We start from the raw sequence: 55,764 nt of genomic DNA, 5'->3' as shown, positions 1-55,764 counted from the left end.
CGCGCCTGGCGCCCGGCCCACGGTGAACTCGCCGACACCGGCTGGAGCGCCCCGCACGTCGAGGTGACGGTCGGGCACGGTGTGGCGGCGGGAGAGGAAATCCTGCGGCACTTCCTGCGGGCTTCGGGCCAGGGACAGGTGTTCTGACACCTCCCACGGACGCGCGCCCGATCCGTGGCTGCTCCGGATCCGACGCGCGCCCGATCCGCGCCCGATCCCGCGTACCGGTGGTGACCAGCGACTACAGTCACCGCGTTCTCGCCCACTTCCCGCAGCCTGTGGGGACGGGGCAGCGCGGGCCCGGCAGGACCGATGAGGAGCATGTGATGACCAAGGGCAACGAAACCAAGATCACGGACGAGCTGTACGCGTACATGCTGGCGCACAATCCACCGCTCGACGCGGTGCAGCGCGAGCTCGTCGAGACCACGTACGCCCGCCTGCCGGAGCACGCGGGCATGCAGTCGGCCGAGGAACAGGGACCGCTGCTCGCCTTTCTCGTCCGGCTGACCGGGGCCCGGCACATCGTGGAGGTCGGGACGTTCACCGGCTTCTCCGCCCTGTCGATGGCCCAGGCGCTGCCCGCCGACGGGCGGCTGATCGCCTGCGACATCTCGGAGGAGTGGACCGCCTACGGTCGGCAGGCATGGGAGAAGGCGGGCGTCGCCGACCGGATCGAGCTGCGCATCGCCCCCGCGCTCGACACCCTGCGGGCGATGCCGGCCGAGCCGCACATCGATCTCGCCTATCTCGACGCGGACAAGGGCAACTACATCCCGTACTGGGAGGAGCTGGTGCCCCGCATGCGGCAGGGCGGTCTCGTCGTCACGGACAACGTGCTCTTCCACGGTGGGGTGACCGACCCCCGGGCGACCGGCGGAGCGGCGGCGATCAAGGAGTTCAACGACCACGTGGCCGCCGATCAGCGGATGGACAGCGTGCTGCTCACCGTGTCGGACGGGCTGACGCTGTCCCGTAGGCGCTGAGGCGTGTCCGCGCCGGGGCGACGGCGCCGTGGCGACCTGGTACGACAGGAGAGCGTACGTCTGCCACGGCGCGGTCGCCCTTGCCGAGATGCGGCTTTGGCTCCGTCAAGAGCCCGCCGGACGGTCCTCGGACGCCGGCCGGGCGGCGGGGTTCGCGCCGCATGGCCCACAGCACCGGACCGCCTCCCGGCAGTCGCGCCTCCTCGCGCACGGTGAAGCCGAAGTGCTCGTAAACGGGGAGATTGGACGGTTTGGCGGCCTCCGGACAGACGGACAGACCCGCCGCGTCTCCGATCACGATCGGAGACGGATGGATGACTGCGGCAGCGGTGACGGTGCCCAGGCAGACGTATCCGCGCTTGCCGTACCGGGTGGCGACGGCCCGGAACTGTTGTAGCTTGTCGACCGCCCGCTCGACGGTGTTGCGCTTCTTGTACCGCACGGGGTCGAAGCCCGGTGGCCGGCCGCTCTGCGTGTTCCGGCGCTACCGTCCGGCCTGCTGATCCGACTCCCGTGGCCCGCCCCGGCTGTCAGCCGCAGCAACCCCCGCCGCAGCAGCCGCCGCCACCGCCCCCTCCGCCACCGGCCGACGGGGCGGCGGGCGCGGACTTGGCCGACGAACCACCCACGGCCACGGTGGACAGCAGTTTCACGGTGTCGGCGTGCCCTGCGGGACAGGAGGCCGGATCCGAGGACTGGGCCATCGGGCGGCTGAGTTCGAACGTGTCTCCGCAGGAGCGGCAGCGGTACTCGTAACGAGGCATGTGCCCAGGCTATCCGGCACCGGCCCAGGTGGGCAGGGAGCAGGGCTGCGCGGCGAGCGGGTCGGGCGGGCGGGCCGGGCGGGCGGCTCAGCGACGGCGAACGACCGGCATCGACGCGTTCGTCGCCTTCCGGTCCATCCGCAGTTCCCGTTCGACCTCGTCGGGGTGGCGGGCCCGCCAGTACGGGTTGTCGTGGGGCAGGCCGCCGCTGACCCGCCCGTACATCCCGAAGACCATCAGCATCAGGCCGACCACGAAGCTGAAGAGCACGTTCTGAAGGTGGAAGGCGAGGAAGTTGTAGGCGGTGTCGAGCAGCGCGAGGTTGACGAAGCCGCTGAGGATGAAGGCGATGCCCAGAACCATGTTGAGCGTCGAGGCGAAGTTGCCGCCGATCACCATCCCGATGAACAGCAGCAGGCCGACGCAGATGGACAGGACGCTGAGGGCGCCATTGGTGTTGAGGCCCGCGACGGTGGCCCCGCCGGTGCTGAAGAAACCGATCTCGTCGATCAGTCCCAGGATCCCGAAGGCCAGCAGCACCAGCCCCATCAGCCCCGCCCCGACCCGGTAGACGCTGCTGAGCCGGTGATCGATCGGCAGGTGCTTGTCGAGCTGGGTGACCCTACGAGGGTGTCGGGGAGTGTGTCGTCCGGTGGCGTGCAGTACATGGCTGGCCATGTCGGTCTCCGGTCTCCTTCGGGCGTATTACCAGGATCCGCCCACGACCTTGCCCCCGCACATCAGCAGGGCCGCGCGGACCGGCCCGGCGCATCGGGGACGCCCCTGGCCGTCCCGCCCGCACATCAGCTGCCCGCCCCGCGCTCCTCACGGATCTCGGAGACCACCCGCGCAGCCGTCCGACGCACGGCTTCAGTCTCGGTCAGAAAGTGCCAGTAGTCCGGGTGGCGCCCCTCCAGCCCGGCGATGGCGCGCTCCAGCCGGGCCACACCGTCGTCCAGCGGACGGGCATGGCGCGGATCGGGCGTGCTGCGCCCCGCCATGGCCAGGCGCTGGGCGTCCCGGATCGTGAAGCGGGTTCGCTGGATCTCCTGCTGCGGGTCCTTGGCCACGTCGTTGAGCCGGTGCAGCCGGTCACCGGCCGCGGACACCGCCTCGTCCGTGGCGTTCAGCAGGGCGCGGACCGTGCTCAGCCGGGACGTCGCGTCGGCCCACCGCTGCTCGTCCCGCGCCCTGGCCGCTTCCTTCAGCTTCTCCTCGGCCTGCCGCACATTGGTCGCCGCCTGCTCCGGCACCGGCTGCAGGTCCTGCCAGCACGCCGCCGAGAAGCGCCGCCGCAGCTCGCTCAGCACCGGCTCCACCGAGCCGGTCCGGGTCGTCAACGCCTGGGCGCGGGTCCGCAACGACACCAACCGGTGATCGATCTCGGCGGCCCGCTCGGGCAGCTGGGCGGCCTCCGCACGTACCGCCTCGGCATCGCGCAGCACTCGGTCGGCGCGCTGCAAGGTCTCCGGAACACCGTGCCGGCCGGCGCCCTGGTTGAGCTTGGTCAGTTCAGGAGCGAGGGCGGCCAGCCGCGCGGCGAGATCGTCCGCTCGCAGTCCGGACGCCCGCACCGCGTCGAGAGCGTTGCTCGCACCGAGGAGCGCCTGCCGGGCTCGTTCCACGGCGGGCGCGAGCCGGGCGAGCTGCGTCTCCGCGTTGCCCAGCAGCGGCCCGAGGCCCTGCGCGAACCGGTCGAGCTCGCCCTTGACCCGTACCAGCTCGTCCTTGGACCTGGTCAGCTCGGTCCTGGCCTGAGCCGCGACCGCCGGTTCCAGATCGTCCCGGTCCAGGTCGTGCGCATCGACCGCGGTGATGTACGTATGACTGGCCTCGTCGATCCGCCGTCCGAGAGCGGCGAAGTCGTCCACGGCCTTGCGCGCACCGGGCGAACTGTCCACCGCGGTGATCGTCTCGATCGAGATCCGCAGATCGCGCTGAGCCGTGTCCAGCTCGTAGAAAGCGGCGGCGGCGGCGTCCTTCGCGGCCTGTGCCTCGGCGCGCTGACTCTCCCCGCGCCCGCCGAACCAGCGCCGCGTACCGCCCCCGGCGAACGAGGCGGGCAACGTGGCGGCGAGCAGCGGCACGGGCAGCAACATCAGCAGGAGGACATCCCCGACCCCCCTGGCACCTCTGGAGCCTTTGACACCTCTGGAGCCTTTGACACCTCTGACGTTCCTGACGGTCCTGGCAACGACGTCCCTGACAGCGACATCCCTGGCAGGGGTATTCCCGACGGCGGAACTCCCACCCGCTCTCGCCCGCGGCCGCGCGTGTGTCGCCGTCACATCCCTCTCCCGTGCCGATTCGCCCTGCCCGGATCATTCTCCCACCAGGTAAGGACGAACACACGGGCCGGTTAGTTCACGCTTCGCACCGTGACTCGGCCGTTGCCGCTGTGGGCCTTCACCACATGAGGGCTGTCATCGCTGCGTGGCGCGTCCACCGAGATGCTTCCGTTGCGGGCGGTGGCGCTCACCGCGTACCTCACGGATCCGCCAGGCAGATCGACGGCGACCTCTCCGTTGTCGCTGTCGGCCTCCACGAGATCAGGCACGGAGGTGAACCCCAGCCGTACCATGCCGTTGTCGGACCGCGCCGACACGGACGTGGCCGAGATCCCTTCGGCGACGACGGCGCCGTTGTCGCTCTCCAGCTTGAGCGGCCCGCTGGAATCCCGGACGGTCACCTTCCCGTTGCCGGAGTGGAGGGTGAGGGGCGTGTCGAAGCCGGACGCGACGACCTTCCCGTTGTCGCCCTTGACGATCACAGTCACCCCGCGCGGCACCTTCACCTGGTGCTGCGAGGCACAGTCGCTGATGATCGCCTTGCACTTCACCCGCAGCGTGAGCGTGTCGTCCTGCATCGTCCACTTGGGATCGGGCCCGTTCCCGAGGACCACCCAGCCGTCGACCCGACGTGTCACCTCGACCTTGTGAACATCGGCGGGCACGAGCTCCAGGGACGTGCTCCCGGAGCGGATGGTCAGCGTCTTCCCGCTGAGCGCGAACGACTTGTGCTCGGCGGGCGCGTCGGCGGAGTCCGTACTGCCGCAGCCGGTGAGGACGAGCCCGAGAAGCGCGGCCCCACTGGACACGATGAGAGTGCGGGTACGGAGTGCCACGATGATCTTTCCCCCAGGTCGTACGACGGGTGGTCCCCGACGGTGTGGGCTTCACCCTACGGAGACCGGCCCACCCGCCAGAATCCGGACGGCTACCGTAAAAGGGGTGGGGATATCCCCCCGGAATCCCACCCGGCCCGCCCGCGCCGCCGCCGGGCCCCTGCCTCCCCGCCCGCTACCACCCCGGAACCGTTTGTGCCCGTGGGCCGTGAGCCATGTACGCTGTTGCCTCATCCACGGGTGCGTAGCTCAGGGGTAGAGCGCTGCTCTTACAAAGCAGATGTCGGCGGTTCGAAACCGTCCGCGCCCACAGTAGGAAACCGCAGGTGAAAGCCTGCTTAGGCCCCCCGGTCACGGTCGACCGGGGGGCCGTTTCCATGATCGATGCCACATGGATGCCACATCCCCACAGAGGTGACCAAGACCATGCGCACGGGTAACCCTCGTACGTACGGTCGATAGAACCGTGTACCGCTCGCCGACCTCGTACGGGAGTAGCCCAGGCCAGTCGACGGCCGGGGCCAGCTTGGGAGGCGCTACGTTCCGGGCTGCACCGTTGGCGCTCGCACCGCATACAGGCGGGCCAGCCGTGCGGCTTCGTCGTCGCGGAAGGCTGCAACCTCCCGGCACCGCTGGCTCATGACGAACTCGCCGAGCGTGAGGCACAGGTCCATACGTTGGATGCACACGCCGACCATGAACGGCCCGTCGGTGGCGCGGTACATGCGGACCCCGTAGTACCCCTCTTGGCAGTCGTTGGGGTTGTTGAACCGGCAGTCGGCGCACGTCTCCGGCAGGCGCACGGGGCGGATGCTCTTTGCGTACAGCGTCCGCCCGTCCGGCAGGCGGTAGCGCACCCGCTGATCCGACGCTCCGGCCGTGACGATGCGCCGGACCGGCGTTGCGCCAAGGTGATCGACGACGGCCTGCACGGCGTCGAGCGAGGCACCGCCGTCCTCCAGAGACACGAGCATCCGCACCACGACGGAGCGGCCATGCCGCTCGATGATTCGCAGCACGCGTTCAACGTGGTCATGCGAGGGGATCACGATGTTCGCGGACACCTTGACCCCATGGGCGGTCGCGGCCTCGATTGTGGCATCGAGGGCGGCGAGCTTGCGCTCGGCGAGCTTCGGAGAGGCGAGGCGCGGGGCCTGCACTGAGGCCAGTTCGCCGGGCGTGGTGCCGAACACGGACAGGTTGATGCGGTCGAGGCCAGCCTCGGCGGCGGCGGGCAGGACCGCGGCGCCGTTCTCCCCATTCGAGGTGAGTCCAACCGTGAGCCCCAGACGCCGGGCAATCCTGATCAGGCCAGGCAAGTCCGGGTGAAGCGTCGGTTCCCCACCGGTGAAGTGCACTTCGCTCGTCGGTAGGCTGCCGCGCATCGCGGCGAGGGCGAGGGCGAAATCGGCGTCGGCGGGGATGCGGGCCGGCAGGAAGTTGGCGCCGTTGGTGTGGAGGTAGATGGAGACGCGACCGGAACGGCCCGGGGTGCCGCTGAACCGGTCGGCGGACCGGTCGGTGTTGTCAGATGTGACGGGCGTTCCCTCGTTGTGGCAGAACGAGCAGGCGAGGCCGCACGCGTCGATGATCTTCACGCGCAAAGTGCGGTCCGGTCTGACCTCGACCGGGACGTCTTTCGGATCGTGCATGATGCCCCCTCTCCGTGCCGGCCGGGGCCGTGTGCCCCGGCCGGGAGTAACGGGTGTCGACCTACTCGAAACGCAGGTCGACGATGGAGTCCAGATCGATGCCGTACAGCCCGTAGACCTTCGTGGTGTTGATGGACGTCAGACACTCGCGGTCGATCCCGAGCGCGGCGGCCGTGTCCCAGACCTGTGCCTCGCTGTCCGCTTCGATCTCCAGATACGGCGGGATACGGGGCCACTCGTCGAGTTCCAGACGGACGTTGCCGAGCGTGTAGGAGGTGCGTCGATTCTCCTGGTAGCTGCGCGGCGTCAGGCCGATCAGACCGAGGAGCGCGTTTGCCTCCTCGAAGGAGTCGACTGCGACCTCGGTCTCGTGGGTTCCGTCGACCGCGTCCGTCGAGATCTGCTTGACGCACAGAGTGATACCGGCGCCGGTGTCGCGCAGCCGGACCCACCGCCCGGGGACAGCCGGGACGGTGTCGTACACGTATCGGCGCATGCGCCGGGGCTCGCCCTGCTGGGCGCCACCGGCGTCGATGATGAGTCGGGAAGTCTTCGCGGGGTCGATGTCCAGGACCTTCGCCTCATACTCAATGCCTGCCATGAGTCTCCGTTCGGTGAGTGCCAATGCGGTATGAACGACCGTCCGGCGCGCGGGGCGACGCACGGCTCAGCTCGGAACGTGCCACCCTCATCGTTTCGCGTGATGGTGACTCGCCCCGCCAGGGCACCGGCCAGTCGCGCACCTCATGCCGTCTCGTGCGCAGCTGGGGTCATGACTGGTGCGGCACGGACTCAGCGGGCCACGAGACACATGGGCGGTCCCGCGACGGACGGGTAAACCGGTCGTAGTGGCCGGGCTCCAGGGTGCAGCGCGCGCTGGTTTCGAGGTCCATGTCCCAGCAGTAGCAGGGGATGATGCCCGTCGATTCGGTTCTCACCGGCGGGCCTCCCGCCAGGCGCGGCCGAGCCGTACAGCCGTCAGGCACGAGGCGCCGGCGCGGCAGGTGGCGCAGGTGGTGGTGTGGCCGAGTCAGGTGCGGTACGCGGCGTCCGGCGCGGGTGGTCTCTTTGTCTGGGCGGTCATGCGCGGTCCTTCTTGCACTGGTCGCACTCGCAGATCGGGTACGCGGACGACTGGTCCACGGTCTTGAGCGGTGTGACCTCGGCTTCCGGGCGGATGACGCGTGTCCTACCGTACCGGTCGACCTCGTACACCTTGATCGTCATCGCCATATCGGCCCCTGGCCTACGTCGATTGAGGGGCATCCAGCCGGATCGCTGTACCGCCCTGCCCTTACACCCTGATGATGTGCGTGCACGGTGAGCAGCGAATAGGCCGTCGCATGGCCGCGCATGGCCACGTAGCGGCCATGGCCGGGAGCGCGGACTATGACACCCCAGACTGAACCCATGAGTCGCAACGATGCGCTACGAGCCGCGCGGCTCCGCGCTGGGTGGCGGACGATCGAGGCCGCCGCGACAGCCATCACCGAGCACGGGCAAGCTCTCCTCGACGACAGACAGTTCACGGTATCTGCGAGGACGTGGCGGCGGTGGGAGGGCGAGCGGCCCGGCTGGCCGGCCGAGGAGACCGCGATCGTCATTCACGATGCACTCGGCCGGTGGCCTGAAGACCTCGGATTCACTACCCCGCCGGGCTGGATCCGGCCCGAGCACCACGAAGAGGCAGAAGTGAAGCGCAGCGCGTTCGTCTCCGTCACCGCGGCCGCGCTTGTTGCCGGGCCCGTGGCGCCGCAGCACGTCGACCCCGCGCTGATCGACTACTTCCAGCAGCAGTTGGAAGGGCACTACCGGGCAGACATGTTCCTCGGCCCCCACGACCTGATCGGTACGGTGTCGGCGCAGTATCAGCTGATCGATAAGCTCGTGCGGTCCGCGAAAGGAGAGACCCGCCGCGGCCTTCTACGGGTCGGCGCGGCCTACGCGGCGCTCGTCGGCTGGCTGTATCAGGACGCTGGCGACATGGACGGCGCAGCCTTCTGGCGCGGCATCACCCAGGAGATTGCGACGCGGTCCCGCGACCCACACCTCATCGGATACTCGCTCGTCAACCAGGCCCAGGTTCGCACCGATCTGGGCGACGGACATGCAGTCGTCGACCTCTGCGAAGCCGCACTCGACGACGCCGACCAGCTCGTCCCGAAGGTGCGAATCATGGCCATGCAGCAGCAGGCCCATGGCGCCAGCCTCACCGGTGACCGCGGCCTGGTCGACCAACTCATCGACCAGGCCGACCGACTGCTGCCGCGGGTCGACGACGATCTGCCCTGGGGCAATGCCTGTCGCCGGACACCCGGATACCTCGAAGTGCAGCGGGCCACCTGCTACGGACGACTCGGTCTCGGGGAGGAGGCAGGCGCTCTGTGGTCGCAGGTGCTCGCGATCGTTCCGGAGACTGCCCGCCGCGATCGCGGGGTGTACATGGCACGGCAGGCGACAGCCGCCGCAGCCGCACGCGAGCCGGACCAGGCCGTGGAGATTGCCCGCACAGTTGCGACGATCGCCGTCGAGACGCGGTCCGCACGCATGGCTCGTGAACTGGTCACTCTGGAGCGGGTGATGCGCCCGTGGCAGGATGCCCCGATTGGCCGGGACCTTGCGGAGGTGCTGGCCCCGGTGACTGAGAGGGGATGACGTGGCAGGCGTACCGAAGCCGTTGACGGACGAGGAGATCACGAAGCGGCTGGCTGAACTGCCGGAGTGGACACGGGACGGGGACGAGATCCACCGCAGGGTCGACATTCGGTATCACGCGGGTGTCGCGATGATCGTTCACATCGCCGACCGTGAACGGCGCATTGGCCATCACGCGGACATTGATCTACGGATCGACCACCTGAACATCGCAGTCACCACCCATGACGCTGACTACAAGTTGACCGAGGCAGACTTTGACCTTGCGGCTCGGATTGACGCCATCGCGGCGGCACACCAGTCCACGCCACTCGACTGACCTCGGATGCACGAAACCGCCCCCGCTCCGGCCGTAGCCGGAACAGGGGGCGTGGTTCATGAGCGGCGGCGATCCGGCGGGAGACCGGCCACAGCAGGGCTCGACGATGGGGCAGGGTCCGGGCTGGACGGTGTGGTCCGGCGGCACACCAGCGCATCCGGATCGGATGGTAGCGGCTGGAGGCTGTACCCGGCCGGGCACGTCTGGCCGTCGCGACCGCGACGGTCCGGGCAGCGGACGCCGAGTCGGATCGGCGTCCGAGATGGGCGGTGCACCGGGTACCCGCAGGGCACGGACACCTGGAGGGCGCCGATATGCCCGCAGGACGTGGACACTTGGAGGGCGTGGACACTTGCCAGGGTCTGGACACCTGCAGGGCGCGGAGGCCGCGCCCTTTCGGCTGCTTGCTTGCTCGCTCGGTCGCTCGCTTGCTCGCTCGGCTCAGGCGTTGGGGCGCTTGCCGTGGTTGGCGTTCTTCTTCTTGCGGGCGCGGCGCTTGTTTCCTCGTTTGGCCATGTTGCATATCTCCCTCATTCAGGACATTTCGAGCATTCGTCAGTCTAGGTTCGGCCTGGTGCGACCGCATCAGAGGTGTGGCGTGCGTGGCGCGCCTACGCCGGCAACCGAGCGCGCAACGCCTCGGTGAACCAGGTGAGGGCCGGTGTCGGGTCGTCCGGGGGAGGCCAGGCGTTGATCACCGCGAGCAGTTGTGCGTACCGCAGGCGACGAGGGTCGTTCGCGGTCTCCAGCAGGGTCAGCAGCCGATGGCGGAGGTCGGTGTCGTCGGGGTGCCCGACATCGTGCGCGTACCGGGTCATGACCGTCTCGACGACCGGGTCCGCCCGGAGCGAGGCCGGGGCGATGCCGGCTGCCAGAGCCGGGGCGACGTGGTCACGGACCGTCGCCGCCGGGTCGCGGCGCGGGCCGGTCGGATCGCCTTGGGCATACATGGCCGCGTGGTGCCCGGCCAGACGGCGTACGACGGCGCGAAAATCGGAGTCCTGGGACAGTTCGGCCAACTCGATCCAGGACTCGACCTGTTCGGTGTCGGCGTTGTCGGGCAGCTCCGGGGTCATTGAGCGCATGATTCCGGTGAACTCGGCGGCGGTGTCCAGGCCGCCGAACGCGGCGTCGAGGAACTCGCCCACCAGGTTTCGGCGTTGGTCCTCGGAGAGCTGGGCCAGTCTGTGCATGAGATCCATTTCCTCGGGCGTGGACCCGCGCCTGGCCACCGCGGCGAGCACCGCGCGCCGCGTGCGCAGCGTGCGGATCTGCGCCGTCAGCGCATCGGCGTGAGCAGCAGCCACCTCGGGGATCGAGAGCTCCCGGTCCACGACCTTGCGGATCGTGGGGAGGTCCAGTCCCAGTTCGCGCAGCGTCCGCACCAGTTCCAGGCGTGCGACGGCCTCGATGTCGTAGCGGCGGTAGCCGGCCGGGCTGCGGTCGGTCGGCGGCACGATCCCGCGGTCGGCGTAGAACCGGATGGTCTTGACCGTCAGCCCGGTCCGCCGGGCCAGATCGCCGATCGAGTGGAGCGCGTCGCCGTCCATGTCCCCCACTCTCACGTCTCCCCCCACGGGAGACTCAAGTCCGGTACGTCGTCACGTGTCCGCCTCACCTTCGCACCGCCCCCTGAGGGAGCCATGTCGTACGGCTGCCCGCCGCCCCAGGCCGGTCAGCAGCCTCTCGTCGAACGAGTCGGTGCCGCCGTCGGCCGGGGTCCGGAGGGCGGTGCGCCCGCGAACGGCGCGTTCCCGGGCAAGCCCACCTGCCGGGTGGCGAAGGTGCTGCGGCTCCCGGCCTCGTAGTCCCGGCCGTTTCGGGTACCGGGGTCCTGCGGGACCGGGTTCCCGCGCGACGTGTGGCTGCCGCACCGTACCGTCGCGCGTCCGGGGACGTCACCCGTACGGGTGCGTCCGGGTGGTCGTGCCGCGAAGTGCCACGCAGGGTCGGTTCTGTTCCGGCAGTCCCGCTTCGGCCAAGGAGTCCCCATGGCACACTCAGCGTCCACGCCCGGCCCGACCCGTTCCGCGGACCAGGGGGACATCAACCCTTGGGCGGCCGGCGGGATCATGTTCGCCGGCGTGCTGCTGCTCGTCGACGGCGTCTTCGGAGTGATCAAGGGCATCAGCGGGATCGCGTCCGATGAGGTCTACGCGCGCATAAGCAACTACACGTTCAGATTCGACGTGACCGCGTGGGGATGGATCCATCTCATTCTCGGCATCGTGCTCGGAATCGTCGGGTGGGGCATCCTCAAGGGCGCCACCTGGGCCCGAGGCACGGGTGTGGTGATCGCCGCCATCAGCCTGGTCATCAACTTCATGTGGCTGCCGTACCAGCCGATCTGGGCGATCATCTCCATCGCCATCGACACATTCGTGATCTGGGCCCTGTGCACGGAGGACGCGAAGGCGGTCATCTGAGTGGGTGTCGATCGCGGTACCACCGGGTGCCGACTGTCCCTGCCCGGACGGCCCTTCATCGCCGCCGTCCGGGGTTACGGGCCCGACTTGGCCCTCGCACACGGCAGTCGGCCCATGGCGGCCCGCGGTTCCAGGACTTGTTCCAGGACGCCCCGCGACGCCCAGCTGCTCTGTTGCGATGTGCGCCCTGAGTGAGTGACGAGGAGGACCGCAGTGCCGGAGGAGAGCACGGAAGAACTCGTCGCCCTTGCCACCGAGGCGTACGTCTACGGCTGTCCGCTGGTCCATGACCTGTCGACGGTAGAAGACTTCATGCACACGGGCATCGGGCCGCTGCCGCCCACCCCCTTCAACCACTTCGCCCACTCCGGGCAACAGGCGTCCCCCGGAACAGCGTGCGTGACCGTCGACCACGACACGGTCCACTCCGTCGCCCATCTCGACCTCTCCGGCGGGCCGGTGCTGCTGCATGTCCCGGACACGGACGGCGCGTACTACGTGTTGCAGTTCGTGGACGCCTGGACCAACAACTTCGCGTACGTCGGCCACCGTGCCACCGGCACGGAGGCCGGGGACTGGCTCGTCGTGCCGCCCGGCTGGTCGGGCAGCGTGCCCGGCTCGGTGCGCGGCGTGATCGACGCTCCGACCTCTGTCGTCTCCGTCATCGGCCGCTACGTCTGCCACGGCCCGGACGACATGGGCCGGGTTCGCGCGCTCCAGGCACGGCTCACCCTCACCCATGTCGAACCGGGCACCCACCGCACGGGTCTGCCGGCAGCCGACCCCGACGTACCGGAGCCGCTGCGGTTCTTCGAACAGCTCAGGGTCTGGATGGCCGACTTTCCGCCGTCCGCGGCCGACCGCGCGTACCAGGACCGGTTCCAGCCGCTGGGGCTGCTGGAGGAGGGGCCGTCGCCGTACGTGTCCGCCGATCCCGTCCTCGTGCGCGTACTGACCGAGGGCCTGGCCCGGGGCAGGGCGTGGGTGGAGGAGGCGGGCCGGTCCTCGGCGGAGGGCGGGGGCTGGGAGATGGATCCGCACCTCTTCGACTACAACCTCGACCAATACGGTGTCGGGGCCCTCGGCTCACCGGAGTGGCGGATCGAGGACCGGGAGAGCTCCTACCGGACCAGGGCGGTGGCGGCACGGACCTGGCTGTGGGGTGTCCATGGCTACGAGGCGGTGTACGCCCACACCCTGCGCGACGCCGACGGCGAGCGGCTGAACGGGGCCCACTCCTATGTACTGCGTGTCGACCGGCAGCCTCCGGTCGGGGCGTTCTGGTCCCTGACGATGTATGACGTGCCGCACCACCGCCTGGTCGGGAATCCGCTCGGGAGGTACTCGATCGGTGACCGCACCCCGGGTCTCGTGCACGGCGAGGACGGTTCGCTGACGATCCACATCCAGCGGGAGCGGCCGGCGGACCGGGCCGCGGCGGCCAACTGGCTGCCCGCGCCCGGCGGGGACTTCCGGCCGGTGCTCGCGCTCTACGAGCCGGGGCCGGAGATCCTCGACGGTACGTACGAGATCCCCGCCCTCGAACGGACCGGGGGAGGGGACGGCTCACGGCGAACGGAGCGATGAGACGGGGCGGCGGAGCGGCGGGGTGGCGAAGGCGTCGGGCTGATGCCTGTCCCAGCTGTCGGGCGGAGGCGCGTCGTGGCTGTCGGGCCCATGTTCGTCGGCTGTCGGGCGGAGGCGCGTCGTGGCTGTCGGGCCCATGTTCGTTCCGGCCGTCCGGCCGAGGCCCGCCCTGGCCGTCGAATCCATGCCGTCCCGGCTGTCGGGCCGACGCGTGTCCCGGCCGTTGTCAGTGGCCCGGTCCACACTGGAGGCATGTGCCGCAGCATCAAGACCCTTCGCCCGCCCGTCCTGCCCGAAGAGGCCACCGACGAGGAGATCCGGGCCGCCGCCCTGCAGTTCGTACGCAAGGTGTCCGGCTTCCGCGCGCCGGCCGCGCACAATCAGGAGGTGTTCGACCGGGCGGTCGACGAGATCGCCGAGGCGACCGCCAGGCTGCTGGACGGTCTGGAGATACGGGGTGCGGTCAGGACACCGACACCGTAGCGGTCAGGACGCCGACACCGTAGTGGCCGTCGCGGTCGCCGACGCCTGGGCGGCCGCCGCCGCTGCCGGGCGGCGCATGACGTACGCGGCCAGGGCTCCCGCCACGAACAGGGCAAGGACCGAGACGGCCGTGCCCACCCAGGTCGCGCCGAGCCACTGGCCGCCGAAGTAGCCGAGGCCCACGCTGTATCCGGCCCAGGCCACGCCCGCCAGGGCCGACCAAGGCAGGAATTCCTTCGCCGTGCGATGCGCGGCGCCCGCGCCCAGGGAGACGACCGAACGCCCTGCCGGGGCGAAGCGGGCGATGACGACGAGGATGCCGCCGCCCCGGGCGAGGGCGGCGCCGAGGCGTTCCTGCGCGGAGGTGAGGCGGCGGGAGCGGGCTATGGCCCGGTCCAGACGCTCGCCGCCGCGCCAGGCCAGCCGGTATGCGACGAGGTCGCCGAGGACCGAGGCTGAGGCCGCGCACAGGATCAGCGCGAGAAGGGAGGGGACCTGGGGCACCTGCTCGGCGGCGCGTGACGCGGAGGCCGCCCCGGCGACGGTCGTCGAACCGGCGGCGGCGGCCGTGGCAGCGGTGATCACCAGCACCCCGCTGGGCAGCAGGGGCAGAAAGACGTCCAGGAGCACCGAGAGGGCGACCACGGCGTAGATCCATGGGCTGCCGGTCAGCGCACCCACACTCTCAAGCACCTACTACTCCCCGATCCGGAACAACGCCGCGACGTCGCAGGGGAGCGGCAGGAGCGGCAGGGCCAGCTGTACAGCGTACGCCTGACGCTCATCCGGTGATCTATAAATACGCGCGATGTTGGGAAGGTCACGTACGCCCGGAAATGGGAAGCTCGTGTTCCGGGCGTACGTGCGCTGCGGCCCACCGGCTGGGGATGCGCCGTTCATGAGCGGCCTGCGGGCGGGGTTCGTCCTGTGCGGAGCGGCTCGCGAGCGCAAGGGGTGACCGTGCGCGGATGGGGCCAGGGGCGGAAGGGTCGGGGCCTGCGCGGATCAGTCCGTCGCCGCTGCGGTGGCCGCAGCGGCGGCCCGCCGGCTGTCGCGGGCTTCCCGGGCTTCCCGGGTGTCAGACGGTTACGGCTGGTGCCTGCTCATGCGCGCGGTCCTCGCCGCTTTCCTCGCCGCGCTCCGCGCCGCCCCGGCCGAACAGCCGGTCGAGGGCCAGCGCGCCGGGGCCGGTGAAGACCAGCAGGAGGAACGCCCAGCAGTAGACGGCCGAGGGCTCGCCGCCGTTCTGCAGCGGGAAGAGTGCCTCGGGCTGGTGGACCTGGAAGTACGCGTACGCCATGGAGCCGGACGAGATCAGCGCGGCGATACGGGTGCCCAGGCCGAGCACCACCAGGCCGCCGCCGACGAGCTGGATGACTGCCGCGTACCAGCCGGGCCAGGCTCCGGTGGGTATGGAGCCGCCGCCCATCGCGCCGCCGAGGACGCCGAAGAGCGAGGCGGCGCCATGGCAGGCGAAGAGCAGGCCTACGACGATCCGGAACAGGCCGAGGGCATAGGGCTGAGCCTGATTCAAACGTGCGTGCATGGGGGGAGGGCTCCTTCGGTCTGGTGGGGACGTGAACCGATTGAGTGCCACAGATTAGGGAAACCTCACCAATGCTTGCAAGTTCAACATTCTGTCGACTGGCTGAAAGTTGCCCTGTGGTTGTCGGCCGGTGCCCGCGTCGACACCGTCTCCAACTGCGCACCTTCCTTCGTTGCCATGGCCTGAACCAATGGCGGCGCAACTTTCCGGCCACGCGAGGCGGGCGGCGTGAGGAGATCGCCGAACCGGGGTGCGCCGCCCTGCGGAGGCCTGCCGCAGTTATGCCTGCTCGCCCGTGCCGTGCTGCGGGCCGGCCGAGGTGCCGCCCGGCCGACTGTCGGCCGGGGCGGAAGGCGGTTCTGGGCGGCCCGGGGGTCGAGTTGTGTGCGAGGGGGCAGGTCAACCGATGGGCGCGCGCTTCGGGGGCGCCCATCGGTTGCCCCGGGGACCACGGGGGCTCCATGGCGTATGCATGGTGCACATCGCCCGACAGTGCGCAAACCGCCGCAGGGCGGGCCGGCCTCCCGGTCCTGTCGCCGGACCGGATCCGTCGGTTCCTGGAGGGAGCCGGGGAAGAGCGTCCGATGTTCCAGGTGGGAGCGTTGGCGCGGCTTCTCGCCGGAGCCGGTCCGCCATCCCTCGGGCCCGTCGTGCTCGCCCCGGCGCCGTGCGGCGTTCCGCTGTGCCGTGCCATGGGCGGGCGGCGGCAGGGGGCGCGGTGCGAGGTGTCGATCAGGGGATGGCGGTACGAACCGGGGCCGGCGAAGGCCTGCTCGCGCGCCCGGTGGGCCTCATCGGCGTCGAGCGCCGCTCGCCGCCGCTCGCCGCCGCTCGTCGAGAGCGCGGGCCGCGAGAGGGGCCCTTCGCCGGCAGCCGTACTCGGCCGAAAAGGCTCCGGTGGCTCCAGCGCGTACGCTCCGCCGCGCGTCCGGCTCGGCGGCGACGCGGCGCGGCGTTCCGGTGGGACCGGCGCGCTTCCCGGTCGCAGGTACGGCGTTCGGGTGCGGCCGGTGCGCCTCCCTCTCGACGCGCCTCCCGGCCGGCGCGCCCAGCGGGTGAGTACCCGAGGTGGTGGACCCGGCCGGTCCCGGTCGCTGCGTGCCATCGCGTCGTTCCCGCGTACGGGCAGGGAGCCGCGCGGTGTGCACGGCCCCCTGCCCGTCCAGGAACGGCGGGGAGGGGCGGGCTGTTCGGCTTCGCGCCCCCTCGCCGAGCCAGTCGTCGACCTCGCCGACCTGCTCGCCGACCTCGCCGACCTGCTCGGTTCGGCGTTCGGCGTGGTGTGCGGTGCGGCGCCCGTCGAGGTGTTCAGCGGTTGTTCAAGGCCGCCGTGTTCAGCAGTTGTTCAGGACCGACTGCAGGGCGCTCTTCTCGGCCGAGTCGACGCTCAGGTTGTAGTAGTGCTTCACATGCACCCAGGCGCGCACGTAGGTGCAGCGGTACGTGGCGAGCGGGGGCAGCCACTTGGCCGGGTCCTTGTCGCCCTTGGACTGGTTGACGTTGTCCGTGACGGCGATGAGCTGCGGACGCGTCAAGTCGTTGGCGTACGCCTGTCGTTGGGCAGTGGTCCAGCTGCTCGCACCCGATCGCCAGGCCTCGGCGAGCGGCACCATGTGGTCGATGTCCAGATCGGAGGCGGCGGTCCAGGTGGCGCCGTCGTACTCCGAGTACCAACTGCCGCTGACGGCCGCGCAACTGGCGTCCTGCGTCACGTTCGTGCCGTCCCGCTTGAGGACGACCTCACGCGTGTTGCAGGTGCCCGACTGGGTGATCCAGTGCGGGAACTTGTCGCGGCTGTAGCCGGTCGACGAGCCCTCGGGAGAGACGGTCAACTGGCTCAGATAGGTGCGGGCGGTCGACGCCGCGACCGGGGTGGGCATGGCCGCCTGGGCGCTGGGGGCGGTGAGCAGGCCGGTCGTTGCGGCGAGGGCGGCGGATGCGGCGAGGACGGTGATGCGACGCGCGTAGACACCTGACATGCGAACTCCTTGTATGTGGGGGGACCTTGGACGGGTGACCTGTGGAGCCCGGCCATCGTGGCGGCGCCGGGTTTCCGTGGGGTGGGCGCCAGGTAACAGAGTGGCGACATGGGCACGTCACATCAAGAGTTCTGACGAACGGGGCTGGAGCATGGGGGCGTACGTCCGCATCTGCGCGGGCGTATGTGCTGAGGCGTCGGCAACCGGCCGGTGGCGCGGATCGGTTGGCGCGTTGTCCGCGCGCACCCTGGCCGCGGTTCCGGCCGAGCCGGGGCCGGTCATAGGGTTACGTCGTGCTGCTACCCGTCAACATCACGCTCGGGGTCGTCCTCGCACTGTTGCTCGCGGCGGCGGCCGGTGTCGCCGCACTGGGCTCGCTCGGCCGGTCGCGGGAGATCCTGCTGGCCGGACTGCGGGCCGCGGCCCAACTCGCCGCGGTTTCCCTGCTCATCGGCTGGGTGGTCCGGTCGCTGCCGCCGCTGCTCGCGTTCGTGGCACTGATGTACGCCGTGGCGACGGTGACCGCGGGTCGCCGGGTCACCCGCAATCGGACCTGGTGGTGGGCGGCCCTGTCGATCGGGGCGGGGGTCGCGCCGGTGATCGCCCTGTTGCTCCTCACCGGGCTCGTCCCGGTCCGGGGCATCGCGCTGATCCCGGTGACCGGCATCCTCATCGGGGGTGCGCTGACCGCGACCGTGCTCAGCGGGCGGCGGGCGCTGGACGAGCTGACGACCCGGCGCGGGGAGGTGGAGGCCGGAATGGCCCTCGGGCTGCTCGACCGTGACGCGAGACTGGAGATCGCCCGGCCCGCGGCGTCGGACCCGCTGCTGCCGGGGCTCGATCAGACGCGGACGGTCGGGCTCGTCACCTTGCCGGGCGCCTTCGTGGGCATGCTGCTGGGTGGCGCCTCACCGGTCCAGGCGGGAGCCGTGCAGCTGTTCGTGCTGGTCGCGCTGATGGCCGTGCAGGCGGTGGCCGTCACGGTCGTGCTCGAACTGGTGGCGCGGGGGCGGCTGCACCGGGACTGACGGCCGCCGGGCAGGGGTTATCGCGCGCCGATGTGCAGCCGGATCGAACCGTCGGCCGCCGCCTCCACCCGGAGCTGTGTCAGGTCATCGACGTGCGCGTCGGGTGAGAGCGCCGCGGCCCGCGGGCCGACGCCCACCACGCGCATGCCCGCCGCCCGGCCGGCCGAGATGCCCGCCTCCGAGTCCTCGAAGACGACGCAGTCCGCCGGGGCGAAGCCCAGCTCGGCCGCTCCCTTCAGGAAGCCCTCGGGGTCCGGCTTGCTGGCGCCGACGCACTCCGCGGTGACGCGGGTGGCCGGCATCCGCAGGCCGGACGCGGTCATCCGGGTCCGGGCCAGCGCCTCGTCGGCCGAGGTGACCAGGGCGTGCGGAAGCGCGGCGATCGCGTCCATGAAGGCGGGCGCGCCGGCGACCGGGACGACACCGTCGGTGTCGGCGGTCTCCTCGGCGAGCATCACCCGGTTGTCCGCGTAGTTCTGCTCCATCGGACGGTCCGGGAGGAGTGCCGCCATGGTGGCGTACCCCTGCCGCCCGTGAACCACCTTGAGCGCGGCCTCCGGGTCGAGCCCCTCCCGCAGCGCCCAGCGCCGCCAGCAACGCTCCACGACAGCGTCGGAGTTCACGAGGGTGCCGTCCATGTCCAGAAGGAGGGCGCGGGCTGTGAGGACGGTGGCCGGCATGGGCGGGCTCCAGGGCGCGGGGGAGACGAAAGCGTGGGAAAGAGAACAAGCAGCCTCGCCCGCCGGTCAGGGGGTGGCGGGCGGAGGCTACTTTGTTCCATCACGATACAAAGACCTGACCCGGAAAGCCAAATCCGTGCCGGGTGGGGCCTTCCGGCGCGGTGCTCAGGAGCGTCCCCGTCCCGTCGTCTCGGCCTCCAGGGCGCGGCGCGTGCGCGGTCCGTACACCCCCGGCGGATCACCCTCGATCGCCTTGTACGACTGATAGACGCTCACGGCGTGCTCGACCTGCCCCGTGTAGTCGCCGTCGTCCCGCCCGTGGAACAGCCAGATCTCCTCCAGCCGGCGTTGCAGCTCGGCCACCTCGGGCCCCTGGTCGCCGGGGCGCAGCGTGGGGCCTGCGGGTGGTGAGGGAGGTGCGACCGACGCCGGACGGCTCGCGTGCGGCGTGGACGCCGGGGTCGGGGCCGTGGCGGACGGCGACATGGCAGATGCGGAGGGCGACGGTGAGGCGCTCGCCGAGGGGGATGCGGAGGCCGGTGCGGACGGTGACGCGGACGGTGACGCGGACGCCGGTCCGGAGGGCGGGGGTGACGCGGACGCCGGGGCCGACTCCGCTGCCGGGTCGCTCGCCTCGGGGCTGCTGGCCACCGTGGTCGGCAGGGCCTGCTCCCGGTCGGCGTCCCCGTTGCCGCTTCCGTCGAACAGGCCCCCTGCGAATGCCGCCGTGCCCACCACCGCGATCACGGCCGTACCCACGGCGAGTGCGGCGAAGGGACGCCGTCGGCGCGGCTGAACGGGATCGGCGTCGGGCCCGAAGGGTGCGGCTGAGGCCGGTGCCGAGGCCGGTGCGAACGCCGCGGCGGAGGCCGGGATGAAGGCCGGTGCGGGGGATTTGGCGGTGCCCGGCACGAGGGGCGGCGGGGCGGTCGTCGTGCCGCCCGCTTCCGCCGGTTCGACGGCGTCCGGCAGCGGACCCGCCGTCTCCCGGCCGAGGAAGAGCGGCATCGTCGTGGCCGCGTCTTGCGCCGGGCGGCGGTGCGACTCCCGCCGCTGCGGCTCGTCGGTGGCCGGAGTCTCGTCGACCCCCAGTGTCACGTACGGCCGGATTCGTAGCGGATCGAAGTCCTCCGCCGCCGCGATCTCCGCCCTGTCGGCCGCCGACCGCTCGGCCCGTTGCCGCTCGGCGGCTCTCCGCTGCTCGTCGCTCTGCCGCGTCCCCCGCTCCCCGCACGTGCAGCCGTGTCCGGACCCGGGTCTCCCGCTCGGTTCCCCGCCGGCTCTCTTTCTCTCGCCCGGCGGTCTTGTGTCCATACCGCACTCCGGGCACATATGTCCGGTCATTGTGGGCCCCTCCCCTTGAACTGCCTGCGATTATGCAGCCCACCGCCGAGATGCCCAATGCCGTACCGAAATGCGGTATCCGGTCCGCGCCGCACCGTGAGGCCCGCACCCGGCCTATCCCGCCGTTCCTTCCGGGTTCATCCCGACCGGTCCAGGTTCGTCTCCTGACCGTCCCACTCGATCGGTCCCGGCCGTTCCTCTCGGGTTCTGCTCGGCAGGCCATAACCGTGTGGAACGGCCAGGATGGGGATGTAGTGGACCCGAGGAGATGTTCTATGGCCCAGCACCTGAGCCCCCCGGCCGCGGCCCCGGCCCCCGGTGAAGGCCGTTCCACGCGGTCGGTCATGGTGGCCATAGGTGCGTTGCTCCTCGGAATGCTCCTGGCCGCACTCGACCAGACCATCGTCTCCACCGCGCTGCCGACCATCGTGAGCGACCTCGGCGGTCTGGAACATCTCTCCTGGGTGGTCACGGCCTATCTGCTGGCGTCGACCGCCGCGACCCCGCTCTGGGGCAAGCTCGGCGACCAGTACGGGCGCAAGAAGCTCTTCCAGACCGCGATCGTCATCTTCCTCATCGGCTCGGCGCTTTGCGGCATCGCCCAGAACATGCCGCAGCTCATCGGCTTCCGGGCCCTTCAGGGCCTCGGCGGCGGCGGGCTCATCGTGCTCTCGATGGCGATCGTCGGCGATATCGTCGCGCCGCGCGAACGAGGCAAGTACCAGGGTCTCTTCGGTGCGGTGTTCGGTACGACGAGCGTCCTCGGGCCGCTTCTCGGCGGGTTCTTCACCGAGCACCTCAGCTGGCGCTGGGTCTTCTACATCAACCTGCCGATCGGCGTCGTCGCGCTCCTCGTGATCGCCGCCGTGCTGCACATTCCGGTCCACCGCACGCAGCACGCCATCGACTACCTCGGCACCTTCCTCATCGCCTCCGTCGCCACCTGCCTGGTCCTCGTCGCCTCGCTCGGCGGCACCACCTGGGCCTGGGGCTCGCCGCAGATCGTCGCGCTCTCCGTGCTGAGCGTGCTGCTGCTGATCGCCTTCGTGTACGTGGAACGCCGCGCCGCGGAGCCCGTCATCCCGCTGCGGCTGTTCCGGATCAGGACCTTCAGCCTCGTCGCCGTCATCAGCTTCGTCGTCGGCTTCGCGATGTTCGGCGCGATGACCTATCTGCCGACGTTCCTGCAGGTGGTGCACAACATCACACCGACGATGTCCGGTGTGCACATGCTCCCGATGGTGATCGGTCTGCTTCTCACCTCGACCGTGTCCGGGCAGATCGTCAGCCGCACGGGCCGCTGGAAGGTCTTCCCGATCGCGGGCACCGGCATCACCGCGATCGGCCTGCAGCTCCTGCACCGGCTCACCGAGACCAGCAGCACCTTGGAGATGAGCGTCTACTTCTTCGTCTTCGGAGCCGGCCTCGGCCTGGTGATGCAGGTTCTGGTCCTGGTCGCGCAGAACGCCGTCACGTACGAGGACCTCGGTGTCGCCACGTCCGGTGCCACCTTCTTCCGCTCCATCGGCGCCTCGTTCGGTGTCGCCGTCTTCGGCACGATCTTCACCAACCGGCTCACCGGCAAACTGACCGCGGCGCTGGCCGGCCGCACCCTGCCCACCGGGGCCAGTGCCGAGGGGCTGGCCGCCGACCCGCGCGCCATCGGCCGGCTGCCGCCCGCGCTGCGGCCCGCGATCCTGCACGCGTACTCGACCTCGATCACCGACGTGTTCTTGTACGCGGCACCCGTTGTCCTGGTCGCCTTCGTCTTCGCCTGGTTCCTCAAGGAGGACAAGCTGCGCGGTTCGGTGACCGCCCCGGAGCCCAGCGAGACCCTGGCGTCGAACCCGGTCGAGCGGTCCTCGTACGACGAATGCGCCCGAGCCCTCTCGGTGCTCGCCACCCGCGAGGGACGTCGCGAGGTGTACGAGAAGATCACTGCGAGGGCGGGGTACGACCTGCTGCCCGCGGCGAGCTGGATGCTGCTGCGCATAAAGCGCCACGGTACGGTCGAGCCGGCCGCGCTGGCCGAGGCCGCCCCGGTGCCGCTGCGGGTGATCAACGAGGCGGCACGGCAACTGGAGGAGCGCGGACTGGTCCGCCGTGAAGGCGTGCAACTGGTGCTCAGCGAGACCGGCGCGGAAGCGGTGGTGAAGCTCGCGGAGGCCCGTGAGGAGTCGATGGCCGAGCTGCTGGGCGACTGGTGGGGGCCGGATCGGCCGACCGATCTGGTCAGACTCGTGGCGGAGCTGACCGCGGAGACGAACGGGTCGAGCAGGGAACGGCCCCACAGCCCCGAGCCGAGGCGGGACCACGCGGCCGGACCCGCGTGGCCGGCTTGAGAGGCTTCTCCGGGTCCGCGTGGCCGGCTGGGCTTGAGCGGCTTCCTCTCGCCCCGCGTGGCCGGCTGGGCTTGAGCGGCTACGGCCTGCTCCGGAGGTCCTTGGCGAACCAGTGCTCCGCGTACTGGCGCCGGTGGAACGCCGGGACCTCCCGATAGCCGTGCTTGGCGTAGAGCCCCCGTGCCTCGACGAGGTCGTTGCGGGTGTCCAGCCTTACCGTGCGTACGCCGAAGCCGCGCGCCGCGCTCTCGACGGCCGCCAGGAGCAGTCCGCCACCGCCCGTGCCGCGGAACTCCGGGCGTACGAACACCCGGGTCAGCTCCGCGATGTCCGCGTCCACCACCAGCAGACCGGCGCAGGCCGCGGGCTTCCCGCCGAACCGGCCGACGACGAACTGTCCGGTGGGCGGGACGAGCCGGTCGGCGCCGTCGTCGGTGAGCCCCTCGTCGATCTCCTCGGTGGTGGCGGGCCGCCCCCAGTAGCGGCCGGCGACCTCGTCGTAATAGTCACGACGCAGCAGCGCGGCGTCGGGGGAGTCGAAAGGTTCGGGGGCCGTGGTCCAGGTCATGGCGGTCATTGTGACGCGGGCGGGAACACGGGATCGAATGGATAAGTGGGACGGGGCGGGGCTACGGGGTGACAGCGGCATACGGACCGGAGACGACCGGATCGACGGCGGGGCGGATCGACGGAGGCGGCGCTTCACTCCACACGCAAGCGTTCGGATTGCGGGCGGGCACTCACGCCGGCGGCGGCGGAACCACGACCGGCGGCGGGGGCATCACCGGCGGCGGAGGCATCACCGGCCGCCGTCGCCTCCGGACCCGCAGCACCAGCAGCGCCGCCCCGGCCGCCACCAGTCCGGCCCCGAGCAGCGACAGCACCCAGACGGGGACGCCGCCCACGGTCAGCAGCCTGTCCGTGTACACCATGGTCCGGTACGGGGTGTCGGCCCCCATCGCGCGCAGTTCGTGGTCGCCGTCGATCCGCTCCGGGTGCGGGAACGACTGCTCGATCGCGGTGAGGAACACCGGTTCGCCGCCCGTCACCGCCTTCAGCGCCCTGCTGTCGTCCCCTGCCGACCGGGGGTCGAGCCTGCCCGCGTACGTCACCTGCGGCGCATCGCCGCCGATCGCGCCGCGCGGCTCCATCCGGTGCGTGGCCAGGATGTACAGGCCCAGTCGCTGCGGCGTCGAGGCGAGCTTCGAGAGCCGCATCGGGTACACCGGCCGGTCGCTGGCGAAACGCAGCCGCAGCGGATCGAGGTCGCCACCGAGCGGGCTGTTCCCGTCGCGGGGAGCGAGGCGGATCGCGACGTACTCCCACTTCTGGTCGACATACGGCTTGAGCGCCGTCGCCAGCCGGTCGGGCAGCTCGAAGCCGTTGTCCTTCAGCCATTTCTGCAGCGCCTCGGGGTCGGTCGCGGCCAGCCGCGCCACATCGAAGGGGCCGAGCCGTTCCCGGCCGACCACCTGGACCGGCGGGGCGCCCGCCGAAGGTCCGCCGGCCCGGTCCGCGCTGTCCCCCGCACCGGCGAACGGCCAGTCGCCGGAGCGCGGCCAGAAGTAGTGCCTGGTCGCCCGCACCGGCGCGGTCACGGTGGCGAGCTCGGAGAAGAGCGACGGATCACCGAGCTCCACGCTCGCCCGGTGCGGCACCGGCATGATCCAGGCCGCCTGGGGGGCGTTCCCGCGGACCGTGAGCCGCATGACGATCTGCTCGGTACGGCCGTCCCAGTCCACCACCGATGTCTCCCGGTCGACCGAGACCTGAGTCGTCCTGCTCGGGACCATCGCTCCGCAGCCGCAGGCGTACGCCGGGCTGATCAGCGATCCCAGCTGGAGCGACACCAGCATCAACACCAGCGACAGCGCACGCACCGCCCATGAGCGCCCTTTGCCCCGAGCGCTCCGCTTCGCCCCTGCGCACCGCATGTCCCGTCTTCCTCCCCCGCGACCGACGAACAGGGGGGAGGACGTGGGAACCACCGGTCCGGTTCCGGCGCGGTCGCCCGACCGGAGCGCCCTTCCGGACATTCTTTCGGAAAACCTTCCGGACGTTCTTTCGGAAAAAAGGAGGGTGACGGTCAGGCGAAGAGGGGGTGGATTGGGTCTATCTCATAGCGGAATGCGAAGGTTTCACAGCACGCCCAGGTCGAGCGACGGGCACGGAAACGGCGGGAGGGCCGGCGCAGCGTGGCGAATGCGGAGCACAGTGTGCGCGGAGACGCGGCGACGGAGGCGAGGATCAGGGCTGCTCGGGCTCTGCTCTGGATTGTTGTGGCCGTACTGGCCGTACGTCAGGTGGCGGTGGTGCTGCGGCAGCCGCCGGGGGAGCGGCTCACCGATCTGGAGACGTGGATCGGTGAGAACGGTGTTCTGCATGTGACGGGCTCGCTGTACGACAGCGACCGGTTCACCGGCACGCCGTTCGCCGGGTTGGCGCTGAAGCCACTGACCAGGATGGCGGAACAGAGCCTGGGCGTCGTCTGGACCTTCGGTTCGCTGCTGCTCGTCGCCGCCCTGGGCATCATCGCGGCCCGCGCGCTGCCGGGTCCGGTCACCCGCCGCACCCCTCTGCCGGCCGCCCCTGTCGCGATCAGCCTGCTGATGCTCTCCCTGCCGGTCCGTAGCGCGTTCCACCTGGGGCAGACCAGCATCCTGCCGGTCCTGCTGGTGCTGCTGGCCTGTTTCACGGTGCGCGGAGAACGCGTCTCGGGTCTGTTGATCGGCCTCGCGGCCGCGCTCCAGCCGACCGTGCTGCTCTTCGCGGTCCTGTTCTGGCTCACCGGCCGCAGACGGGCGGCCGTGACCGGCGGCGCCGCGTTCGCCGCCTGCACCGCGCTGGCCTGGGCCGCGATGCCACGCGACTCGTGGACCTACTGGGTGCACCATGTCGCGGGCACCGGGCTCGGCGACAACCCGGACAGCCTCGCCAACCAGTCCCTGCACGGCGCGTTGCTCCGCTTCGGACTGGCGGGCCCGTTCGAGATCGTGCTGTTCGGGTTGCTCGCCGCCGCCGTCTGCTACGTCGGACTGCGCCGCGCCGTACGGTACGCGCGCGACGGGCAGCTGCTCCTCGCCGTCGCGGTGACCGGCTGCGTCGCCGTCGCCGTCTCCCCGACCGCCTGGCAGCACCAGCTGCTGTGGCTGCTGCTCGCCGTGGTCGGCCGGGTCGGCAAGCGGGCCTCCGACCGGCTGCTGTGGCCGGCGGTCGTGGTGCTCGTGATCACGCTGCCCGCGAAGATGCTGCTGCCGGACATGGCGGTGCTTTTCCCCGTACGCGGCAACGTTCTGCTGCTCGCGGCGCTCGGTGCGGCCTGTGCCGCACCGTTCCTGCCGCGCACCTCGCCGTACTGGCAGCGGCCGATCCCCACGGACCATGCCACGCCGGCCCCGGCCCGCTGGAGCCGTGTCCCCCTGCTGCCGTTCTGGCGGCGGGTGCTCAGCCGGCCCAACCTGCTGCTGGAACTGCTGCTGATCCGGGTCGTGTACTCCGCGTACGCACAGGTCAGGCTAGCGGCGACGGCCGGCCGGGCCACCGCCGAACACCATGGCCGCCAGATCCACTCCCTGGAGCAGTGGCTCCACATCGACATCGAGCACTGGGCCAACCACGCGGTCGTCAAGGTCGTCCGGCTGAGGGACTTCTTCGACTTCTACTACTCGACGTTCCACTTCATCGTGCCGCTGACGATCCTCGGTGTGCTGTACGTGCGACGTCCCGCGGACTACCGCTGGGTCCGCAGCTCCATCGGCTTCGCCACCGTCCTCGCGCTGGTCGGCTTCTGGCTCTACCCGCTGGCCCCTCCGCGGCTGATGCCGGGGCTCGGCTTCATCGACACGGTCCATGGCGTCCAGGACTTCGCGAAGCCGGACTACGGAACGCTGACCTCGATGACCAATCAGTACGCGGCGATGCCCTCGCTGCACTTCGGCTGGTCGCTCTGGTGCGGAGTGGTCGTCGTCATGCTGGCCCCGAAGGCGTGGATGAAGGCGCTGGGGCTGCTGCACCCGTTGTTCACGGTCTCCGCGATCGTCGCCACGGCCAATCACTGGGTGCTGGACGCGGTGGGCGGCGCGGCCGTCGTCGCGCTCGGCTTCGGACTGACCTACCTGCTGTCGGGGCCCCGGAAGCTGCAGTCGCCGACCGTGCCGGCGGCGGCGAAACCGCTGGAAGACCTGGCGCTCCCGGTTCCGGCCGCGAGACCGGCCGGTGATGCTCCGGCCGCCAGACCGACCGGCGACGCGGTGGGCAGCAAGCGGCGCTGATCACCACGTCCGGGAGGAGTGCCGTCCGGGAGACGGAGCCCTGAGGGGCCGAAGGGGTGCGGGGACGAACCCGTCGTCCCCGCACCCCTTCGGCATGGATCGCCGCTCGACCAGCATCCGTCCATCGGCTCCGGGCCGCCACTCGAACGGCTCAGGGGGCCGACCCCAGGGCCCAGGTGGCGAGGGACAGCGTGGCCATGGACACCACGGTCGAGGCCACCACCGAGTTGCGGGCCAGGCGGGTGTCCAGGCCGTACTGCTGGGCGTAGATGAAGGCGTTCTGAGCAGTCGGCAGCGCCGAGCAGAGCACGACGGCCAGCAGCTGATGGTCCGGCAGGCGCAGCAGCGGGCCGCCGACGACGAAGGCGGTCAGGGGCTGGAGCACCGTCTTGAGGGCGACCGCGACCACGACCTCCGCACGCCGCGTTCGTTGTGCGTGTCCCGCGCGTCCCGTAATCCCCGCACGGCTCCTGCGGCCCGAGCGTCCCGCAAGCCCTGGACGGCTGACGCGTCCCGTGATCCCCGCACCACCCGTACACCCCACACGCCCCGCCGGCTCTTCGCGCTCACCGCTCTTCGCGTGTTCCGTCGCCGGACCGTCGGTCCCCGGGCGGCCGTTCAGGGAGAGGCCCAGCGTGATCAGGGCCGTCGGCACCGCGGCGGCGCCGAGCAGGTCGCAGGAGTGGGCGAGGGCGTGCGGCAGCCGGAGTCCGAGCGCGGAGACGACGACACCCAGCAGCGACGCCATGATGATGGGGTTACGGACCGGCATGGTCAGCATCCGCCGGAACACGACGCCCTTTCGGGAACCCGTCCCCGTCCCCGTACCCGGCCCCTGCCCCGTGCCCGTGTCCAGCAGTGTCAGGATCACGGGAGAGACCAACAGCACCTGGAACAGGATGATCTGGGCGACGAACGACGCGTCACCGAGCACCTGGACCGCCACCGGGATGCCGAGATTGGCGGAATTGACGTAGCCGGCCGTCATGCTGCCGATCGCCCGGTCGGCCGTGCCCCGGCCGAAGAACCGGCCGGCCGCCACGAAGCCGAGACCGCAGACCAGCGTCGTACCCGCCGCGAAGGCCACCAATGAGGAGTTGGCGAAGTCGGCCGGCCGCGCCCCGGAGACCATGCCGAACAGGGCCGCGGGCATGGCCACATGGAAGACGAACCGGCCGAGCACCGCTTCCGCCTGTCCGCCGAGAAGCCCGACGCGGCCGGCCGCGCAGCCGATGGCGGTGAGGATCCAGATGGGGGCGAAGGCGGAGAGCAGGGCGTGCATTCCCGCCATGATCCTCGCGCCGATGTGCGTATTCCGCGCGGGGGTTCGGGCGGGGCGGGGCTGCCGGTACGGACGGCGGGGGCCGGGCGTGAGGGAGGTGGCCTCCGCCGTCCGAAGCCGGCGGAGGCCGTCAGCCCCCGGCGGTGCGGACGCCCGCACCGCGCGCGGCGGTGCTGACCTGGAGCTGCTTGATCCCGTTGAGCCAGGCCGAGCGCAGCCGCCGCGGGTCGCCGACCAGCCGCAGGTCCGGCAGTACGTCAGCGATCGCGTTGAAGATCAGGTTGATCTCCATCACCGCGAGGGACTTGCCGAGACAGAAGTGCGGACCGCCGCCGCCGAAGCCGAGGTGGGGGTTGGGATCGCGGGAGATGTCGAAGGCCTCCGGGGTCTCGAAGACCTCGGGGTCGTTGTTGGCCGAGGAGTAGAACAGCCCGACCCTGTCGCCCTTCTTGATCTGCTGCCCGCCCAGTTCGAGGTCCTGGGTGGCGGTCCGCTGGAAGGAGACCACGGGAGTGGCCCAGCGGACGATCTCCTCGGCGGTGGTCTCCGGCCGCTCGCGCTTGTACAGCTCCCACTGATCGGGGTGGGTGAGGAAGGCGTGCATGCCGTGGCTGATGGCGTTACGGGTGGTCTCGTTCCCGGCGACGGCGAGCAGGATGACGAAGAAGCCGAACTCGTCGGAGGAGAGATTCCCCTGTCCCTCCGCGGCGACCAGCTGGGAGACGATGTCCTTGGCCGGGCATTCCTTGCGGGAGGCCGCCAGGTTCATCGAGTACGAGACGATCTCCATGGCCGCCTCGGTGCCGACCTCCTCGGTGATCGCGTACTCGGGATCGTCGTACGCGGCCATCTTGTTGGACCAGTCGAAGATCTTGGACCGGTCCTCCTGTGGTACGCCGATGAGCTCGGCGATGGCCTGGAGCGGCAGTTCGACGGCGATGTTGGTGACGAAGTCGAACGAACCGTCCTCGTCGGCGGAGGCCAGTGCCGTCTCGACGATCGATCGGGCGCGGCTGCGGAGGGCCTGTTCCAGGGAGCGGATCGCCCGGGGTGTGAAGCCCCGCTGGACGATCTGGCGGACCCGGGTGTGCTCGGGCGGGTCCATGTTCAGCATGATCAGCTTCTGGACGTCGATCTGGTCGCGGCTGATCGACTCGTTGAAGCGGATGACCGCCGTGTTGGTGTGCGAGGAGAACAGTTCGGGGTGGGTGGAGACGTACTTGACGTCCGCGTGCCGGGTGACGACCCAGTAGCCCTCGTCGTCGAAACCGGAGATACCGGCCGGCTGGGTGCACCACCAGACCGGTGCGGTCTGCCGCATCTGTGCGAACTCCGGGTGCGGAATGCGGGCTTGGAGCAGGTCGGGGTCGGTGAAGTCGAACCCTTCGGGCAGATGGGGGCAGGGCATCGGCAACTCCAGGTCGGTCCGAGAGCCGTCCGAAAGATGTCTGACGACCCATCAGAAGTTGCCCGAAACGTAGTAACGAGTTCTACAACTGGCAAGAGGGATGGCCCGATCTGTTGCGCGAAGGGTAGGTGAGGCGGGCATGAAGCGGGCGCAAGGTGCGTGCAAGACCCTTGCGTACCCGGGGTAAGGCTCATAAGACTGCTCGAAGAACTAGAACGCGTACTAGTTCCCTCCGCGGGCGCCGGGACGCCCCTGCGGAAGGGCGAGGAGAGGACGAGCTCATGGCCGCGGAACCCGTCATCGTCGAAGCCGTACGCACCCCCATCGGCAAGCGCGGAGGCGCGCTCGCCAATCTGCATCCCGCCTATCTGCTGGGCGAGACCTACCGGGAACTCCTCGGTCGCACCGGCATCCACGCCGACTGCGTCGAACAGATCGTCGGCGGTACGGTCACCCACGCCGGCGAACAGTCCATGAACCCGGCCCGCAACGCCTGGCTCACCGTGGGCCTTCCGTACGAGACCGCCGCCACCACCGTGGACTGCCAGTGCGGCTCCTCGCAGCAGGCCTCGCACATGGTCGCCAACATGGTCGCGGCCGGAGTGATCGACATCGGCATCAGCTGTGGTGTCGAGGCCATGTCGCGCGTGCCGCTGGGCAGCGGCTCCAAGCACGGACCGGGAAAGCCCTGGCCCGATGAGTGGAACGTCGACCTGCCCAATCAGTTCGAGGCCGCCGAGCGCATCGCCCGCAACCGTGGTCTGACCCGGGAGAACGTCGACTCGCTCGGGCTGATCTCGCAGGAGCGCGCGGCCGCCGCCTGGGCCGAGGAGCGGTTCAAACGGGAGACGTACGCGGTCCAGGTGCCGACCACCGAGGAGGAGCAGGCGGCGGGAGAGGGCATGTGGCGTCTGGTCGACCGGGACGAGGGGCTGCGGGACACCACGATGGAGGGCCTCGCCCGGCTCAAGCCGGTCATGCCCACCGCGATCCACACCGCGGGCAACTCCTCCCAGATATCCGACGGCGCCTGCGCCATCATGTGGGCGTCCAAGCGGATGGCGCGCGCGCTCAAGCTCAGGCCGCGCGCCCGGATCGTCGCCCAGGCGCTCGTCGGCTCCGACCCGCGCTTCCACCTCGACGGACCGATCGACGCGACCCGCGCGGTGCTCGGCAAGGCCGGGATGTCGCTCAAGGACATCGACATCGTCGAGATCAACGAGGCTTTCTCCTCGGTGGTGTTGAGCTGGGCCCAGGTCTTCGAGCAGGACCTCGAAAAGGTCAATGTCAACGGCGGGGCCATCGCGCTCGGCCACCCGGTGGGCGCCACCGGCGCCCGGCTGATCACCACGGCGCTGCACGAACTGGAGCGCAGGGACAAGGAGTTCGCGCTGATCACGATGTGCGCGGGCGGTGCGCTGGCGACGGGCACCATCATCCAGCGGCTCTGACGCCGAGCCGACGGGCAGGTCTCGGCGGCTGTGATGCCGGACCGGCACGAAGCGTTCAGCCGCTCCGATGTCGAGCCGATGGGCAGGATTCGGCGGCTGTGATGCCGGACCCGCGCGAAGCGCTCAGCCGCTCCGATGCCGAGCCGATGGGCAGGATTCGGCGGCTTTGACACCGCACCGATGGGGAAGACCCCTGGCCGGGGTGTCGTCAGGTGTACCTCCGGTCGGGGGCCCAGGCCGATACCCGTGCCGCGCGCGGCTGCATAGCGTCATGGGCATGGAGAACAACAGCACCACGAACCAGCCGACTTGGAACAAGCGCCGCCGCACCGCCCGCCGTGGACTGGCCGCCGCCACCGTGGTGGTCCTGGCCGCACTCGGTACCGCACCCGCCGTCGCCCAGCAGCCCGTCGGCGCAGCCGAGTCCTCCCACACGGTCACGGCGCGCGACAGGGGGGACCTCCTGTCCCTCACCCCCGTGGCCGACCTCGGCCGCGCCGACGTCGCCCGTTTCCTCGCCTCCGGGGGGATGGCGACCGACACCGTCCGTCACGGCCTGCGGGCCTACCGCCTCACCTACCGAACCGTCACCCCGCAGGGCACCCCCACCACCGCCACCGGTCTCTTCGTCCTCCCCAAGGGCGGCCCGCACCGACTGGACCTGGTCTCCGACACCCACGGCACGATGGCTCACCGCGACTACGCGCCCTCCGTCAGCGAGGACTTCGGCCGCTTCGCCCCTTATCTCCACGCCTCGGCGGGCCGAGCCGTCGCCGCCCCCGACTACCTCGGCCTCGGCAAGGGGCCGGGCCGCCACCCGTACATGGACACCAAGTCCGCCGTCACCGCCTCCGTCGACATGCTGCGGGCCTCCCGCACCGCCGCACAGCGGCTGAACCGCCCGCTCACCGGCGATGTGTACGCGAGCGGCTTCTCCCAGGGAGGCCAGGTCGCGATGGCCCTGGGCAGAGCCCTCGACAACGGAGCCGACCGGCACTTCAGGCTCCGCGCCCTCGCCCCCGTCTCGGGGCCGTACGACATCGAGCACGCCGAGATGCCGGCCCTGTTCGACGGCCGGGTCAACGACATCAGCGGCATCTTCTACATGACGTACTTCCTCACCGCGCAGAACAGGCTCCACCCGCTCTACAAGGACCCGTCCGAAGCGTTCCGGGAACCGTACGCGGGAATCGTCGACGACCTGTTCGACACCAACCACGTCGAGGAGCAGATCATCCCGGCGCTGCCCGGCACTCTGAAGGAGCTGCTCACCGACGACTACTACCAGCAGGTCCAGCACCCCACCGGTGCCCTGCTGGCCGCGGTGCGCGCCCAGGACGGCAACTGCGCCTGGAAGCCGGACGTGCCCGTGCGCCTGTACTCCTCGTCGGGCGACACCGATGTGCCGATCGCCAACGCCCGCAACTGCGCGGCCGACCTGGCGGAGCGCGGTGTGAAGGCCCGGGTGGTCGACCAGGGGACGACCGACCACAACACCACGTACATGAAGTCGGGGCCCCAGATCGTGCGCTGGTTCGACACGGTCGCCGCGCGGCACTGAAGCCGGTACCGGTGGGGTGGGCGGAGCCGGCCGGGGTCCCGGCCGGCTCCACGCCGTGGGGGTGACGGGGGGACGCGCCCGCTCAGTACGGCACGTGGGTGGGGAAGGTGGCCGTGGGGCTGAACAGAGCGGCGTACGCCTCTTCGTGGTGGCGGCGGTGCCGCCCGGACCGGCTCACCTCGGCGACCGGGGTCGCGAGCGTGATCAGCCCGTCGTTGGCGAGCTCCTGTACACGCATCAGCAGCGCCCTTACCTCCAGGCCGAGTTCGGCGGCGACCGTCTGCAGGTCGAGGCCGGACTCCCAGCTCCACAGCAGCACGGAGTCCATGCTGGGCGACCAGAACACCGTGTTCTCCACCTCGACGGGCGCTGCCGTGGCAGGGACGGGGGCGGGCGGTGCCATGTCCGGCGGTGGGACGACCATCTCCTCACGCGGGTGCGGCAACGGGATCTCGGGCACGGCGGGGGGATCGTCCACCGGCTCCGGCGCCGCCTGCGGGGGCCGCCTCAGGAGTTCCTCGGCGAGGGAGCGCGCGTCGGTGCGGCCTACCGTGCGACGTGCTAATCGCACCTCGCGTTCGTTGAGGCCCATCAAGTCCGCGATCGAGCCGTCGTCGCCGACCGTGACGGCGAATGCCGCGAGTGTCCTGCTGCGCGCGGCCTGCGCCTCGTCCAGCAACGCCTGTGCCTGACGCATGCGTTCGTCGCTGGCACAGAAAGCTTCCGCCAGGACGGTGTTCCGATCCCAGAATTCACGAGGTTCCACGTAGGTGACAACGCTCCGGCGGCCATCGGGAACGGACGGCCGAGCAAAATGCGCCTAGATGGACCAACGAGTAATTAAGCTCGCCAAGTTATATGAACTTGAACATTTGTCAAGTCTCGAAGAGTTTTGCGGCGTGGCGAAGGCCCCGACCGGTGGTCGGGGCCTTCGGACGGGCTCAGGAGGTGCCGGCTCAGTACCAGTGGTTGGCCTGCCAGAACGACCAGGCGGCGCACGGGCTGCCGTAACGGGACTTCATGTAGTCCATGCCCCACTTGATCTGGGTCGTGGGGTTGGTCCTCCAGTCGGCGCCCGCGGAGGCCATCTTCGAACCGGGCAGGGCCTGCACGAGGCCGTACGCGCCGGACGAGGCGTTGGTCGCGCTCGGGTTCCAGCCGCTCTCGCGCTGGACGATGTTGCTGAAGCACTGGAACTGCGCGGCGTCGCCGATCATCGACTTGGCCGAGTCCCGCGCGCCTGCCGCGAGGGCCGTCGGCGCGGTGGCCGGCGCGGCCATGGCCGGGGTGACGCCGAGGACCAGACCGGTGGCGCCGAGGAGTACGGCGGTGCCGGCGACGGCGGACTTGCGGCGGGCGGTGCGGGGCAGGGCGAGGATGGCACGGGTGAACGACACAGGAGTCCTGACGTCGGGTACGGGGGGAGTCGCGGACCGGTCCGGATCGTGCGGCCGTGCGGTGGACCGGTCTTCGTCGACCGCGGTCCGTTCGGGAGGGACCAAGCGGTGCTCGGCGACGTGATCCAGTGTTAGCGGCGGCTTTCGGCCGTGGCAACGACCTCTGATACGAACCCGTCTCGCACCCGGAGTCGAACGGCCCGCACCATCCGGACCACCCCGAAGGGCCCCGGGGCAGGTCGGAGAGGATGCGGGGTGGTGTCCACCGCGGCGGCGCGGCTACTACCCGGCATCGTGGAGGACCAACGCCCTGTGGGAGTCCTCACTCACCGGAGGCGTCGAATGTGACCCGGGCCTCGAAGGCGGCCCGGCGGGTGGCCCGGCGCAACGCCTTCAGCAGCGTCGCGCCGACGGTGAGGGTCAGTACCGCGGTGAGTACGGCCCGGCCCAGGTCCCAGCCGAGCGAAGTGGCCGCGCAGTACGCGAGGAAGCGGACCAGGTTGTCCGTCGGCGGATCACCCGCGTGGAACGAGATCCCGGAACCGAGACCGGGCACGATCGTCCAGCCGTACAGGTTCATCACCGTGCCGTAGGCGAACGCCGCCACGAACCCGTAGGCCGCGAGCATCAGGAGTTCCGCCCGCCCGCGCAGGCGGTCCGGGCCCGGCAGCAGGCCCGCGCCCATCGTGAACCAGCTCATCGACAGCATCTGGAACGGCATCCACGGACCCACTCCACCGGTGAGCAGCGCGGACGCGAACATCGTCACCGAGCCGAGCACGAAGCCGAAGCCGGGCCCGAGCACCCGGCCGCTCAGCACCATCAGGAAGAACATGGGTTCCAGACCCGCCGTGCCCGCGCCCAGTGGACGCAGCGCGGCGCCGACCGCCGCCAGCACCCCCAGCATCGCCACCGCCTTCGCGTCGAGACCGGAGTCCGCGATCATCGCGACGACCACGCCGACCAGCAGCGGAAGCAGCGCGGCGAACAGCCACGGCGCGTCCTGGGAGTGCGCCGGACCGGAGTCCGCGCCGGCCAGCAGCGGCCAGCCGAACGCGACCACGCCGATCGCGCTGATGAGAACGAGCGCGGCGATCGCGCGCGGCCCGAGAGGCACCGGCCGTGCCCCGCGCCTGTTCCGGGTTCCTCCGTTCATGACGTGGCTCCCAGCGCTCCGCGCACCTGGGCCACGGTCAGCCATCCCTGCGGCGCGAGGATCTTCGCGGTCTGCGGGGCGAACGCCGGGGAGGAGACCACCACCTGCCGGGTCTCCCCGTCCGCGACGATCTCCCCGTCGGCGAGTATCACCACCCGGTGCGCGAGCTCGGCGGCGAGCTCCACATCGTGCGTGGCCAGGACGATCGCGTGGCCCTCGGCCGCGAGAGCGCGCAGAACCGCGACCAACCGGGCCTTCGCCGCGTAGTCCAGGCCACGGGTCGGCTCGTCCAGCAGCAGCAACGGGGGCCTCGCGGTGAGCACGACGGCCAGGGCGAGCGCGAGCCGCTGGCCCTCGGAGAGATCACGGGGGTGGGTGCCGTCCGGCACACCGGGCAGCAGCTCGGAGACCAGGGCCCGGCAGCTGCCCGCCGCGGCGCCCGCGTCGGCATCGGCCGCGGCGCACTCGGCGGCGACCGTGTCCGCGTACAGCAGATCGCGCGGCTCCTGCGGTACGAGCCCGACCCGGCGCACCATCTCGCGCGGCTGCGTGCGGTGCGGGGTCCGGCCGCCGACGAGGACGGTGCCCGTGGTGGGCTCGACCATGCCGACGAGCGTGGCCAGCAGGGTGGATTTGCCCGCACCGTTGCGGCCCATCAGGGCGACCGTCTCGCCGGGGGCGACGGCGAGTGTCACCCCGCGCAGCGCCTCGACGCGCCCGCGCCGTACGCCGAGCCGTTCGATCCGGGCCGGGGCGTCGCCCACGGGACCGGGAGCGGTGGCGGTGGTCCGGGCGCCGCGGCCCAGCAGCCGGGCGAGGGCGCCGCGTCGCGCGGGTGCGGGAAGAGCGGGCAGCGGGGCCACCGCGGCCCCGGCCGATCCGGACGGTGCGGCGGGCGGTCGTGCCGACGCCAGCCGCTCACGCAGACCGGCCGCGCGGCGCCGGGCATCACGGACCGAGAGCGGCAGCGGCTCCCACCCCGCCAGCCGGCCCAGCGCGACGACCGGCGGGTGGACGGGGGAGACGGCCATGATGTCCGCGGGCGCGCCCATGACCGGCGCCGCGCCCGGTGACGGCAGCAGGACGACCTGGTCCGCGTACTGCACCACCCGCTCCAGCCGGTGCTCCGCCATCAGGACCGTCGTACCGAGGTCGTGCACCAGCCGCTGGAGCACGGCGAGGACCTCCTCGGCCGCCGCCGGGTCCAGGGCGGACGTCGGCTCGTCGAGGACCAGGACCTTCGGGTGCGGGGTGAGCACCGAGCCGATCGCGACCCGCTGCTGCTGGCCGCCGGAGAGCGTGGCGATCGGCCGGTCGCGCAGCCCGGCCAGCCCCAGCAGGTCGAGGGTCTCCTCGACGCGCCGCCGCATCACGTCGGGGGCCAGGCCCAGCGACTCCATCCCGTACGCCAGCTCGTCCTCGACCGTGTCGGTGACGAAGTGGGAGAGCGGGTCCTGGCCCACCGTGCCGACCAGATCGGCGAGTTCGCGCGGTTTGTGGGTACGGGTGTCGCGCCCGTCGACCGTGACCCGGCCGCTCAGCGTGCCGCCGGTGAAGTGCGGCACCAGACCGGACACGGCGCCCAGCAGCGTCGACTTGCCGACCCCGGACGGGCCGACGAGCAGCACCAACTCGCCCTCCGGGACGGTCAGATCGACCCCGGACAGGGTGGGGCGCTCCGTCCCCTCGTACTGCACCGAGACATGCTCGAACCGGATCACTGGCTCTCCTTGGAATGCGGGGCACCCATCGGGGGCGGCACGGGCGCCACCACCGCGGGCAGCAGCCCGATCAGCACCGCCGCCGCGGGCCACAGCGGAAGCACCGGCGCGGCCAGCGGTACGACGCCCGGCCGCAGCGCCGCCGCGTCGACGCCGCCCGCCCAGATCATCGCCACGGCCACGGCGACCCCCGAACCCGCCACCAGCCAGGCCCGCCCGCCCCACCGGTCGGGCCGGTACCGGGTACGGACCGAGCGGGCCCCGCCGAGCCGCAGCCCGGCCATCGCGGCGACCAGCCCGGCGATCAGCAGCGGCAGTCCGTACACCGCGCCCTGCGCTGCCAGCAGCCCGTACGTGCCCGCGCACACCCCGAGCAGCCCGCCGAGCGTGAGGACGTTCGTGGTGTGCCGGACGGCGGGCGGGACCTGGGCCGTGCGCCCGTATCCGCGCGCGTCCATCGAGGCCGCCACCGCGACCGACCGCTCCAACGCGCCCTCCAGGACCGGCAGTCCGATCTGGAGCACCGCCTTGATACCGCCGGTCGGACGGCCCCGCAGCCGCCGCGCGGTGCGCAGCCGCACCACATCGGCGACCATGTTCGGCGCGAACGTCATCGCGACGACGACGGCGACCCCCGCCTCGTACAGCGCACCCGGCAGCGACTTCAGCAGCCGGGTCGGGTTGGCGAGCGAGTTCGCGGCGCCGACGCAGATCAGCAGGGTGGCCAGCTTCGCCCCGTCGTACAGCGCGAAGACCAGCTGCTCGGCGGTGACCCGGCCACCGATCCTGACGCCCTTCGCCCAGTCGGGCAGCGGCACCTCGGGGAGCGTGAACAGCGGATGCGTCCCGGGGATCGGCGAACCGAGAAAGACGGAGAAGACCAGCCGCACACCGACGACGAACAGCCCGATCTTGATGAACGCCCCGTACGAACGGGCCCACGGCGCGTCCGTGCGGCGGGCCGCGACCACATAGCCCGCGACCCCCACCAGCAGCCCGAGCAGCAGCGGATTGGTGGTCCGGGACGCGGCGGTGGCGAGACCGAGCGCCCACAGCCACCAGGCCCCGGCGGGCAGGGCGTTGCTCCGGGTCGTCCCGGGGGCGCGCAGCGGCCGGCGCGGCCGGACGGTGCCGGTGGCGCCGGTCACCCGGCCGCTGGTCGGGGCGGTCATCCGCGGCGGCGGCGGGCCTGCACGACTGCGGCGATGCCGAGGACGAGAACGGCGCCGACGCCGACGAGCACCCCGGCGGACGGCCCGCCACCGGAGCCGCCCGAACCGGCGGAGGCGGCAGCGGGGGCGGAGGCGCCCGGGGACGCCGCAGCGGAGGGCTTCGCGTGCCCGTCGCCCGCGACCTGTTCCCCACAGCCCGAGCCCGGATAGCCGGAGATGGCACAGAGCAACGCGTCGCTGCTGTACCGCAGCGGTTTGGCCACCGAGGCGAGTGCCTCGGCGGTGCTCGCGTCCGGGGCGACCCGCGCGCACGCGGTGCGCGGCGCGGGCGGCGTCTCGCCGGCCGGGGCGTCCGCCGCCGTGCCCGGGTCGATGACCAGCGCGATCCGCTTGGTGCCGGCCTCGGCCGGGGTGTCCGCGCAGATCTTCGCGAAGTCGGGGGAGCGGCGCGGCTTCGCCGAGTCCTGGGAGTCCTCGCTCACCGAGAACCGGAAGCCCTGCACCGTGCCGTCGTCGGGCCGGACCAGGGACGGGCCCTGGGTGGCGTACGTCCAGCCGGTGCCGGAGCCCTCCCAGAACGACCAGTACCGGTACCCGGCCGCCTGGGCCGTCCCCGCGCCGAGCACGGCCAGGACGGCGCCCAGGGCCACCAGCAGCGCGGTGGCCCTTCCCGCGCGCCTCACAGCTGCCGGTTCTTGCGCCGGCCGCTGATCAGGAAGGCCGCGGCCGCGGCGACGACGAGGCCGATGCCGATGAACCACCACACGCCACCGATCACGTCGTCGCCGCTGTGCACCTGGTCCTTCTCCGTGGCCTCGTACCCGGTGTCGGCCGACGGGTCGGGCGTCGTGACGGCCGCGGGCGCGGGACCGGTCGCGTTCAGCCGGTCGACCAGGTCGACGCCGTTGAAGTCGCGGGCGTCGGCGCCGGTCGCGTGCGCGGCCAGGACCAGCTGCGCGTAGGCGGCGGGGCCGTTCTGCTCGGCCCAGGGGCCGGAGTTCTTCTTCAGCCAGGCCATGGCTTTGGCGGCCTTGTCCTGGTGGCCCGCGGCGGACAGGGCGACGACCGCGTCCGCGGTGTTGCCGAAGTCGGGCTGCGGGGTGGTGTCGGTGGCGCCGGGCATCGGGGCCAGGTCGAGGTGGCCGCTCGTGGCGAGGGTGTTCGCGAGGTAGTGGGCGCCGTTCTGGGCGGCCTGCTCGGGCGTGAGACCGGACCCCGGGTGGCAGCTGGTCCCCTTGACCGCGGCGTTGTTCCCGACGGCCAGGGCCTTGCCCATCGCGCCGAGCACGGCGGCGGCGGTGGCGTCCGCGTTGGCGGCGAGCTTGCCGGCCTTGTCGGGCTGGTAGGCGAAGGCGCCGCCGTCCTTGCCGCCGCACGGGATCGCGAGCGCGAGCAGCGGGGAGTAGGGGGTCTTGCCGCCCGGGGTGGTGATGTCCGCGAGCCGCTGGCCCTGCCGGGCGAGGGCGCCGATCACCAGCGAGGTGGAGTTGGCGTCGCTGGGCGCGCCGGCGGTGTAGCCCCAGCCGCCGTCCTCGTTCTGTACGGACTTCAGCCAGCGGACCGAGTTGTTCACGGTGTCGCGGTGCCCGCCCACCTCGACGAACGCCTGGACGGCGGCCGCGGTGGCGTTGGTGTCCAGCACGGTCTTCTCGGTGCAGGGCTGGGAGACGTCGGGCCGGTACGCGGCGTAGGCGCCGTTGCCGCACTGCTGGGCGATCAGCCAGTCCACGGACTTCGTGGCGGGCGTGACGCCCTCCAGACGCTGGGCGAGAAAGGCCAGCGACTGCCGCCAGACACCGTCGTACGTCGGGTCCTTCGTGCCGTACAGCCCGGACGGCAGGGCGAGGGACGGCGAGGGGGAGGGGGACGGCGCCGCCACCGCGACCGGGGCAGCGGCCGCACAGAGCACGGCGGCGGTGGCGGCGAGCGTTGCCGCGCTGCGGCGTACGGTCATGGTGGGCGGTGCCTCTCCTGTGGGGAACCGGGCACAGGCACGCTCAGGCACCAGGCTCCGGCTCCGTATACCTCGACGGTGCCGACCACCGGGGTTCCGGTGGTCGTGAGCCGGTCACGACCGCGGACAGGGCATTCCGGCTCACCGTCTGCGACGACGGTTCACGGTTGCGTGGTCAGCGCCGGATTCGCACCGGCTTCCCCCTGAACGGGCATGATGACGACCCGCACACTCTACCGGGCGGGGCCGGACGGGTTCCGGGGCCGTCCCTGGGGCTCGTTCCGGACGGGACGGGCGCGTCGGCTCGTCGCGGCCCCGAGGGTCCCGGCGGGCGACGGCTTCACCGCGTTCGCCGGAAGCCGGGCCCGTATGCGAACCGGGCCCGTGCGGGAGCCGGGGTGCCGGGGAGAGGGCGAACGAGCCCCCTGCCCGGCGGCCCGCTGCCCGGCGGCCTGCCGCGCCCTTCGCACCGCGACGGCCGCGCCCTTCACACCGCGATGTACGTCACCGGCTTGCTCCCCGCCACCGCCTCCGCGCGCCCCAGCCTGACCAGGCGCCGCAGATGCGCCTCGGCCTCCGAGACGGCGATGTTCCGCGAACCGTGCGCGATCTGCTCCCACGGCCGGTTCCACTCCATCCGCTCGGCCAGCTCCCACGGCGTGAGCGGCGTGGCCAGCAGCTTGAGCAGTCCGGTGAGGCGTTCCTCGTGATGGTCCAGGAGCTCCCGTACCCGCCCCGCGGCGTCCGTGAACGCGTACTGATGGGCGGGCAGCACCTCCGCCACGCCGAGCCGGCCGATGTGCTCCAGCGAGCCGAGGTAGTCACCGATGGGGTCTCCCCCGGCGGAAGGGGCGGTGCCCGGCGCGGCGTCCGGGTCCTCGTACAGCCCGATGTGCGGGCTGATCCCCGGCAGCAGATGATCTCCCGAGAACAGCCGTCCCCGGCCCGGCAGATTCCCCGGATGCTCCTCCTCCAGATGCAGACAGACATGACCGGGCGTGTGTCCCGGAGTCCAGATCGCCCGCAGTTCGCGGCCCGCCAGGCCGAGGAGCTCGCCCGGAACGATCTCCCGGTCCGGGAGCGCGGACCGCAGCCCCGGCAGGGTGCGCATCCGGCCGTCCTCGACCGCGGCCCGCAGCGGTGCGAGATGCTCCTGGGGCGCACCGACGGCGGTGAGCTTCGTCAGGAGGTACGACAGCCAGGTGCCGGGCCGGGCCTCACGGGTGCGGCGCACGATCGCGGCGTCCGCCGCGTGCATGGCGATCCAGGCCCCGGACGCCTCGCGCACCTGACCGGAGAGGCCGTGGTGGTCGGGGTGGTGGTGGGTGATGACCACCCCGTGGATGTCGCCGATGCCCGTACCGATCGCGTCGAGCCCGGCGGTGAGGGTGTCCCACGCCTCCGGATCGTCCCAGCCCGTGTCGATCAGGACCGGCCCGCGATCGGTGTCGAGGACATGGACGAGGGTGTGGCCGAGCGGATTGTCCGGGATGGGGACCTTGATGCTGTGCACGCCCCCGCCATGGTCGGTCACCTGCGTCATGGGCTCCCCATCTCTCGTCGAGGCCTGGTCGGCGCACCGGACGTACGGCCGTGCGGCGCACCGCGCCCACTGTAACGAGAACTTGTTTCAGTAGTAGCCCTGGTCGACCATCTGTCCGTACACCCATCTGCCCGGCGCACCCGGGGAGTTCGGCGCGCACGAGACCGCGGGACGGCCGCCGCCGGCTCGCGGGACGGCCGCGCCGGTGGGTACCGGGCGCGGGCCGCCCCTTGTTTCCGCCCGTGGCCCGCGTGCGTCGTGCGCCGTGCGGGCCGCGGCTCCCGCGTCGGCGCGGGGTGGTCCGGACAGCCGGAGCCCCGCGCCGGGCGGTGGATCCGGGGTCACCGGCCGGACGGCCGGTGACCCCGGATCACTCGTCGCTCAGGCGGCGTCCGCGGCCGGCCGGTGCCACACGAGCTGCGGGGTGCGCGCGCCGTCGCCGGTTCCCTCGGTCGGGGGGACCAGAGTTAATCGGTCCCCCTCCACCCGCCACCGGCGCTCCTGCGTGGTGCCGACCCACGGGCGCAAGGACGCCATCTGCAGATGGTGGACGACCAGGTCGCCCGTCACCTCGTAGGTGCCCGCGTACCCCAGGTACGGAGAAGTCCTGAACAGCGTCGCGGTGTCGATCGGTCCGGCCGTTCCCTCCTCCGGGGCGGGCTCGGGCTCCGGGTTCAGCATGCTCACCGACATGTGGCCGTCGGCGGTGTAGGTGATCAGTCCTGTCGGACTCTGCCCGAGGGGGTGTTCGAGCGTGTGGCCGGAGGCGTCCATGATGGCGACGGTGCTCAGCAACCAGGCGCCCACGAGGGGGTGTTCGGAGGTGCTCGGCCTGAGCGTGGATGGGTGATTCGGTTCGGTGCGGGACGGGGTGTGCACGCGTTTCCCTTTCTGAGCCGGTGGAATTCGGAACTTCTGGAACTGGTGTGTGAGGGACCTGGTCGTCCTCGTCCCTACCCGCGCGGCACGCCGTGGAAGCGACGGGCGTGCCGCGAAAGCCCCGGCGGCGCGACGGCGGCCGTCCGGCCGTGCGCGCTGTCCAAGCCGTGGACTCCTGGAACTGGAACTGGTATCAGTTCTGACACAGAGTCAGGTAACGTGCCGGGTCGCGGGAGGCAGCAGCCATGACCGAGCTTGTCGAACACGGAAAACTTTTCATCGGCGGGGAGTTGGTCGATCCGCTGGGCCGGGATGTCATCGAGGTCGTATCGCCCCACACCGAACAGGTCATCGGCCGGGTGCCGCACGCCTGCGAGGGGGATGTGGACCGGGCCGTCGCCGCCGCCCGGCGGGCGTTCGACGAGGGGCCCTGGCCGCGGATGACCCTGGACGAGCGGATCGCGGTGATCACCCGGATCAAGGACGCGTTCGCCGTGCGGTACGAGGAGATCGCCCGGGTCATCAGCTCGCAGAACGGCACCCCGTACACGTCGAGCGTCATGGTGCAGGCGCTCGCCGCGATGATGGTGTGGGACGCGGCGATCACCGTCGCCCGCTCCTTCCCGTACGAGGAGCGCCGGGACGGGGCTCTCGGGCCGCTGCTGGTGCGCAGGGAGCCGGTCGGGGTGGTCGCGGCCGTGGTGCCGTGGAACGTTCCGCAGTTCACCGCCGCCGCGAAGCTCGCGCCCGCGCTGCTGGCCGGCTGCTCCGCCGTGCTCAAGGTCTCGCCCGAATCCCCGCTGGACGCCTACATCCTGGCCGACATCGCCGCCGGGGCCGGGCTGCCGGAGGGGGTGCTGTCGATCCTGCCCGCCGACCGCGAGGTCAGCGAGTACCTCGTCGGTCACCCCGGCGTCGACAAGGTGTCGTTCACCGGGTCCGTGGCCGCCGGGCGGCGGGTGATGGAGGTCGCCTCCCGCAACCTCACCCGCGTCACACTGGAGCTCGGCGGCAAGTCCGCCGCCGTGATCCTCCCGGACGCCGATCTGGAGACGGCCGTCGCCGGGATCGTTCCCTTCGCCTGGATGATCAACGGCCAGGCGTGCGTGGCGCAGACCCGCATCCTCGTCCCGCGCTCCCGCTACGACGAGACGGCCGAGGCGTTCGCCGCCGCCGCGAGCGCGCTGCAGGTCGGCGACCCGCTCGACCCCGCCACCGAACTCGGCCCCCTCGTCGCGCGGCGCCAGCAGCAGCGGTCGCTCGACTACATCAGGATCGGCCAGGACGAGGGCGCCAAGATCCTCACCGGCGGCGGCCGTCCGGCCTCCCAGGACCGGGGCTGGTACGTGGAGCCGACCCTCTTCGGCGACGTCGACAACTCCATGCGCGTCGCCCGCGAGGAGATCTTCGGTCCCGTCATCTGCCTGCTGCCGTACGGTGACGAGGACGAGGCCGTACGGATCGCCAACGACTCCGACTACGGCCTCAGCGGCAGCGTCTGGACCGCCGACACCGCGCGCGGCATCGACATCGCCCGCCGGGTCAGGACGGGCACGTACAGCGTCAACACCTTCAGCCTCGACATGCTCGGCCCCTTCGGTGGCTACAAGAACTCCGGTCTGGGACGGGAGTTCGGACCTGAGGGATACGCCGAGTACTTCGAGCACAAGATGATTCATCTGCCGGCCGGATACGAGGGGGCGTGATGGGGGACCGCTGGGCCGTGGAGGTCGACCGCGGGGTCTGCATCGGTTCCGGAATGTGCGTGAACCACGCCCCGGAAGGATTCGCGCTGGATTCCGCCCGGCAGTCCCGTCCGTCGGCCCCGGAGTCCGACGCCAACGAGCAGGTGCTCGCGGCGGCCGAGGGATGCCCGGTCGAGGCGATCACGATCACGCTGACCGGCTCGGGGGAGGCCGTCTTCCCGCCGGAGGAGTAGGCGTCGGCCCGGCGGTTCCGGGAGACCGGAGCCGCCGGAGCCGGGCCATGACCACACGGCGGCGCCCCGGCCGTTCGGCGGAGGCCGCGACGGCTGAGCCGGCCGGGCGAATGCGCCCAACTCGACATCGCACGAGGGCCATTTCCGGAAACGGCCTCCGAGCCGGCCCGGAAAAGGGGCGGGTGCGTCCGGATCAGCGGGAGGGGAAAGGGGCCAGGCGGCGGTCCCATTCGTCCGCGGCCCGGCGCAGGTCCTCGGTGCTGGTCCTGATCTCGATGACGTACTCGTCCAGGCCCTTGTCGCCGTCCCGCCACGCGGGCGACGCCTCGTAGCCGAGGTGCACGCGGACTGCCCCGGCGCCGTGGCCCCCCGCGGCGTGGCTGAAGGACAGAACGGGCTCCAGGAAGGCGAGATCCGGCAGCGTGCCCGTCAGCGTTTCCCCACCGGCCGCGCGCAGCCACGGCGAGATCTGACGCGCCTCGCCGGTCAGCAGGCACGGGTCGGTGAAGGACCAACTGGCCTCGGGCGTGGTCACCTCACCTTCGACGACCAGCCAGTTGTCGTCGTACCGGTCGCCGATGACCGCCGGGAACTGATAGCGCAGCGGGCGCAATTCGATGCGGTGTTCCTGATCCGTGAGCAGCACCGCCCAAGGGTGTCACGCACCCCCGCGCACGCGAACGTGAATAAACGCAAAACAAGCCGAATGCCGGAGGCCACGGACCCCGGAACGCGCGGCCTTCCTCCGTGAAACGGTCTCCTCAATGGTGAGTTTGCTGATTTCGATGCCGATGTACCGATAGTCGGCCGGGAGTTCGCGAAGTGTGTGGGCTTCTGGGCCGGCTTGACCCCCGTCGTGAGGGATCGAACGGGGTGGACGCCGGCGTCGAACGACAGCGAAGGACGTAATCGTCGGTAGTCCTGATAGGCGCGAAAGGAAACCGCCTGCGAAGACAATGGGTGCAATCCGTGTTCCGGAAGTCGTGAGTGAGAACAACGATGTCATGTCGACGGGAGCGCCCGGCACGGGCACGATGTCCCTGCCCCGTGAGCCCTTGGGTCGCACACTCGGCTCAAGAGGCCGCGCACCCGCTGTCCGCGACCACGAAATACCCCGCCGGTGACTCCTTCAGCGTGTGCGTGACGAAGACGTTGTACAACCCATGTTCTCGCCCGAGCCGTTGGCGTACACGTACCCGCCCGTGGTGTGCGCCCTTCCCGCCGTCACCTGCGCGTAGCGGCTGTCCGGCTGCGACGGTGCTCGGCGTCGCCGCGACGAGGACGAGGGCGGCCGTGGTCGCGACGCGCCGGAGCAGGCGTCGCAGGGTCGATGGGCGCACGGGTGCCTCCCTGTGGGGCGGTTCGGACAGTGCGGGCTTGTCCGGGTGCGGGCGAGTGCGGGGCGGACGCTATGAGCCGCCGTCCGCCGCGCCCATGGGCCCGGCGGACACTCCCCCCGCGTGGCTGTGTGCGCCGACGCCCTTGCGCCCGTTGACATGGAGCGCGCTCCAACATGCAGACTCCCCGTCGACGCCCGCACAGGTACGGGCAGTTGGGAAAGGACCCGCATGCGCTACCGCACCATCGGCACCGACCCCGCCACCCGCCGGGAGGTGAGTGTGCTCAGCCTCGGCGCGATGCTGATGGGCACACGCACCGACGAGGCGACATCGTTCGCGATCCTCGACCGGTACGCCGAGGCCGGCGGAACCTTCATCGACACGTCCGACAACTACGCGTTCTGGATCAACGGCACCCGGGGCGGGGAGAGCGAGCAGCTGCTCGGCCGCTGGCGCCGCAGCCGCGGTGTCGGGGACGAGATCGTCATCGCCACCAAGCTCGGCGCCCGGCCGAACGCCCCCGCCACCGACTTCTCCCAAGGCGTCGAAGGGCTCTCGGCCCCGGTGATACGGGAGTCCGCGGAGCGCAGCCGGGAGCACCTCGGCGTGGACAGGCTGGACCTGCTCTACGCGCACGTCCAGGACCGGAGCGTGCCGATGACGGAGACCGTCGAGGCCTTCGCGGAGCTGGTCACCGACGGTACCGTCGGCCTGCTCGGGGTGAGCAACCACTGGGCGTGGCAGGTGGAACGCGCCCGCAGGATCGCGGCGGGCGCCGGGCTGCCGGGGTACGACGTCCTCCAGTACCACCACAGCTATCTGCGGCGGCGCACGGACGTGCCCGGCCTGCGCTCCCCGGACGGCCAGGAGGGCGTGGCGGGCGGGGACCTGCTCAGCTATCTGCGGGACGAGCCCTCGCTCGTGCCGGTGGCCTACTCCCCGCTGCTGGCCGGGGCCTACGTGCGCGCGGACAAGCCGCTGGGCCCGGACTTCGACCACCCGGGCACCCCCGTGCGGCAGGCGGCGCTGCGGGCGGTCGCCGAGGAGACCGGGGCGACCGTCAACCAGGTGGTCCTGTCCTGGCTCATCGGCGGCGACATCCCGTTCGTCCCGCTGGTCGGGGCCTCCTCGGTCGCACAGCTGGACGAGAGCCTGGCCGCGGTGGACCTGGAGCTGACCGCGGAGCAGCGGGCGGTGCTGGACGCGGCCCACTGACAGCCACCGGCCGGACCCGCACCATGTACGCCGCCACCATGCCGGAGTGCACCGGTGTGTGCACCGACCCCGTGTGACGTGGGCTTCGGTCTCCTTACGGTGACGACCATGGAGACTCCTCAGAGCCCGGACCACGGGCCGGGCGCGCACACCGCCCCGCTCACCGTCCCGTCACCCGCCACCGGCTCCTCGCCGACATCCGCAGACCGGCCCCTCGCCGGGCGCACCGCCCTGGTGACCGGTGGTGCGAGCGGTATCGGGCGGGCCTGCGCACAGGCCCTGGCCGCCGCGGGCGCCCATGTCCATGTGGTGGACAAGGCCGCCCGCGCCGCCGCGGACCTGGCCGAGGCGCTCGGCGGGACGGCGTGGGTGGTCGATCTGTCGGTGCCCGAGGCGGTGGACACACTGCCCGCGGACGCGGACATCGTGGTCAACAACGCCGGGCTCCAGCATGTCGCCCCCGTGCATGAATTCCCGCCGGACCGCTTCGCGCTGATCCAGCGCGTCATGGTGGAAGCCCCGTTCCGCATCTTGCGCCGGACCCTGCCGGGCATGTACGAACGCGGCTGGGGGCGCGTGGTCAACATCTCGTCCGTGCACGGCCTGCGGGCCAGCCCCTACAAGTCGGCCTATGTGACGGCCAAGCACGCACTGGAGGGACTCAGCAAGGTGGTCGCGCTCGAAGCGGCGGAACACGGGGTGACGAGCAACTGCGTGAACCCCGGGTACGTACGCACCCCCCTGGTCGAGAACCAGATCGCGGACCAGGCCCGTACGCACGGCATCTCCGAGGCGGAGGTGGTGGGCCGGATCATGCTGGAGCGCAGCGCGATCAAGCGGCTGATCGAACCCGACGAGGTCGCCGAGGCCGTGCTGTGGCTCTGCGGACCGCGTACCGGGCACATCACCGGCACCTCGCTCTCCATGGACGGCGGCTGGACCGCCAACTGACCTCCCGCCCCCTACGAACGCTGGCCGCCCATGTCTGAACCGTCCGCCTCCGCCGCGCCCCATCTGCGGCGCCTGTTCGATCTGCTGGCCGACGACGCCCCCGCCGAGGCACTGGGCGCCGTCTCCTCGCAGGCGCGGGCCGCCGGCGTGCCCGCGGGCGATCTGGCGGAGGTGGAGCGGGCCACCGCCACCGCCCTGCGGATCAGGGGAGCCCTGCGGCAGCACCGGCGCCGCGAGCTCCAGCTCACCGCGCTCTTCGACACCGCGGGGGATCTCGCCGCCTCCCGGGACCTGGACGAGGTGCTGAAGGCGATCGTCCGCCGGGCCAGGATGCTGCTCGGCACGGACACGGCGTATCTCACGCTCCCCGACGAGGAGGCGGGGGACACCTACATGCGGGTCACCGACGGGTCGGTGTCGGTGCTCTTCCAGCGACTGCGGCTGGAGCTCGGCCATGGGCTCGGCGGTCTGGTGGCGCAGACCGCGAGCCCGTACGCGACCCATGACTACCGCACCGACGACCGCTTCCACCACACCCGCAACATCAACGCCGGGGTGCTGGACGAGGGGCTCGTCGCCATCCTGGGCGTGCCGCTGCTCCTGGGCTCCAGCCGCGGCGGTACGGGAAAGGTCATCGGCGTCCTCTTCGCGGCCGACCGCGCGCCCCGCGTCTTCAGCCCCGACGAGGTCGCCCTGCTGTGCTCCCTCGCCGCACACGCCGCCATCGCCATCGACACCGCCCGCGCTCTCGCCGACACCCGGGCCGCCCTGGACGGGCTGGCCGGGGCGAACGCCGAGCTGGCCGAGGCGAACGCGGCCGTCCGGGCCCACTCGGCGGCCATGCGGCGGGCCGAGGAGTCCCACGACCGGCTGACCGACCTGGTCCTGCGCGGCCGTGACGTCAAGGACGTCGCCGAGGCGGTCGCGGGGCTGCTGGACTCCCCGCTCACCATTCACGACCCGGGCGGCCGGCTCCTGGCGGCGGTCCGGCCCGACGGCGCGGACTTCGCCGCAGACAGCACGGACGCCGGATGGCTGGCCGAGACCGCCGAGGCGTCCCGTACCGGAGCCCGTGCCGTGCACCGCGACGGCCGGTGGATCTGTGCCGTCCTCGCGGGGCAGGAACTCCTGGCCGGTCTGGTCCTGCACCGGCGCGAACAGCTCGATGACTCCGACCGGCGGCTGTTCGAGCGGGCCTCGGTGGTCACCGGTCTCCTTCTGCTGCTGCGCCGCACGGTCGCCGAGACCGAGAACCGGGTCCGCGGCGAGCTGATCACCGACCTGCTGACCGACCCGGACCGCGACCCGGCCGGACTCGCCGAACGCGGCCGGCGCCTCGGCGTCGACCTCGACCGCCCGCACCTGCTGCTGGTGGCCGAGGGCGGAACCAGGGAGCGGCTGGCCCCCGCCGCGATGCGCTATCTGTTCGGCGGGGACATCCACGGGGTGAGCGCCGAACACGCCGGTCACGTGGTGCTGTTGATAGCGAGCGACGACCCCGCCCCGGCGGCCGGTGACGCGGCGCGCTCGGCCGCCGCCCAGCTCGGGCAGCTGATCCAGGCCCCCGTCACCGTCGCCGCCACCGGACCGGCGCGTGGCGCCCGCGAACTGGCCTCCGCATACGGGGAGGCCGCGCGCTGCCTGCGCGCCATGCGGGTCCTGGGGCGTACCGGGGAGGGCGCGTGTGTCGAGGAACTCGGCTTCCTGGGCGTGGTGCTGGGCAACACCCAGGACGTCGACGGGTTCGTCTCGGCGACGCTGGGGCCGCTGCTGGAGTACGACGCGCAGCGCGGCACGCAGCTCGTGCGGACCCTCGGCGCCTATTTCGGTTCCGGTGGCAGTCTCATCCGCGCCAAAGATGAACTCCATGTGCACGTCAATACGGTGGTGCAGCGCCTGGACCGGGTGCAGGTGCTGCTGGGGCGGGACTGGAACGAGCCGGGGCGGGCCCTGGAGATCCAACTCGCCCTGCGTCTGCATCGGCTGGCGGGCGGCCGGGATCGGTAGCTGCCTCCCTGGGTGGCTTTCGGCGTGATCGTCCTCGACTGCCGGACGGGCCGGAACGATGTCCGGCCCCACCGGACGGGCTCGATGCCGCCCGGTGGGCCGGGTCCCGCACGGGTGGGTCCGTGCGGGCGCTCAGGTCCCGGGCGGGGCGGTGACGTCGGACACGCCCGGGGTCCCGGTCAGCGCCGACAGACGGCGGGCGATCTCGTCCGCGCCCGTGTCGCCCGTCAGCAGCGTGTAGTGGTTGACGTCCCGTACCGGCACCGGCGTCACCTCCGTGTCGCCGAGACCGGCCGCCGCCAGACGGGTCTCGTCGTACAGGCCCTGCTCCTCGTCCATCAGTCCCCGCTGCGCCCACAGCAGCGTCGCCGGGGCCGGCAGCTTCCGTACCGCCGTCAGCACCTCCTCGTCGAAGAGGCCGATGCCGTCGGTGCGTACCGCCTCGATCCGGCAGGTCGAGCGCATGGCGGGTTCGTCCCCGGTCAGGTCGCGCTGGATGTAGGCGTCCACCTCGGCCGACCAGGCACCCGCGAACGCGGGGTGCGCCTGCCAGAACGAGCGGTAGGCGGCCCGGTCGGGGAAGGTCATCGACAGCCGGTCCATGGCCGGGCCGATCACGGCGGTCATCAGTTCGTCCGGGGAGAGATGCGTGGGGGCGGGGAAGCCGATTCCACCGTCGACCAGCAGCAGCGGCCCGAACCGTTCCGGATGCCGTACGGCGGCCAGCGCCGCCACGAAGGCGCCCATCGAATGGCCCGCCAGCACCACCCGGTCCAGGCCCAGCGCCTCGGCCAGGGCGGCGGCGTCATCGGCGTGCGCGGCGATCCCGTACGGTCCCGGCAGGGCCGAACTTCCGGCCCGGCCGCGCAGATCCGGGGCGATCAGGGTGACGCGGCCCGCCAGCCGCCTCGCCACCGCGCCCCAGGACAGCGCGTTGGCCGTGATGCCGTGCAGGGCGATGACGGCCGGCGCGCCCGGATCACCGGCCGGCCACCGCAGTACCGTCAGCTCGCCCCCGGTCACGGGGACCTGGATCTCTTCGTACGGAATCACGGGCGTCCGTTCTCCTTCCGGGCCTGCACGGCCGGGAGCGTTTCGATGACGGCGGGCCCGCCGCGCACCGCGGCCAGCCGGGACGGCAGTCGGGCCAGCCCGCCGGGCAGCAGGTGTACCACGGCCACGAACAGCACACCCAGCAGGAACAGCGGCTGGGAGAGCGGCACCCGTAGCACCGCGGGCAGGTCGGCGACCGCGCCCGACCCGGCCAGATCGCCGAGCCGGTGGTCGGCCCAGGTGTAGAGGATGCCGCCGACCATCGGACCCCAGCGGGTGCCCGATCCGCCCAGCACCACCATCACCAGCAGGGACAGCGTGAAGTCGGAGGTGGTCGTCTGCGGGGTCGAGCCGCCGGTGAGCAGCAGATGCACGAGTCCGCCCAGCGCGGCCAGCGCGCCCGCCAGGACGAAGGCCGTCAGCTTGAATCCGTACGGCTTCAGCCCCAGCACCTCCACCCGGCGCTCGTTCTCCCTGATCCCCTCCCAGACGCGGCCGGTGGGGGAGCGGACCGACCAGTGGACGACGGCGAGGGTGAGGACGAGGTAGGCGAGCGCCACCCAGTAGAGGTTCGCGGTGTGTTCGATGCCCACGAGCCCGGACGGCAGCAGATCGGCGGGGGCGGCCCGCCCCTCCTCGCCGCCGGTGAGGCCGCCGGGGTTGCGCGAGACCAGGATCGAGCCCGCCTGGGCGAAGGCCAGCGTCACCATGGAGAAGCCGATGCCGGTGACCCGCAGGCTCACCGATCCCAGCACCAGCGCGAGCACGATCCCGGAGCAGAGCCCCAGCAGCGCGGAGACGGCGAACGGGAGGCCCGCCTCCAGCAGGAACACATTGGTGGCGTAACTGCCCACGGCGAAGTAGAGCGCATGGCCGAAGGAGAGCAGCCCGGTGCGGCCGAGCAGCAGGTCGTATCCGGTCGCCAGCGCGCCGAACAGCAGGCAGGTGGCCAGGAGTTGCAGACTCCCCGGGCTGCCGAGGGGGCCATCCAGGAGACCGGGCAGCGGCAGTGCGCTGTACGGCGCGACGACGAGGAGCAGCAGCGCGCCGACGGGCCACCAGCGGCGCAGCAGCCGGGCGGTGTTCCCGGGGGCCGGCACGGCCGTGTGCCGGTCGCCGGTGCGGTCGTGTGTCTCGGTGGCGGTGCTCACGCGAGCCTCCCGGTCAGTCCGCGCGGACGCAGAAGCAGCAGCGCGGCGAGCAGGACGACGACGGCCAGGTCGCCGAGACCCGCTGCGGTGTAGTAGTTGGCGAACTGCTGGACCAGGCCGATGACGACGGACGCCACGGCGGCGCCGGTCACCGAGCCCATGCCTCCGGTGACCACGACGACGAACGCGAAGATCAGCAGCGAGGTGCCCTGGCGGGGGTCGACCGAACCGAAGTACAGCCCGCCCAGCGCCCCGCCGAGCGCGGCGGCGCAGCCGCCGATCGCGAAGACGAGAGTGAACGCCCGCCGTACGTCGATGCCGAGGGCGGTGACCATCGCCCGGTCCTCGACCCCGGCCCGTACCACCAGACCGTGCCGGGTGCGGCCGAGGAAGAGCCGCAGTGCCACGAGGACGACGACCGCCGCCGCGACCAGCACCAGCCGGTTGACCGGGACCTGCGCGCCGAACAGGCCGAAGGTGCCGGACAGCGCCTTCGGCCCGGGGAAGGTCCGGGCGTCCGAGCCCCAGACCCCCGACAGCAGCGCGGGGACGGCGAGCCCCACCCCGACCGTGGCGAGCACCTGCTCGCGCGGCCGGGTGTAGAGCGGACGGACGACGGCGAGTTCCAGCAGCACGGCGGCGGCGGTGCCCACCGCCGTACCGAACAGGACCGCGAGGACGAAACCCGCTCCGCCCGGTCCGGCGCCCGGCAGATGACCGGACGCCGCCCACCAGGTGCCGTACGCGCCGATGGAGAGCAGCGCGCCGTGCGCGAAGTTGAGCACGTCCATCAGGCCGAAGATCAGCGAGAGCCCCGACGCGATGAGGAAGTAGAGCGCTCCCAGACCGAGTCCGGTCATGGTGAGCAGGACGACGGTGGACATCAGGAATCCGCCTCCACGGTGTGTGCGGTGAGCGGGCCGTGGCCCACACCGAGCAGCCTGCGAGCCGCCTCCGCGTCGCTCAGCAGCTCGGCGGCCGGCCCCTGATGGGCCGTCCGGCCGTCGGCGAGCACCGCACAGTGCTCGGCCAGGCGTCGCACGACGGCCAGGTTCTGCTCCACGAGGAGTACCGGCACCGCCTCGGCGGCCCGCTCCAGCACCCGGGCGACCTCGGTGACCACCTTGGGCGCCAGGCCCTTGGTGGGTTCATCGGCGATGATCAGCCGGTTTCCGTTCAGGAGTGTCCGCCCGATGGCCACCATCTGCTGCTGCCCGCCGGACAGCGTCCCGGCCAACTGCCGCTCCCGGCGCTTCAGTTCGGGAAAGAGTTCATGGACGAGCACATAGTCGGGCTCGCCCGCGCCGCGCCGCTCGGCCAGGCGCAGGTTCTCCGCCACGGTCAGCCCGGCGAAGACCCCCCGGTCCTCGGGGGCGTAGCCGATGCCCAGCCGCACCACGGTGTGGGTGGGCATCGACACGGTCTCCTCGCCGTCCAGCCGGACGCTGCCGGTGCGCGGGACGAGGCCGAGGACGCCGCGCACGGTCGTCGTCTTCCCGGCGCCGTTGCGGCCGAGGAGCGCGGTCACCCCGTGACGGGCTACGTCCAGGTCCACGCCGTGCAGGATGTGCCGGCCGCCGATCAGGACCCGCAGGTCCCGTACGGCGAGCAGGGTCCCTGTCGTCACAACCCCTCCCCGAGGTAGGCCTGTTGCACGGTCGGGTCGGCGGTCACGGCGTCGGGGGTGTCCAGCGCCAGCAGCCGTCCGTGGTGCATCACGGCGAGCCGGTCGGCCAGACCCAGCAGCACGTCCATGTGGTGCTCGACCATCAGGACGGTGCGGCCCTCGTCCCGGTGCAGGGTGCGGATGAGCTCGGTCAGCGCGGGGACCTCCTCGGCGCTGACCCCGGCCATCGGCTCGTCCAGCAGCATCAGCCGCGGCTCGCCCACCAGCAGCACCGCCAGCTCCAGCTTCCGCTTCTCGCCGTGCGACAGCTCGGACGCCGGCACCTCGGCCCGGTGACCGAGGCCGGTGCGCTCCAGTACGCCGGCCACCTCGGCGGTGTACGGGCGGGCGCGCCGCCACAGCCGGTACGAACCGCCCCCGGCGGCCTGCGCGGCGAGCCGGACATGGTCGGCCACGGTCATCCCCGGCCAGAGGCTGGACGTCTGGAACGTGCGGCCGATGCCGCGCCTCGCCCGCGCGTGCGCGGGGCGGCCCGTCATGTCCGTGCCGTCCAGCTCGATCGTGCCCGAGGTGGCCATGGTCAGCCCGCTGATCAGGTTGAACAGTGAGGTCTTGCCCGCCCCGTTGGGGCCGATGAAGGCGAGGAACTCGCCCTCGTGGACGCTCAGGGTGACGTCCTCGACGATCGTCGCCCCGCCGACGCCCCAGCCGAGGCCGGCCAGCCGGAGCACCGGGGCGGTGGTCCGTGCCCCGGCCGCTTGCTCCGCGGTGGTGTCCGGTGCGGCCATCGGTCAGCCCGCCGAGGGCTTCACGGGCGGAGCCACCTTGTCCATCGGCTCGGTGCCCACCAGCTCCGGCCGGGCAGCGGCCCCCTTCCCCCGGAGCTTCGCGACGAACATCGGCTGCACCAGTGCGTGGTCCTCCGCACGGATCTGCTCCTTGCCCTTCACTCCGTCGAAGCTCCAGCCCTCCAGGGCCTTGACCATGGCGGCGGAATCGGTGGCGCCGCCCTCCTCCACGGCGCGCACGACCATCTGTGCCGCGGTGAAGCCGTCGGGGGTGAACAGGTCCGGGGTGCCGCCCGCCTCGGTGACCGAGTCGAGCATGGACTTCTCCACGGCGTTGCCGCCGCCCGCGCCGGGGAAGTAGTGCGCCAGGAACGACACCTTGGCACCGGCGTTCCCGAAGACCGGGTACGAGGCCGTCCCGGCGAGGCCCGTGACGACCTTGCTCGCGCTCAGCACGCCCTGCTGGTCCAGCGCGGTCCACAGCGCCGGCGCGGTGGAGCCGGCCCAGGCGACGAAGACCAGATCGGGCCTGCCCGCCTTGACCTGCCGGGCGAAGGGGGTCAGGTCCGTGGCGCTGGGCGGGGCCAGCACGGAGCCCACCTTCGCGCCCTCGGCCCCGAGGACGGCCCTCACGGCGGCGACGTTGGCCTGGCCGAAGGTGGAGTCCTGGGCCAGCACCGTGACCTTCCTGCCCTTGGCCTCGCCGAGCATCGCCCCGGCGGTGAGGATGTCCTGGTAGGACTGCCGGCCCGAGCGGAAGGTGTAGTCGTTGATGCCGGTGACGGCGTCGGTGGCGGCCGGGCCGCTGATGTACAGCACCTTGTTCTGGGCGGCGAGCGGCGCCATCTGGAGGGCCACCCCGGAATCGGTGGTGCCGGCCAGCACCTTGTAGCCCTTGCCGATGAGGTTCTTGGCCGCGGCGACCGCCTTGCCCGGGTCGCCCGCGTCGTCCTGCTCGGTGACCTCTATACGGTGCCCGGCGA

At 71.6% G+C, this 55,764-nt stretch carries 52 protein-coding genes, 1 tRNA gene, 2 pseudogenes and 1 riboswitch (2 of these 56 only partly in view); of the genes and pseudogenes, 19 read left to right on the top strand and 36 right to left on the bottom strand.

The window, feature by feature from the left end:
• Positions 1 to 147: the 3' portion of an HAD family hydrolase gene (locus ACZ68L_RS19915; protein WP_469578713.1), read on the top strand. Its footprint begins 669 nt before the window's first position; only the last 147 of its 816 coding nucleotides appear in the window; its start codon lies off the left edge, out of view; its stop codon occupies positions 145 to 147.
• 179 nt (positions 148 to 326) lie between these two features.
• A complete protein-coding gene (locus ACZ68L_RS19910; protein ID WP_469578646.1) occupies positions 327 to 986 on the top strand; it encodes an O-methyltransferase in 660 nt (219 codons plus the stop codon).
• 136 nt (positions 987 to 1,122) lie between these two features.
• On the opposite strand, the pseudogene ACZ68L_RS19905 reads toward ACZ68L_RS19910, so the two are convergent.
• The 5 genes and pseudogenes from ACZ68L_RS19905 to ACZ68L_RS19885 all read right to left on the bottom strand — a co-directional run.
• A pseudogene (locus ACZ68L_RS19905) lies at positions 1,123 to 1,278 on the bottom strand (GNAT family N-acetyltransferase); the annotation flags it as partial.
• Positions 1,279 to 1,516: 238 nt separating this feature from the next.
• Entirely contained in the window at positions 1,517 to 1,750 is a 234-nt protein-coding gene (locus ACZ68L_RS19900) for an FmdB family zinc ribbon protein (protein WP_383963709.1), read from the bottom strand.
• Between the two features lie 87 nt (positions 1,751 to 1,837).
• Positions 1,838 to 2,428 (bottom strand): DUF4383 domain-containing protein, encoded by a 591-nt coding sequence (locus ACZ68L_RS19895; RefSeq protein ID WP_469578643.1) that lies wholly within the window; start codon positions 2,426 to 2,428, stop codon positions 1,838 to 1,840.
• A 125-nt stretch (positions 2,429 to 2,553) separates the two neighbouring features.
• Positions 2,554 to 4,038 (bottom strand): hypothetical protein, encoded by a 1,485-nt coding sequence (locus ACZ68L_RS19890; protein WP_469578641.1) that lies wholly within the window; start codon positions 4,036 to 4,038, stop codon positions 2,554 to 2,556.
• 71 nt (positions 4,039 to 4,109) lie between these two features.
• Entirely contained in the window at positions 4,110 to 4,874 is a 765-nt protein-coding gene (locus ACZ68L_RS19885; RefSeq protein WP_469578639.1) for a DUF4097 family beta strand repeat-containing protein, read from the bottom strand.
• Positions 4,875 to 5,112: 238 nt separating this feature from the next.
• On the opposite strand from ACZ68L_RS19885, the gene ACZ68L_RS19880 reads away from it, so the two are divergent.
• A tRNA-Val gene (locus tag ACZ68L_RS19880) sits at positions 5,113 to 5,184 on the top strand.
• A 226-nt stretch (positions 5,185 to 5,410) separates the two neighbouring features.
• Here ACZ68L_RS19880 and ACZ68L_RS19875 read toward each other — a convergent pair.
• The 3 genes from ACZ68L_RS19875 to ACZ68L_RS19865 form a co-directional block, all read right to left on the bottom strand.
• A complete protein-coding gene (locus tag ACZ68L_RS19875) occupies positions 5,411 to 6,526 on the bottom strand; it encodes a radical SAM protein (protein WP_469578638.1) in 1,116 nt (371 codons plus the stop codon).
• Positions 6,527 to 6,587: 61 nt separating this feature from the next.
• Entirely contained in the window at positions 6,588 to 7,127 is a 540-nt protein-coding gene (locus ACZ68L_RS19870; protein ID WP_469578636.1) for a class IV adenylate cyclase, read from the bottom strand.
• 479 nt (positions 7,128 to 7,606) lie between these two features.
• Positions 7,607 to 7,759, bottom strand: a complete 153-nt coding sequence (locus tag ACZ68L_RS19865) for a hypothetical protein (RefSeq protein ID WP_469578634.1) — start codon at positions 7,757 to 7,759, stop codon at positions 7,607 to 7,609.
• A gap of 177 nt (positions 7,760 to 7,936) precedes the next feature.
• Between ACZ68L_RS19865 and ACZ68L_RS19860 the strand changes: the two genes are divergently transcribed.
• Together ACZ68L_RS19860 and ACZ68L_RS19855 are read left to right on the top strand one after the other, a co-directional pair.
• Complete coding sequence (locus ACZ68L_RS19860) at positions 7,937 to 9,181, top strand: Twin-arginine translocation pathway signal (RefSeq protein ID WP_469578632.1); 1,245 nt, start codon at positions 7,937 to 7,939, stop codon at positions 9,179 to 9,181.
• Between the two features lies 1 nt (position 9,182).
• Complete coding sequence (locus ACZ68L_RS19855; protein WP_469578630.1) at positions 9,183 to 9,500, top strand: 4a-hydroxytetrahydrobiopterin dehydratase; 318 nt, start codon at positions 9,183 to 9,185, stop codon at positions 9,498 to 9,500.
• A 441-nt stretch (positions 9,501 to 9,941) separates the two neighbouring features.
• Here the strand turns inward: ACZ68L_RS19855 and ACZ68L_RS19850 are convergent, their stop codons facing one another.
• On the bottom strand, positions 9,942 to 10,016 hold the full coding sequence (locus tag ACZ68L_RS19850) for a 50S ribosomal protein bL37 (protein WP_015034725.1): 75 nt from the start codon (positions 10,014 to 10,016) through the stop codon (positions 9,942 to 9,944).
• A 95-nt stretch (positions 10,017 to 10,111) separates the two neighbouring features.
• Positions 10,112 to 11,050 (bottom strand): MerR family transcriptional regulator, encoded by a 939-nt coding sequence (locus ACZ68L_RS19845; RefSeq protein WP_469578628.1) that lies wholly within the window; start codon positions 11,048 to 11,050, stop codon positions 10,112 to 10,114.
• A gap of 93 nt (positions 11,051 to 11,143) precedes the next feature.
• Here ACZ68L_RS19845 and ACZ68L_RS19840 point away from each other — a divergent pair, with 93 nt between their 5' ends.
• The 4 genes from ACZ68L_RS19840 to ACZ68L_RS19825 all read left to right on the top strand — a co-directional run bounded on the left by ACZ68L_RS19840 (position 11,144) and on the right by ACZ68L_RS19825 (position 13,996).
• Positions 11,144 to 11,308: a hypothetical protein gene (locus ACZ68L_RS19840; RefSeq protein ID WP_469578627.1), complete on the top strand. Its 165-nt coding sequence runs from the start codon at positions 11,144 to 11,146 to the stop codon at positions 11,306 to 11,308.
• A gap of 183 nt (positions 11,309 to 11,491) precedes the next feature.
• Entirely contained in the window at positions 11,492 to 11,926 is a 435-nt protein-coding gene (locus ACZ68L_RS19835; RefSeq protein WP_469578625.1) for a DUF7144 family membrane protein, read from the top strand.
• 213 nt (positions 11,927 to 12,139) lie between these two features.
• Entirely contained in the window at positions 12,140 to 13,513 is a 1,374-nt protein-coding gene (locus tag ACZ68L_RS19830) for a DUF1254 domain-containing protein (RefSeq protein WP_469578623.1), read from the top strand.
• 252 nt (positions 13,514 to 13,765) lie between these two features.
• A complete protein-coding gene (locus ACZ68L_RS19825; RefSeq protein WP_469578620.1) occupies positions 13,766 to 13,996 on the top strand; it encodes a DUF2277 domain-containing protein in 231 nt (76 codons plus the stop codon).
• A 3-nt stretch (positions 13,997 to 13,999) separates the two neighbouring features.
• On the opposite strand, the gene ACZ68L_RS19820 is transcribed toward ACZ68L_RS19825, so the two are convergent.
• From ACZ68L_RS19820 to ACZ68L_RS19810, 3 genes are all read right to left on the bottom strand, one after another.
• Entirely contained in the window at positions 14,000 to 14,689 is a 690-nt protein-coding gene (locus ACZ68L_RS19820; protein WP_469578618.1) for a DedA family protein, read from the bottom strand.
• 385 nt (positions 14,690 to 15,074) lie between these two features.
• A complete protein-coding gene (locus ACZ68L_RS19815; RefSeq protein ID WP_469578616.1) occupies positions 15,075 to 15,542 on the bottom strand; it encodes a DoxX family protein in 468 nt (155 codons plus the stop codon).
• A gap of 1,334 nt (positions 15,543 to 16,876) precedes the next feature.
• Positions 16,877 to 17,521: an HNH endonuclease family protein gene (locus tag ACZ68L_RS19810; RefSeq protein ID WP_469578614.1), complete on the bottom strand. Its 645-nt coding sequence runs from the start codon at positions 17,519 to 17,521 to the stop codon at positions 16,877 to 16,879.
• A 293-nt stretch (positions 17,522 to 17,814) separates the two neighbouring features.
• Between ACZ68L_RS19810 and ACZ68L_RS19805 the strand changes: the two genes are divergently transcribed.
• Complete coding sequence (locus ACZ68L_RS19805; RefSeq protein WP_469578613.1) at positions 17,815 to 18,549, top strand: ABC transporter permease; 735 nt, start codon at positions 17,815 to 17,817, stop codon at positions 18,547 to 18,549.
• Between the two features lie 17 nt (positions 18,550 to 18,566).
• On the opposite strand, the gene ACZ68L_RS19800 is transcribed toward ACZ68L_RS19805, so the two are convergent.
• Both ACZ68L_RS19800 and ACZ68L_RS19795 read right to left on the bottom strand, forming a co-directional pair.
• Positions 18,567 to 19,229, bottom strand: coding sequence for an HAD-IA family hydrolase (locus ACZ68L_RS19800; protein ID WP_469578611.1), 663 nt, complete (start codon positions 19,227 to 19,229; stop codon positions 18,567 to 18,569).
• Positions 19,230 to 19,394: 165 nt separating this feature from the next.
• Positions 19,395 to 20,327: a peptidoglycan-binding domain-containing protein gene (locus ACZ68L_RS19795; protein WP_469578609.1), complete on the bottom strand. Its 933-nt coding sequence runs from the start codon at positions 20,325 to 20,327 to the stop codon at positions 19,395 to 19,397.
• 521 nt (positions 20,328 to 20,848) lie between these two features.
• On the opposite strand from ACZ68L_RS19795, the gene ACZ68L_RS19790 reads away from it, so the two are divergent.
• Positions 20,849 to 22,915: an MDR family MFS transporter gene (locus ACZ68L_RS19790; protein ID WP_469578607.1), complete on the top strand. Its 2,067-nt coding sequence runs from the start codon at positions 20,849 to 20,851 to the stop codon at positions 22,913 to 22,915.
• A 79-nt stretch (positions 22,916 to 22,994) separates the two neighbouring features.
• On the opposite strand, the gene ACZ68L_RS19785 is transcribed toward ACZ68L_RS19790, so the two are convergent.
• Both ACZ68L_RS19785 and ACZ68L_RS19780 read right to left on the bottom strand, forming a co-directional pair.
• The gene (locus ACZ68L_RS19785) at positions 22,995 to 23,483 is read right to left on the bottom strand and encodes a GNAT family N-acetyltransferase (protein ID WP_469578605.1); all 489 of its coding nucleotides are present in this window, start codon (positions 23,481 to 23,483) and stop codon (positions 22,995 to 22,997) included.
• 172 nt (positions 23,484 to 23,655) lie between these two features.
• Positions 23,656 to 24,771 (bottom strand): DUF2330 domain-containing protein, encoded by a 1,116-nt coding sequence (locus ACZ68L_RS19780; protein ID WP_469578711.1) that lies wholly within the window; start codon positions 24,769 to 24,771, stop codon positions 23,656 to 23,658.
• Between the two features lie 360 nt (positions 24,772 to 25,131).
• Between ACZ68L_RS19780 and ACZ68L_RS19775 the strand changes: the two genes are divergently transcribed.
• Complete coding sequence (locus ACZ68L_RS19775; RefSeq protein ID WP_469578603.1) at positions 25,132 to 27,186, top strand: bifunctional glycosyltransferase 87/phosphatase PAP2 family protein; 2,055 nt, start codon at positions 25,132 to 25,134, stop codon at positions 27,184 to 27,186.
• A gap of 151 nt (positions 27,187 to 27,337) precedes the next feature.
• Here the strand turns inward: ACZ68L_RS19775 and ACZ68L_RS19770 are convergent, their stop codons facing one another.
• Both ACZ68L_RS19770 and ACZ68L_RS19765 read right to left on the bottom strand, forming a co-directional pair.
• Entirely contained in the window at positions 27,338 to 28,477 is a 1,140-nt protein-coding gene (locus tag ACZ68L_RS19770) for an AEC family transporter (protein ID WP_469578601.1), read from the bottom strand.
• A gap of 121 nt (positions 28,478 to 28,598) precedes the next feature.
• Positions 28,599 to 29,876 (bottom strand): cytochrome P450, encoded by a 1,278-nt coding sequence (locus ACZ68L_RS19765; protein WP_469578599.1) that lies wholly within the window; start codon positions 29,874 to 29,876, stop codon positions 28,599 to 28,601.
• A 281-nt stretch (positions 29,877 to 30,157) separates the two neighbouring features.
• On the opposite strand from ACZ68L_RS19765, the gene ACZ68L_RS19760 reads away from it, so the two are divergent.
• Both ACZ68L_RS19760 and ACZ68L_RS19755 read left to right on the top strand, forming a co-directional pair.
• Positions 30,158 to 31,327 (top strand): steroid 3-ketoacyl-CoA thiolase, encoded by a 1,170-nt coding sequence (locus ACZ68L_RS19760; RefSeq protein ID WP_469578598.1) that lies wholly within the window; start codon positions 30,158 to 30,160, stop codon positions 31,325 to 31,327.
• Between the two features lie 271 nt (positions 31,328 to 31,598).
• Positions 31,599 to 32,888, top strand: coding sequence for an alpha/beta hydrolase family protein (locus ACZ68L_RS19755; RefSeq protein WP_469578596.1), 1,290 nt, complete (start codon positions 31,599 to 31,601; stop codon positions 32,886 to 32,888).
• Between the two features lie 82 nt (positions 32,889 to 32,970).
• On the opposite strand, the gene ACZ68L_RS19750 is transcribed toward ACZ68L_RS19755, so the two are convergent.
• From ACZ68L_RS19750 to ACZ68L_RS19710, 9 genes are all read right to left on the bottom strand, one after another.
• Complete coding sequence (locus tag ACZ68L_RS19750) at positions 32,971 to 33,585, bottom strand: hypothetical protein (protein WP_469578594.1); 615 nt, start codon at positions 33,583 to 33,585, stop codon at positions 32,971 to 32,973.
• Between the two features lie 259 nt (positions 33,586 to 33,844).
• Positions 33,845 to 34,285 carry an aggregation-promoting factor C-terminal-like domain-containing protein gene (locus ACZ68L_RS19745; protein ID WP_469578592.1) on the bottom strand — a complete coding sequence of 147 codons (441 nt, stop codon included), beginning with the start codon at positions 34,283 to 34,285 and terminating at the stop codon, positions 33,845 to 33,847.
• 322 nt (positions 34,286 to 34,607) lie between these two features.
• The gene (locus tag ACZ68L_RS19740) at positions 34,608 to 35,441 is read right to left on the bottom strand and encodes an ECF transporter S component (protein WP_469578590.1); all 834 of its coding nucleotides are present in this window, start codon (positions 35,439 to 35,441) and stop codon (positions 34,608 to 34,610) included.
• A complete protein-coding gene (locus ACZ68L_RS19735; protein WP_469578588.1) occupies positions 35,438 to 37,162 on the bottom strand; it encodes an ABC transporter ATP-binding protein in 1,725 nt (574 codons plus the stop codon). The genes ACZ68L_RS19740 and ACZ68L_RS19735 overlap by 4 nt, the downstream gene beginning before the upstream one ends.
• On the bottom strand, positions 37,159 to 38,334 hold the full coding sequence (locus ACZ68L_RS19730) for an energy-coupling factor transporter transmembrane component T (protein ID WP_469578586.1): 1,176 nt from the start codon (positions 38,332 to 38,334) through the stop codon (positions 37,159 to 37,161). The genes ACZ68L_RS19735 and ACZ68L_RS19730 overlap by 4 nt, the downstream gene beginning before the upstream one ends.
• Positions 38,331 to 39,017: an SCO2322 family protein gene (locus ACZ68L_RS19725; protein ID WP_469578584.1), complete on the bottom strand. Its 687-nt coding sequence runs from the start codon at positions 39,015 to 39,017 to the stop codon at positions 38,331 to 38,333. The genes ACZ68L_RS19730 and ACZ68L_RS19725 overlap by 4 nt, the downstream gene beginning before the upstream one ends.
• A complete protein-coding gene (locus ACZ68L_RS19720; protein ID WP_469578582.1) occupies positions 39,014 to 40,288 on the bottom strand; it encodes a prenyltransferase/squalene oxidase repeat-containing protein in 1,275 nt (424 codons plus the stop codon). The genes ACZ68L_RS19725 and ACZ68L_RS19720 overlap by 4 nt, the downstream gene beginning before the upstream one ends.
• A 108-nt stretch (positions 40,289 to 40,396) precedes the next feature.
• Positions 40,397 to 40,531, bottom strand: a riboswitch (cobalamin riboswitch).
• 244 nt (positions 40,532 to 40,775) lie between these two features.
• Positions 40,776 to 41,831 (bottom strand): MBL fold metallo-hydrolase, encoded by a 1,056-nt coding sequence (locus ACZ68L_RS19715; protein ID WP_469578580.1) that lies wholly within the window; start codon positions 41,829 to 41,831, stop codon positions 40,776 to 40,778.
• Between the two features lie 381 nt (positions 41,832 to 42,212).
• Positions 42,213 to 42,710, bottom strand: coding sequence for a lipocalin-like domain-containing protein (locus ACZ68L_RS19710; RefSeq protein WP_469578578.1), 498 nt, complete (start codon positions 42,708 to 42,710; stop codon positions 42,213 to 42,215).
• A gap of 245 nt (positions 42,711 to 42,955) precedes the next feature.
• On the opposite strand from ACZ68L_RS19710, the gene ACZ68L_RS19705 reads away from it, so the two are divergent.
• Both ACZ68L_RS19705 and ACZ68L_RS19700 read left to right on the top strand, forming a co-directional pair.
• On the top strand, positions 42,956 to 44,416 hold the full coding sequence (locus ACZ68L_RS19705; RefSeq protein WP_469578576.1) for an aldehyde dehydrogenase: 1,461 nt from the start codon (positions 42,956 to 42,958) through the stop codon (positions 44,414 to 44,416).
• Entirely contained in the window at positions 44,416 to 44,649 is a 234-nt protein-coding gene (locus ACZ68L_RS19700) for a ferredoxin (RefSeq protein ID WP_469578574.1), read from the top strand. Before ACZ68L_RS19705 ends, ACZ68L_RS19700 begins: the two co-directional genes overlap by 1 nt.
• Positions 44,650 to 44,842: 193 nt before the next feature.
• Here ACZ68L_RS19700 and ACZ68L_RS19695 read toward each other — a convergent pair whose 3' ends face one another.
• Together ACZ68L_RS19695 and ACZ68L_RS19690 are read right to left on the bottom strand one after the other, a co-directional pair.
• Positions 44,843 to 45,295, bottom strand: coding sequence for a WapI family immunity protein (locus tag ACZ68L_RS19695; RefSeq protein ID WP_469578572.1), 453 nt, complete (start codon positions 45,293 to 45,295; stop codon positions 44,843 to 44,845).
• Positions 45,296 to 45,722: 427 nt separating this feature from the next.
• A pseudogene (locus ACZ68L_RS19690) lies at positions 45,723 to 45,892 on the bottom strand (extracellular catalytic domain type 1 short-chain-length polyhydroxyalkanoate depolymerase); the annotation flags it as partial.
• 325 nt (positions 45,893 to 46,217) lie between these two features.
• Between ACZ68L_RS19690 and ACZ68L_RS19685 the strand changes: the two are divergent.
• The 3 genes from ACZ68L_RS19685 to ACZ68L_RS19675 all read left to right on the top strand — a co-directional run bounded on the left by ACZ68L_RS19685 (position 46,218) and on the right by ACZ68L_RS19675 (position 50,162).
• Positions 46,218 to 47,204 (top strand): aldo/keto reductase, encoded by a 987-nt coding sequence (locus ACZ68L_RS19685; protein WP_469578571.1) that lies wholly within the window; start codon positions 46,218 to 46,220, stop codon positions 47,202 to 47,204.
• Between the two features lie 108 nt (positions 47,205 to 47,312).
• On the top strand, positions 47,313 to 48,155 hold the full coding sequence (locus ACZ68L_RS19680; protein WP_469578569.1) for a 3-hydroxybutyrate dehydrogenase: 843 nt from the start codon (positions 47,313 to 47,315) through the stop codon (positions 48,153 to 48,155).
• Between the two features lie 30 nt (positions 48,156 to 48,185).
• Positions 48,186 to 50,162, top strand: coding sequence for a helix-turn-helix domain-containing protein (locus tag ACZ68L_RS19675; protein ID WP_469578567.1), 1,977 nt, complete (start codon positions 48,186 to 48,188; stop codon positions 50,160 to 50,162).
• Between the two features lie 132 nt (positions 50,163 to 50,294).
• Here ACZ68L_RS19675 and ACZ68L_RS19670 read toward each other — a convergent pair whose 3' ends face one another.
• The 6 genes in view from ACZ68L_RS19670 to ACZ68L_RS19645 are tightly spaced (at most 3 nt apart) and all read right to left on the bottom strand, a layout consistent with a single transcriptional unit that may run on beyond the window.
• Positions 50,295 to 51,215, bottom strand: a complete 921-nt coding sequence (locus ACZ68L_RS19670) for an alpha/beta fold hydrolase (RefSeq protein WP_469578565.1) — start codon at positions 51,213 to 51,215, stop codon at positions 50,295 to 50,297.
• Positions 51,212 to 52,366: a branched-chain amino acid ABC transporter permease gene (locus ACZ68L_RS19665; protein WP_469578563.1), complete on the bottom strand. Its 1,155-nt coding sequence runs from the start codon at positions 52,364 to 52,366 to the stop codon at positions 51,212 to 51,214. Before ACZ68L_RS19665 ends, ACZ68L_RS19670 begins: the two co-directional genes overlap by 4 nt.
• Entirely contained in the window at positions 52,363 to 53,250 is an 888-nt protein-coding gene (locus tag ACZ68L_RS19660; protein ID WP_469578560.1) for a branched-chain amino acid ABC transporter permease, read from the bottom strand. Before ACZ68L_RS19660 ends, ACZ68L_RS19665 begins: the two co-directional genes overlap by 4 nt.
• Positions 53,250 to 53,993 (bottom strand): ABC transporter ATP-binding protein, encoded by a 744-nt coding sequence (locus ACZ68L_RS19655; RefSeq protein ID WP_469578558.1) that lies wholly within the window; start codon positions 53,991 to 53,993, stop codon positions 53,250 to 53,252. The genes ACZ68L_RS19660 and ACZ68L_RS19655 overlap by 1 nt, the downstream gene beginning before the upstream one ends.
• Positions 53,990 to 54,781, bottom strand: a complete 792-nt coding sequence (locus tag ACZ68L_RS19650; RefSeq protein WP_469578556.1) for an ABC transporter ATP-binding protein — start codon at positions 54,779 to 54,781, stop codon at positions 53,990 to 53,992. Before ACZ68L_RS19650 ends, ACZ68L_RS19655 begins: the two co-directional genes overlap by 4 nt.
• Positions 54,782 to 54,784: 3 nt before the next feature.
• Positions 54,785 to 55,764, bottom strand: the 3' portion of a protein-coding gene (locus tag ACZ68L_RS19645; protein WP_469578554.1) for a substrate-binding domain-containing protein. Its footprint extends 268 nt past the window's final position; 980 of the gene's 1,248 nt are visible here — the last part of the coding sequence; the start codon falls outside the window, past its right edge — the gene reads right to left on this strand; the stop codon is at positions 54,785 to 54,787.

This window comes from Streptomyces sp. NPDC104309, from assembly GCF_055584025.1.
The sequence above is the reverse complement of the archived record's forward strand: the minus strand, read 5'-3'. Positions and strand labels throughout refer to the sequence as shown.

What these genes read in the sequence shown, in the direction of transcription:
- ACZ68L_RS19700 (WP_469578574.1), top strand. Translation starts at nt 44,416, where the DNA reads ATGGGGGACCGCTGGGCCGTGGAGGTCGACCGCGGGGTCTGCATCGGT.
- ACZ68L_RS19845 (WP_469578628.1), bottom strand. Translation starts at nt 11,050, where the DNA reads ATGGACGGCGACGCGCTCCACTCGATCGGCGATCTGGCCCGGCGGACC.
- ACZ68L_RS19765 (WP_469578599.1), bottom strand. Translation starts at nt 29,876, where the DNA reads ATGCCCTGCCCCCATCTGCCCGAAGGGTTCGACTTCACCGACCCCGAC.
- ACZ68L_RS19860 (WP_469578632.1), top strand. Translation starts at nt 7,937, where the DNA reads ATGAGTCGCAACGATGCGCTACGAGCCGCGCGGCTCCGCGCTGGGTGG.
- ACZ68L_RS19730 (WP_469578586.1), bottom strand. Translation starts at nt 38,334, where the DNA reads ATGACCGCCCCGACCAGCGGCCGGGTGACCGGCGCCACCGGCACCGTC.
- ACZ68L_RS19895 (WP_469578643.1), bottom strand. Translation starts at nt 2,428, where the DNA reads ATGGCCAGCCATGTACTGCACGCCACCGGACGACACACTCCCCGACAC.
- ACZ68L_RS19800 (WP_469578611.1), bottom strand. Translation starts at nt 19,229, where the DNA reads ATGCCGGCCACCGTCCTCACAGCCCGCGCCCTCCTTCTGGACATGGAC.
- ACZ68L_RS19835 (WP_469578625.1), top strand. Translation starts at nt 11,492, where the DNA reads ATGGCACACTCAGCGTCCACGCCCGGCCCGACCCGTTCCGCGGACCAG.
- ACZ68L_RS19790 (WP_469578607.1), top strand. Translation starts at nt 20,849, where the DNA reads ATGGCCCAGCACCTGAGCCCCCCGGCCGCGGCCCCGGCCCCCGGTGAA.
- ACZ68L_RS19770 (WP_469578601.1), bottom strand. Translation starts at nt 28,477, where the DNA reads ATGGCGGGAATGCACGCCCTGCTCTCCGCCTTCGCCCCCATCTGGATC.
- ACZ68L_RS19660 (WP_469578560.1), bottom strand. Translation starts at nt 53,250, where the DNA reads ATGTCCACCGTCGTCCTGCTCACCATGACCGGACTCGGTCTGGGAGCG.
- ACZ68L_RS19720 (WP_469578582.1), bottom strand. Translation starts at nt 40,288, where the DNA reads ATGACCGTACGCCGCAGCGCGGCAACGCTCGCCGCCACCGCCGCCGTG.
- ACZ68L_RS19875 (WP_469578638.1), bottom strand. Translation starts at nt 6,526, where the DNA reads ATGCACGATCCGAAAGACGTCCCGGTCGAGGTCAGACCGGACCGCACT.
- ACZ68L_RS19840 (WP_469578627.1), top strand. Translation starts at nt 11,144, where the DNA reads ATGTCGTACGGCTGCCCGCCGCCCCAGGCCGGTCAGCAGCCTCTCGTC.
- ACZ68L_RS19675 (WP_469578567.1), top strand. Translation starts at nt 48,186, where the DNA reads ATGTCTGAACCGTCCGCCTCCGCCGCGCCCCATCTGCGGCGCCTGTTC.
- ACZ68L_RS19760 (WP_469578598.1), top strand. Translation starts at nt 30,158, where the DNA reads ATGGCCGCGGAACCCGTCATCGTCGAAGCCGTACGCACCCCCATCGGC.
- ACZ68L_RS19910 (WP_469578646.1), top strand. Translation starts at nt 327, where the DNA reads ATGACCAAGGGCAACGAAACCAAGATCACGGACGAGCTGTACGCGTAC.
- ACZ68L_RS19810 (WP_469578614.1), bottom strand. Translation starts at nt 17,521, where the DNA reads ATGTCAGGTGTCTACGCGCGTCGCATCACCGTCCTCGCCGCATCCGCC.
- ACZ68L_RS19680 (WP_469578569.1), top strand. Translation starts at nt 47,313, where the DNA reads ATGGAGACTCCTCAGAGCCCGGACCACGGGCCGGGCGCGCACACCGCC.
- ACZ68L_RS19865 (WP_469578634.1), bottom strand. Translation starts at nt 7,759, where the DNA reads ATGGCGATGACGATCAAGGTGTACGAGGTCGACCGGTACGGTAGGACA.
- ACZ68L_RS19750 (WP_469578594.1), bottom strand. Translation starts at nt 33,585, where the DNA reads ATGCGTCAGGCACAGGCGTTGCTGGACGAGGCGCAGGCCGCGCGCAGC.
- ACZ68L_RS19685 (WP_469578571.1), top strand. Translation starts at nt 46,218, where the DNA reads ATGCGCTACCGCACCATCGGCACCGACCCCGCCACCCGCCGGGAGGTG.
- ACZ68L_RS19755 (WP_469578596.1), top strand. Translation starts at nt 31,599, where the DNA reads ATGGGCATGGAGAACAACAGCACCACGAACCAGCCGACTTGGAACAAG.
- ACZ68L_RS19900 (WP_383963709.1), bottom strand. Translation starts at nt 1,750, where the DNA reads ATGCCTCGTTACGAGTACCGCTGCCGCTCCTGCGGAGACACGTTCGAA.
- ACZ68L_RS19825 (WP_469578620.1), top strand. Translation starts at nt 13,766, where the DNA reads ATGTGCCGCAGCATCAAGACCCTTCGCCCGCCCGTCCTGCCCGAAGAG.
- ACZ68L_RS19780 (WP_469578711.1), bottom strand. Translation starts at nt 24,771, where the DNA reads ATGCTGGTGTCGCTCCAGCTGGGATCGCTGATCAGCCCGGCGTACGCC.
- ACZ68L_RS19740 (WP_469578590.1), bottom strand. Translation starts at nt 35,441, where the DNA reads ATGAACGGAGGAACCCGGAACAGGCGCGGGGCACGGCCGGTGCCTCTC.
- ACZ68L_RS19715 (WP_469578580.1), bottom strand. Translation starts at nt 41,831, where the DNA reads ATGACGCAGGTGACCGACCATGGCGGGGGCGTGCACAGCATCAAGGTC.
- ACZ68L_RS19870 (WP_469578636.1), bottom strand. Translation starts at nt 7,127, where the DNA reads ATGGCAGGCATTGAGTATGAGGCGAAGGTCCTGGACATCGACCCCGCG.
- ACZ68L_RS19705 (WP_469578576.1), top strand. Translation starts at nt 42,956, where the DNA reads ATGACCGAGCTTGTCGAACACGGAAAACTTTTCATCGGCGGGGAGTTG.
- ACZ68L_RS19785 (WP_469578605.1), bottom strand. Translation starts at nt 23,483, where the DNA reads ATGACCTGGACCACGGCCCCCGAACCTTTCGACTCCCCCGACGCCGCG.
- ACZ68L_RS19650 (WP_469578556.1), bottom strand. Translation starts at nt 54,781, where the DNA reads ATGGCCGCACCGGACACCACCGCGGAGCAAGCGGCCGGGGCACGGACC.
- ACZ68L_RS19815 (WP_469578616.1), bottom strand. Translation starts at nt 15,542, where the DNA reads ATGCACGCACGTTTGAATCAGGCTCAGCCCTATGCCCTCGGCCTGTTC.